This window comes from Silvibacterium bohemicum (assembly GCF_001006305.1).
Lineage (GTDB): Bacteria > Acidobacteriota > Terriglobia > Terriglobales > Acidobacteriaceae > Silvibacterium > Silvibacterium bohemicum.
In genome coordinates this window covers 230,687-288,357 of the sequence record NZ_LBHJ01000020.1, presented here as the reverse complement: position 1 = coordinate 288,357, position 57,671 = coordinate 230,687, and the positions used below count along the sequence as shown (strand labels likewise).

General features: G+C 56.0%; 42 protein-coding genes and 1 pseudogene (2 of these 43 running past the window's edge). 24 read left to right on the top strand and 19 right to left on the bottom strand.

All coding sequences use genetic code 11. The features are described from left to right. From XX99_RS24415 to XX99_RS24405, 3 genes are all read left to right on the top strand, one after another. On the top strand, positions 1 to 1,756 hold the end of the coding sequence (locus XX99_RS24415; protein WP_050062033.1) for a carboxypeptidase-like regulatory domain-containing protein. The gene continues 1,817 nt to the left of window position 1, outside the view; only the last 1,756 of its 3,573 coding nucleotides appear in the window; the start codon falls outside the window, past its left edge; it ends in the stop codon at positions 1,754 to 1,756. A 202-nt stretch (positions 1,757 to 1,958) separates the two neighbouring features. Further along, positions 1,959 to 3,623, top strand: a complete 1,665-nt coding sequence (locus tag XX99_RS24410; RefSeq protein WP_231581597.1) for a CRTAC1 family protein — start codon at positions 1,959 to 1,961, stop codon at positions 3,621 to 3,623. Positions 3,624 to 3,643: 20 nt separating this feature from the next. Beyond that, positions 3,644 to 4,690, top strand: a complete 1,047-nt coding sequence (locus XX99_RS24405) for a tetratricopeptide repeat protein (protein WP_184084597.1) — start codon at positions 3,644 to 3,646, stop codon at positions 4,688 to 4,690. Positions 4,691 to 4,889: 199 nt separating this feature from the next. On the opposite strand, the gene XX99_RS24400 is transcribed toward XX99_RS24405, so the two are convergent. The 3 genes from XX99_RS24400 to XX99_RS24390 form a co-directional block, all read right to left on the bottom strand. Then, positions 4,890 to 5,120: a hypothetical protein gene (locus XX99_RS24400; RefSeq protein WP_156186198.1), complete on the bottom strand. Its 231-nt coding sequence runs from the start codon at positions 5,118 to 5,120 to the stop codon at positions 4,890 to 4,892. A gap of 104 nt (positions 5,121 to 5,224) precedes the next feature. Then, positions 5,225 to 5,620, bottom strand: coding sequence for a Co2+/Mg2+ efflux protein ApaG (gene apaG / locus XX99_RS24395; protein ID WP_260315147.1), 396 nt, complete (start codon positions 5,618 to 5,620; stop codon positions 5,225 to 5,227). Positions 5,621 to 6,026: 406 nt separating this feature from the next. Then, a complete protein-coding gene (locus XX99_RS24390) occupies positions 6,027 to 7,478 on the bottom strand; it encodes an MFS transporter (RefSeq protein WP_050062029.1) in 1,452 nt (483 codons plus the stop codon). 187 nt (positions 7,479 to 7,665) lie between these two features. Here XX99_RS24390 and XX99_RS24385 point away from each other — a divergent pair, with 187 nt between their 5' ends. Together XX99_RS24385 and XX99_RS24380 are read left to right on the top strand one after the other, a co-directional pair. Further along, positions 7,666 to 7,848: a hypothetical protein gene (locus XX99_RS24385; protein WP_050062028.1), complete on the top strand. Its 183-nt coding sequence runs from the start codon at positions 7,666 to 7,668 to the stop codon at positions 7,846 to 7,848. 392 nt (positions 7,849 to 8,240) lie between these two features. Beyond that, positions 8,241 to 9,449: an ATP-dependent DNA ligase gene (locus tag XX99_RS24380; protein WP_231581596.1), complete on the top strand. Its 1,209-nt coding sequence runs from the start codon at positions 8,241 to 8,243 to the stop codon at positions 9,447 to 9,449. A 1-nt stretch (position 9,450) separates the two neighbouring features. Here XX99_RS24380 and ligD read toward each other — a convergent pair whose 3' ends face one another. After that, a complete protein-coding gene (gene ligD / locus XX99_RS24375; RefSeq protein ID WP_050062395.1) occupies positions 9,451 to 10,746 on the bottom strand; it encodes a non-homologous end-joining DNA ligase in 1,296 nt (431 codons plus the stop codon). A gap of 177 nt (positions 10,747 to 10,923) precedes the next feature. Here ligD and XX99_RS24370 point away from each other — a divergent pair, with 177 nt between their 5' ends. From XX99_RS24370 to XX99_RS24345, 7 genes are all read left to right on the top strand, one after another. Further along, positions 10,924 to 14,211 (top strand): efflux RND transporter permease subunit, encoded by a 3,288-nt coding sequence (locus tag XX99_RS24370; protein WP_050062027.1) that lies wholly within the window; start codon positions 10,924 to 10,926, stop codon positions 14,209 to 14,211. 10 nt (positions 14,212 to 14,221) lie between these two features. Next, entirely contained in the window at positions 14,222 to 15,946 is a 1,725-nt protein-coding gene (locus XX99_RS24365) for an efflux RND transporter periplasmic adaptor subunit (protein WP_050062026.1), read from the top strand. Beyond that, positions 15,943 to 18,132, top strand: coding sequence for a TolC family protein (locus XX99_RS24360; protein ID WP_231581595.1), 2,190 nt, complete (start codon positions 15,943 to 15,945; stop codon positions 18,130 to 18,132). The genes XX99_RS24365 and XX99_RS24360 overlap by 4 nt, the downstream gene beginning before the upstream one ends. A gap of 246 nt (positions 18,133 to 18,378) precedes the next feature. After that, positions 18,379 to 19,236: a hypothetical protein gene (locus XX99_RS24355; RefSeq protein WP_231581594.1), complete on the top strand. Its 858-nt coding sequence runs from the start codon at positions 18,379 to 18,381 to the stop codon at positions 19,234 to 19,236. Positions 19,237 to 19,493: 257 nt separating this feature from the next. Next, complete coding sequence (locus XX99_RS24350) at positions 19,494 to 19,967, top strand: PA2169 family four-helix-bundle protein (RefSeq protein WP_050062024.1); 474 nt, start codon at positions 19,494 to 19,496, stop codon at positions 19,965 to 19,967. A 502-nt stretch (positions 19,968 to 20,469) separates the two neighbouring features. After that, positions 20,470 to 20,709, top strand: a complete 240-nt coding sequence (locus tag XX99_RS27515) for a hypothetical protein (protein ID WP_156186197.1) — start codon at positions 20,470 to 20,472, stop codon at positions 20,707 to 20,709. A gap of 249 nt (positions 20,710 to 20,958) precedes the next feature. Beyond that, positions 20,959 to 21,507: a hypothetical protein gene (locus XX99_RS24345; RefSeq protein WP_050062023.1), complete on the top strand. Its 549-nt coding sequence runs from the start codon at positions 20,959 to 20,961 to the stop codon at positions 21,505 to 21,507. A gap of 79 nt (positions 21,508 to 21,586) precedes the next feature. On the opposite strand, the gene XX99_RS24340 is transcribed toward XX99_RS24345, so the two are convergent. From XX99_RS24340 to XX99_RS24315, 5 genes are all read right to left on the bottom strand, one after another. Next, entirely contained in the window at positions 21,587 to 22,231 is a 645-nt protein-coding gene (locus XX99_RS24340; protein ID WP_050062022.1) for a response regulator, read from the bottom strand. Continuing rightward, entirely contained in the window at positions 22,224 to 26,039 is a 3,816-nt protein-coding gene (locus XX99_RS24335) for a CheR family methyltransferase (protein WP_184084593.1), read from the bottom strand. Before XX99_RS24335 ends, XX99_RS24340 begins: the two co-directional genes overlap by 8 nt. A gap of 969 nt (positions 26,040 to 27,008) precedes the next feature. Then, positions 27,009 to 28,217 carry a hypothetical protein gene (locus XX99_RS24325; RefSeq protein ID WP_050062019.1) on the bottom strand — a complete coding sequence of 403 codons (1,209 nt, stop codon included), beginning with the start codon at positions 28,215 to 28,217 and terminating at the stop codon, positions 27,009 to 27,011. A gap of 283 nt (positions 28,218 to 28,500) precedes the next feature. Next, positions 28,501 to 29,394, bottom strand: coding sequence for an alpha/beta fold hydrolase (locus XX99_RS24320; protein ID WP_050062018.1), 894 nt, complete (start codon positions 29,392 to 29,394; stop codon positions 28,501 to 28,503). A 49-nt stretch (positions 29,395 to 29,443) separates the two neighbouring features. Next, a complete protein-coding gene (locus tag XX99_RS24315) occupies positions 29,444 to 31,195 on the bottom strand; it encodes a glycoside hydrolase family 15 protein (RefSeq protein ID WP_050062017.1) in 1,752 nt (583 codons plus the stop codon). A gap of 105 nt (positions 31,196 to 31,300) precedes the next feature. Here XX99_RS24315 and XX99_RS24310 point away from each other — a divergent pair, with 105 nt between their 5' ends. Beyond that, positions 31,301 to 32,311, top strand: coding sequence for an SDR family oxidoreductase (locus tag XX99_RS24310; RefSeq protein ID WP_050062016.1), 1,011 nt, complete (start codon positions 31,301 to 31,303; stop codon positions 32,309 to 32,311). On the opposite strand, the gene XX99_RS24305 is transcribed toward XX99_RS24310, so the two are convergent. From XX99_RS24305 to XX99_RS24280, 5 genes are all read right to left on the bottom strand, one after another. Next, positions 32,308 to 34,002: a GMC family oxidoreductase gene (locus tag XX99_RS24305; RefSeq protein WP_231581593.1), complete on the bottom strand. Its 1,695-nt coding sequence runs from the start codon at positions 34,000 to 34,002 to the stop codon at positions 32,308 to 32,310. The two genes, XX99_RS24310 and XX99_RS24305, sit on opposite strands and share 4 nt — an antisense overlap. Beyond that, on the bottom strand, positions 34,002 to 34,754 hold the full coding sequence (locus tag XX99_RS24300) for a gluconate 2-dehydrogenase subunit 3 family protein (protein ID WP_050062015.1): 753 nt from the start codon (positions 34,752 to 34,754) through the stop codon (positions 34,002 to 34,004). The genes XX99_RS24305 and XX99_RS24300 overlap by 1 nt, the downstream gene beginning before the upstream one ends. Then, positions 34,751 to 35,710, bottom strand: coding sequence for a hypothetical protein (locus XX99_RS24295; protein WP_231581592.1), 960 nt, complete (start codon positions 35,708 to 35,710; stop codon positions 34,751 to 34,753). The genes XX99_RS24300 and XX99_RS24295 overlap by 4 nt, the downstream gene beginning before the upstream one ends. Before the next feature lie 172 nt (positions 35,711 to 35,882). Continuing rightward, complete coding sequence (locus tag XX99_RS24285) at positions 35,883 to 36,992, bottom strand: enolase C-terminal domain-like protein (protein WP_050062013.1); 1,110 nt, start codon at positions 36,990 to 36,992, stop codon at positions 35,883 to 35,885. A gap of 49 nt (positions 36,993 to 37,041) precedes the next feature. Next, positions 37,042 to 38,787, bottom strand: coding sequence for a thiamine pyrophosphate-dependent enzyme (locus tag XX99_RS24280; RefSeq protein ID WP_050062012.1), 1,746 nt, complete (start codon positions 38,785 to 38,787; stop codon positions 37,042 to 37,044). Positions 38,788 to 39,183: 396 nt separating this feature from the next. Between XX99_RS24280 and XX99_RS24275 the strand changes: the two genes are divergently transcribed. From XX99_RS24275 to XX99_RS24265, 3 genes are all read left to right on the top strand, one after another. Further along, positions 39,184 to 39,975, top strand: a complete 792-nt coding sequence (locus XX99_RS24275) for an SDR family NAD(P)-dependent oxidoreductase (RefSeq protein WP_050062011.1) — start codon at positions 39,184 to 39,186, stop codon at positions 39,973 to 39,975. Between the two features lie 108 nt (positions 39,976 to 40,083). Beyond that, positions 40,084 to 40,734 carry an SRPBCC family protein gene (locus XX99_RS24270; protein WP_050062010.1) on the top strand — a complete coding sequence of 217 codons (651 nt, stop codon included), beginning with the start codon at positions 40,084 to 40,086 and terminating at the stop codon, positions 40,732 to 40,734. Positions 40,735 to 40,786: 52 nt separating this feature from the next. Next, positions 40,787 to 41,980 carry a zinc-dependent alcohol dehydrogenase gene (locus XX99_RS24265; RefSeq protein WP_050062009.1) on the top strand — a complete coding sequence of 398 codons (1,194 nt, stop codon included), beginning with the start codon at positions 40,787 to 40,789 and terminating at the stop codon, positions 41,978 to 41,980. Between the two features lie 223 nt (positions 41,981 to 42,203). Here the strand turns inward: XX99_RS24265 and XX99_RS24260 are convergent, their stop codons facing one another. Further along, positions 42,204 to 45,788: a TonB-dependent receptor gene (locus XX99_RS24260; RefSeq protein WP_184084590.1), complete on the bottom strand. Its 3,585-nt coding sequence runs from the start codon at positions 45,786 to 45,788 to the stop codon at positions 42,204 to 42,206. Between the two features lie 98 nt (positions 45,789 to 45,886). Next, positions 45,887 to 47,437, bottom strand: coding sequence for a family 43 glycosylhydrolase (locus XX99_RS24255; RefSeq protein WP_082125930.1), 1,551 nt, complete (start codon positions 47,435 to 47,437; stop codon positions 45,887 to 45,889). A gap of 241 nt (positions 47,438 to 47,678) precedes the next feature. On the opposite strand from XX99_RS24255, the gene XX99_RS27890 reads away from it, so the two are divergent. The 8 genes from XX99_RS27890 to XX99_RS24220 all read left to right on the top strand — a co-directional run bounded on the left by XX99_RS27890 (position 47,679) and on the right by XX99_RS24220 (position 56,293). Continuing rightward, positions 47,679 to 47,846: a hypothetical protein gene (locus tag XX99_RS27890; protein WP_184084587.1), complete on the top strand. Its 168-nt coding sequence runs from the start codon at positions 47,679 to 47,681 to the stop codon at positions 47,844 to 47,846. A 1-nt stretch (position 47,847) separates the two neighbouring features. Continuing rightward, positions 47,848 to 47,988 carry a tyrosine-type recombinase/integrase gene (locus tag XX99_RS28745; protein ID WP_082125992.1) on the top strand — a complete coding sequence of 47 codons (141 nt, stop codon included), beginning with the start codon at positions 47,848 to 47,850 and terminating at the stop codon, positions 47,986 to 47,988. Positions 47,989 to 48,370: 382 nt separating this feature from the next. After that, positions 48,371 to 50,203 (top strand): hypothetical protein, encoded by a 1,833-nt coding sequence (locus XX99_RS24245; protein ID WP_156186195.1) that lies wholly within the window; start codon positions 48,371 to 48,373, stop codon positions 50,201 to 50,203. A gap of 114 nt (positions 50,204 to 50,317) precedes the next feature. Further along, a complete protein-coding gene (locus XX99_RS24240; RefSeq protein ID WP_050062004.1) occupies positions 50,318 to 50,719 on the top strand; it encodes a hypothetical protein in 402 nt (133 codons plus the stop codon). 3 nt (positions 50,720 to 50,722) lie between these two features. Continuing rightward, positions 50,723 to 54,214 (top strand): hypothetical protein, encoded by a 3,492-nt coding sequence (locus tag XX99_RS24235; RefSeq protein ID WP_050062003.1) that lies wholly within the window; start codon positions 50,723 to 50,725, stop codon positions 54,212 to 54,214. 189 nt (positions 54,215 to 54,403) lie between these two features. Further along, positions 54,404 to 55,069, top strand: coding sequence for a hypothetical protein (locus XX99_RS24230; RefSeq protein ID WP_156186194.1), 666 nt, complete (start codon positions 54,404 to 54,406; stop codon positions 55,067 to 55,069). A gap of 316 nt (positions 55,070 to 55,385) precedes the next feature. Next, positions 55,386 to 55,664, top strand: a complete 279-nt coding sequence (locus XX99_RS24225; RefSeq protein WP_050062001.1) for a hypothetical protein — start codon at positions 55,386 to 55,388, stop codon at positions 55,662 to 55,664. Positions 55,665 to 55,669: 5 nt separating this feature from the next. After that, positions 55,670 to 56,293 (top strand): hypothetical protein, encoded by a 624-nt coding sequence (locus XX99_RS24220; RefSeq protein WP_050062000.1) that lies wholly within the window; start codon positions 55,670 to 55,672, stop codon positions 56,291 to 56,293. A gap of 7 nt (positions 56,294 to 56,300) precedes the next feature. Here XX99_RS24220 and XX99_RS24215 read toward each other — a convergent pair whose 3' ends face one another. The 3 genes and pseudogenes from XX99_RS24215 to XX99_RS24210 all read right to left on the bottom strand — a co-directional run. Further along, positions 56,301 to 57,197, bottom strand: coding sequence for a hypothetical protein (locus XX99_RS24215; RefSeq protein ID WP_231581591.1), 897 nt, complete (start codon positions 57,195 to 57,197; stop codon positions 56,301 to 56,303). A 153-nt stretch (positions 57,198 to 57,350) separates the two neighbouring features. After that, positions 57,351 to 57,419, bottom strand: a pseudogene (locus XX99_RS28740) (SEC-C metal-binding domain-containing protein); the annotation flags it as partial. A gap of 63 nt (positions 57,420 to 57,482) precedes the next feature. After that, positions 57,483 to 57,671 carry the end of a hypothetical protein gene (locus XX99_RS24210; RefSeq protein ID WP_050061998.1) on the bottom strand. 1,602 nt of this gene lie beyond the right edge of the window, so 189 of the gene's 1,791 nt are visible here — the last part of the coding sequence; its start codon lies beyond the right edge, outside the window — the gene reads right to left on this strand; the stop codon is at positions 57,483 to 57,485.

The window sequence follows — 57,671 nt, the reverse complement described above, 5'->3', positions numbered from 1 at the left end:
CCTGAACCAATCGACCGTGTTCAACCATAATTTCGGCGAGGCGCAGATCCCCGCCTTAGTGGCGCAAAAGGAAGCCTATCGAGGCTTCTTTTTCGGTGATACCTGGAGGGTGACATCGAAACTGACGGCAAATTACGGCCTGCGCTACGATTTGCAGGGACCATGGAACGAGCGCCATAACTTAGTAAGCTATTGGGACCCGGGGGCGACCAATGCTTCAGTTACCGGCTGCAACGGCGGGGCATGCCGGGGCGACGTATTTCTCGTCGGTAATGGCGTAAATACGACCCGGGGCAACATACCGCTGACAAAGTACGAGGTCATGCCTCGTATTGGAGTTGCTTATTCCATCGATCGGAAGACTGTTATCCGCTCCGGTTACGGGATATTTTTCATCCCCAACTGGATATTTTTCAATCTAAACCCGAGCAATGATGCGATCAACCTAGCCTCTACGCTATGGGTTGCAACCTCGAACGGCGGCATCACTCCCAACAGCACACTGACAGCAACCAACTGTGCGTTCACGGCGGGCGCTCCTTCAGGAACGCTGAATTGCCCGACCAACGGACCCTTCGGTGCGAATGTCGTGACTCCACTGGGCAGAGGTAATGTTTCGGCGTTCGATGCCGGCCAAAACATCACGGTAGCTCCCTACACCACGTACAAGCCAGCGTACGTCCAGCAATTTAACCTGGACATTCAGAGGGAGTTTCCGGGAGGGATCTTCGTCGATATCGCGTATGCAGGCTCGAAGGGCACGCATTTGCCGAATCCGACTGCGACTCAAATTGACCAGATTCCGGATGCAGACCTGGCTATGGGAAACGCCTTGCTGGCAAACGTTCCCAACCCGTTCAAGGGGATTAACACGGTAAGCTCGTTGAACCCGTCTACAAACTCCACGGTTCTCGCCGGTCAACTGCTCCGACCCTACCCTCAATATGGTGGCGTTAGCCTGGCCGGGGATGGCTGCTGCGCCAGTGAATATAGTTCGCTTCAACTTTCAGTCACGAAGCGGTTTACCGCCGGGGCGTCGTTCCTGGCTGCCTACACCAACGAAAAACTCATGACCAATTCAGACACCCTGACTACCTGGTTGGAGAGCGGCGTTGGAGAGGTGCAAGACTGGAATAACCTCAAGGGAGAGTGGTCGCTCTCTTCTCAGGACGTGTCCCAACGTCTGGTGCTCAGCTATATCTATGATCTGCCCTTTGGTCACGGTCAAAAGTACATGGCCGATGCTTCTGGCATTGCCGGAAAACTGGTTTCCGGCTGGAATATCGGCGGCATCACGACGTTTCAGAAGGGCTTCCCCCTGCCGATAAGCTTTGGGGGCTCGACACCGCTGTCACAGGCGAGTCTGGGAATCGGAGTCTTGCGCCCGAATGTTGTGCCGGGATGCTCCAAGGGCACCTCGCACGTACCCGCGTCTGGGGGAATTGCATGGTTCAATCCGACTTGCTTTACAGCTCCCAGCGACTTTGGTTTCGGGAACGAGTCGCGCGTGGATCCTACGCTGCGGGGCGCTGGGATCGATAACTGGGATCTCGCGTTAGTCAAGACGACGAACTTCGGTCCGGCCGAAAGGTTCGGTTTCCAGTTCCGAACGGAGTTCTTCAATACGTTTAATCGCGCCCAGTTTAGCCCACCGAATACCGCTTGTTGTACATCGAATAACGGGACTTTCGGAATTACGAATAACCAGTTGAACAATCCGAGACTCATCCAGTTCGCTGGGAAGTTCATATTCTAGGGCGTGCGTGGATCGAAGGTGGATGCCTCATCCGGGCATCCACCTTCGATCCGAAACAATCCGGATAGAACTCCCCGGCAATCGCAAGTCCTCTCCTGCGACTGCACGCCGAAGCTGCATTCAAGATCGTTGTTCCTGTTATGCACGTAGCATTACTTCTGCTAACCTTGCGACTGCCTGACGGGAGCCCGCACAGAATCGAATGAACCAGCGGATCACACGACGCCATTTTCTCGAAGCGTGTGCCTCCATGGGATTGGCGTTGCCCATGCCTCTGTCTTTGGCTGCGCCCCTGTCTATGTTTGACGTGAAGCATCCGCGTGGCCTGGACTTCAGCCATGTGAATTCGCCCACACCGCAGAAATACCTAATCGAGACGATGGGTGGCGGTGTGGCGCTGCTCGACTACAACAACGACGGATTGCTCGATATTTTTCTAGTCAATAGCGGGCGGCTCGCCAACCCCATGCACGCACCCGAGACATTCGACCGGCAAGATCCCAGGAATTGGAATCGCCTCTACCGGCAGAATCGGGATGGAAGCTTCACGGACGTAACGAAGGAAGCCGGTCTGGCGAACGCAGGTGACGGCAATTACGGCATGGGCGTGGCGGTCGGCGATTACGACAATGATGGCTTTCCCGACCTGTACGTTACGAACTACGGAAAAAATACTCTGTATCACAACAATGGCGATGGCACCTTTACTGACGTCACCGCTAAGGTCGGCGTGGAGACTGGAGGTTGGAGCTGCTCCGCCGGCTTCTTTGATTACGACAACGACGGCCATTTGGATTTATTCGTCACACGCTACATGCAATGGGATACGCAACACAGCAAGATCTGCGGGGGCGAGTGGCAGACCTATTGCCCGCCAGCCGAGTTCCCGGCGACCACAAATATCCTCTATCGCAATCGCGGCGATGGCACATTCGAAGACGTCAGCCATCGTTCCGGGATTGCGTCAATCAAAGGGCGCTCGCTTGGCGTGGCCTTCGCGGACTACGATGACGATGGATTCACCGACATCTTCGTTTCCAACGACGGCATGCGCCAGTTTCTCTTCCACAATAACGGAGACGGGACATTTACCGAATGCGCTCTGGAAGCGGGCGCGGCGCTCACCGCCGATGGCAAGCCTCTATCGGGCATGGGCACCGTCTTCCAGGACTACGACAATGACGGACGGCCCGACATTCTGGTCACCGTGTTGCCTCGCGAGGATTACGCGCTCTTTCACAACGATGGCAACGGATCCTTCAGTTACCGCAGCCTGCAGGCGGGCCTGGGCTTGCTCTCGGCCGCAAGCTCGGGGTGGGGCGCATGTCTCGAGGACTTTGACAATGACGGCTGGAAGGATTTGTTCGTCGCTCAGAGCCATGTGCTGGACAACGTAGAGCAGATCGACCATATGCTGCATTACAAAGAGCAGCCGTTACTGGCGCTCAATCACAACGGACACTTCGAACGAGGCGATTCAGGGGTCACAGCAGCGATTGCAGGCCGCGGCGCAGCGTTTGGCGATTTGAATAACGATGGCTGGATGGACGTGGTCGTTACTTCGCTGGGCGGAGAGCCGCTGGTGCTTTTTAATCACGGCGGATCCGGAAATTGGCTTTCCATCTCCCTGCGCGGAACGCGCAGCAACCGCGATGGACTAGGTGCGCGCGTGCAGGTCAACGGTCAGACGCGATACGCTACCACCGCTGGCAGTTACATTTCGGCCAGCGACAAACGTCTGCACTTTGGCCTCGGCACAGCCGAGATGGCCAAAGTGGAAATTCACTGGCCCTCGGGCATTCACCAGATCCTTGAGGGTGTAAAAACCAATCAGTTTCTCGAGGTTCGCGAACTGGAGAAGTCATGAGTGGAGCTTTCCTGTCAGTCTTGCTCGCGCTGCAGACCTCCGTGCCGCCGGCCCTCCAGCATTTTCATGCCGGAGTGGAGGCAGAAAAGAACGGACAATTGGATACGGCGGTCGTCGAGCTTCGAAAGGCCACCGAACTCGATTCCACACTAGCAGTCGCGTTCGCCGATCTTGGTGGGGTATACATCGAAAAACGCGATTATTCGGCAGCCATTCCACCCCTGAAGCGGGCCCTAGAGCTCAATCCGGGCCTGAATGGAGCCCACCGCTTGTTGGGATACGCACTGTTGGCGCAAGGGTATGCCACGGAAGCGATTCCGCACCTCGAACAGGCGCACGCCGAAGACGCGCTCGGTATCGCTCTGCTCGAAGCGGGAAAATTGCCGGAGGCCCTGGCAGTTCTTGAAAAAGCTCTGGCTCAAAATCCGAATGATCCGGAATTGCTCTACTACTATGGCCGAACCTCGGGCCTGCTATCCAAACAAATTTTTGATGAACTCGAAGCTCGCTTCCCTGATTCCGCGCGTGCTCATCAGATGATGGCGCAGGACTACGCCGTCCTGCGCGATGTCCCGGGCGCCGAACGGGAATTCTTCGAAGCACTGCGCCTGAGCCCGCAGACAGCCGGCTTGCACCTCCAACTCGGCGAGCTCTACGCCCGCGCGCAGCAATGGGACAAGGCAGAAGAACAATTCCGGCTAGAAACTGGAATTCAATCAGGGAGCGCCGAAGCATTTTATCGGCTTGGTGAAGCTCTACTGCAGCTGGGTAAATTCCACGAAGCGCGCGAGGCGCTCGTCCATTCCGACCAGCTGAGACAAGACATGCCGGAAACCCTCTACCAGCTGGGCAAAGCGGCGGCTATGGACGGAGACGATACGACGGCGCAAAAGTCCTGGAAGCACCTTCTAAGTTTGGAAAAAGATACTTCGCTTGCCTCGCAGGCCCATTTTGGCCTCGCTGGTATCTATCGCAAACAGGGAAAGCACGCGGACGCGGATCGTGAAATGGAAGAATTCCGCAAATCGCAGAGCAAACCGGCCCACACTGATGATTCGCAGAAGTAGCCAATATCATCTCTATAGCAACAAGAAGAGCGGAGAGGGCGACGACCTGATCTCAAGCGCCCAAAGTTTTGGATCAAATCCGGCACGCACGATTTTCGGGTGTGCCCAGCTTGATTTGTACTGATGACTAAGGGACACATTGGAATTTTGAGGGGCCATCAGCGCTTCCTCCACGTCAGTAACACTTTGCTAAAGAATCTTAGCGCGGCTGTCGCTTTTTATTCTTCACTGCTGCCATCGCCGTTGAAAATTCCCGCTGTTTTATAGGCCAGAGTACGAGCGCCAGGATAGCCAGTAATCCGGTGGAGCACACGCTGAAGCCAACGAGCGCGAGCGTCTGCTTGCGCAGCAAAGACCGGAACTCTGCGGACTGGTTATTCATCGCACGCGTTTCATCCGCTCCCAGTTTGTGCAGGCTGTTCAAGGCCACAGGTCGCGCGCTCGAAAGGCCGGATATGGCCGCTCCGAGTTCCGCCCACCTGTTAACGAGAGCGTCGTCCACGGAGCAGACGATCGCTTTGACCACAAGTGCGGCTAGTGTAAATTCTGCCGAGATACCTGTTGATTGGGACGATCAAGCGAGAACGTCGGAATTTCAATATCAAAGCACTCGCCGTTATCAATTTGCATTTGATAAGCCCCGCCCATCATTCCCGAGGGCGTATCGAGAGGCGCGCCACTCGTATATTCAAAGCTCTCTCCTGGCTTGAGGACCGGTTGTTCCCCAACAACTCCCAGTCCTTTGACCTCGGTCAATTCTCCACGCGCATTCGTGATCATCCAGTGCCGGCTTAGCAGATGCACCGTTTCTGATCCCTGATTCTCGATGATCACTCGATAAGCCCAAAAATACTGGGAGCTGGCCGGCGATGATCTCGTCTCGAGGTAAGTTGGCTCGACGCTCACTGCTATTCCTCGAGTGCTTGCCATATACGGTGTCCGATTTGCCATAGGATAAGTTTAGATCAAACGGATGGGCTGGATGTCCGGCAATGATTCTGAATTGACTGCACCAGGGCGACGCGCTCCTTAAGCTAAGCCGCATCGCCGGATTTCCGCTAAACGCGTTCTCTACGAGCGAGTCACTAATGTCAATGTTTTCCTCATCAGAATCGTTACTGTTGCTTGTATCCGCACTCTGATGAGTCGGATCGATCTGGATCTGGACTCGGGTGCCTGTTGGGCGCGCTCCGTTCCTCCCCAGAAGGCCGAGCGGTCGTAGGGCGTCAGTGGATGTCCGTTCCTGAGGCGTTCTGGCAGGTCGGGATTCGACGGAACATGTGACCGATTGCAAGTCGATGCTCAAAATCGAGGTGGGATACTTCGCACAGCAACCCTAACCGCTCTGGAGTGGTTTCGAAATCGACTCCAGCGATTTTCCGGCAGTCTCGATGCCAAACTTCGCTTCGCAAACTCCGGCGGCGAGCATGAGAATCGAGCCCAGGCCGTAGCCGAGTGAAACCGCCAGCCGGGAGTGGGTATCAATGAGCTCTCCGAAGAAAAGCGGCGCGCCGACACCTCCGGCGAGTGTGCCGAGCGCATAGAAGACGGCGATGGCAAAGGCGCGCAACTCCAGCGGAAAGATCTCGCTCACGGTGAGGTAGGCCGCGCTGGCTGCCGAGGACGCGATGAAGAAGACCACGCTGAAACAAATGCTGACGGTCAAAGGCCCAGCAGCGCCCGTGGCGAACGGTATCGCTGTGCCTGCTAATACAATCCCCGCGGCGCAGTAGGTAATCGAAATCATCTTTTTGCGGCCCACGGTGTCGAAGAGGCGGCCTATGGTCAGAGGGCCCAGGAAGCTGGCAATCGCAAAGGGAAGAAGATGCCGGGGGATCTGCTTGTCGGGGATATGAAAGAACGTCTTGCAGACCAGGCCATAGCTGAAGAAAACAGCGTTGAAGAAGAACGCCTGCGCAATCATCAGGATGAGCCCGAGATAGGTGCGCGGACGATTTTCTCCGAGCATGTTGGCGAAGATATCGCGCCACGGAGTGTGGTCGCGCACCTTTATCTTGAGGGGATCGCCTTCGAGCTTGGGCAGGGAGTTCGGCTGTCCGCCGCTGATCTTGTTTTCGATCCGATGAACGATTTCTTCAGCACGCTGCTCTTGCCCGCGAAGCATGAGCCATCGCGGACTCTCCGGCACCGAAAGGCGCAGCAGGAAGATGACGACTCCGAGAACACCACCGATGCCGAAAGCGAAGCGCCAGCCGTGATTTCCGCCGATGGCGTGACCGCTGAGCAGATAGATTGACGCCAGCGCGCCGACGGTTCCACCAATCCAGAATGTCCCATTGACGATGAGGTCAACCGTTCCGCGTACCCGGCCGGGGATGAGTTCGTCGACGGCGGAATTGATAGCAGCGTATTCGCCGCCGATGCCCACGCCGGTCAGCGAGCGAAGGATGGCGAAAGAAAGAAAATTCCATGAGAAGGCACTGGCGAGAGTGGCCAGTGAATAGGTCGCGACCGTGACCAGAAAAAGCTTCTTGCGGCCGAGCCGGTCAGTGAGATACCCAAAAAGGAGGGCTCCGAAGACTGCGCCGGCGAGATAGGTGCTGGCTGCGGCGGTCACCTGCTTGTCGGTGAGAGAAAGCCCCTGGGGTGTAGTGAGAATGCTGGCGAGGGACCCGACCAGCGTGACCTCGAGGCCATCGAGGAGCCACGAGGTGCCTAGCGCCGTGAGAATGCGGAGATGCCAGCGCGACCACGGCAAGCGGTCGAGACGCCGCGGGATATCGGTTTCAATCGTCTGCCCGTTAGGAACGGTGGGTGTAGTCGCCATCTTTGCTTGGATGAGATGCGGACGGGATTCCGCTTTCTTCTCTGTTCAAGATGATGAGGAAAAGTTGCAAGCGTGATGGGTCGGAATTCTGGCCTACCAATACAAGGCGTCGCGGACGGGGCTAATCGTTTCACATACGGCTGCATCCAACTGGTTACGGCAGTTTAAAACCGGGAGGAGAACTACTGTGACAGACAACGAGCAGAAATCGAAGCAGGGACAACAGAAAGTAAGCGATGGATTGGCAGAGCAAGCTGAAGTTTCATCACGCCAGAATCCGGATCAATCAGAGGTTGAATCGGCCAAGGATAAACGCGCGCAGGGCGAAATCGAGGCAACCGAGGCCACACAGCAGAAGAAATCGGCTTGACCGTAGATCATCGGGCGATGGCGAAACCACTCAAAAACATGCTTTAGCGCGCCCTGAGCTGCCACAACTCACAATTCGATGTACGGTCACTCGGGTTGCGGGAACTACATCCTGCTTCGGTGATAACCTCTCAGGAAGTCAATTAAGATATGGCACTGGCACTTATGGTCGTACTCTAAGTCGATCAGCTCAGCATCCACGATTGAGCTACCGATTGCCTTCGCGCAAGCCATACGGATCGAATCGTAGTATCGGGCAATATCATTGAATCGGTGGGGACAAACGGGAGTCAGGTTGATGCTCGGCGATTCTCGCTTCACTATGGATTGTCTCCGTGGGAAAGTGAGTGAGTCACAAACGATGGGGATTAGACTTGTCCATTTGAGGTTCGGGTGCCTACATTGCGTGAACGGTTGGAATTAGGTGGTCAAGTTGGAAATATTATGAAGAGCCATTTGAAGCGTTCCGCAAAGGCGGCAGAAAGTGAATACGGCCATGAAGTCCGGCAAAAAAAGATGAATCTTCCCGTCGAACCACCCGTACTTCCGATGCTGGCGAAGCGTGTGGATAAGTTGCCTATCGGTTCCGGGTGGATTTACGAGCCCAAGTGGGATGGCTTTCGTACGCTCGTATTTCGCGAAGGGGATGAGATTCTGCTTCAAAGCCGGGAAGGGAAGCCGCTGAACCGCTACTTTCCGGAGTTGATCGACCCGCTGCTGGAGCAGTTGCGTGATAAGTGCGTTCTCGACGGGGAAATCGTGATCTCAAGAAACGGCGCGCTCGACTTCGATGCGCTGCAGCTCCGCATTCACCCGGCGGCATCGAGAGTGAAGCTGCTTAGCCAGCAGACGCCCGCCTCCATCGTATTCTTCGATCTGCTTGCTGAGGGTGATCACGATTGGCGAGAAAAGGCATTTGCTGCTCGACGCGAAAAGCTGGAATCGATCCTCTCAAAAGCGAAATTGCCGCTCCATATCACGCCGGCCACCGATGATCCTGCATTGGCGCGCGACTGGTTCCAACGCTTCGAGGGAGCTGGCTTCGACGGTGTTATCGCGAAAGCTAAGGACAACACTTATCAATCCGACAAGCGAACGATGTTCAAAGTAAAACATGAGCGTGACTGCGACTGTGTTGTCGCGGGGTTTCGCTGGTATCGTAAGGGCGATAAGCCTGCGGTAGGGTCATTGCTGCTTGGGTTGTACAACGAGTCGGGAACGCTGCAGCATGTCGGCGTCTGTGGTAGCTTTCCACTTGAAAAGCGGTATGAACTTGTGGAGTACCTCGAGCCCTATCGGAAGAATGCTGCTGCGGACCATCCATGGAGCGAAATCCTCGACGATGAGGCCGAAGGTGGCGCTGGCTCTCGAAGGCCTGGCGCACAAAGCCGCTGGAGTCAGGGGAAAGATCTCTCATGGGAGCCGCTTCGGCTGGAACTCGTTGCAGAGGTGGCATATGAGCACATGCAGAGTGGACGGTTCCGCCATATGGCGCAGTTTCGGCGTTGGCGCTTCGACAAGAAACCGCAGGATTGCACGTACGAGCAGCTGGAGGTCGTACCACCGGAAGAGTTGAAATCAATCTTCCCGAAGAATCGCTGAATTATCGTTTTGACGAATCGCCGCGAGGTTTCCTGGCCTTGCGCGTCGGGTCGTCATCGGGATCGGGAGCCTCCTGATCCGGCCGTATGCCCTCCGGAACATTGCGCAAGTTCACGCGGATTCTTGTCCATGTCGAAGACGTGCCTCGCATCGAATCCACGAGTACATCTTCCACGTTCAGATACTCGGCCGCTTTCGAATGTCCTGCCTTCCATCTCTCAAGACCCGCCAACGCAGCTTCTTTATCAGCAGAATTGGCCACAACGATCAGCGGCATCTTGGTTCGAGCTGCTTTCGCACGTGAAGGGGCAACACGAGGTTTCTCGTCTGCAGTTTTGCGGAAATGGGGCGGCCATGGTGCGTCGCCGAGGTTTGCAGCATCGTCGAGCGCGGCCATCTCGAGAAGCTGTTCAAGCGAGCCAGCGTGCGCGTCCATGTCGGCGTGGGGATCGCCGATGGTCGCGAATCGCTTCGGCACAGTGAAGACGGTGAAATCTGCGGGGTTACAATCGGGAACTTCATCCCATGTAAGCGGCGTTGAAACTCGCGCGTCGGGTAAAGGCCGAACCGAATAGGCTGAAGCCGTCGTACGGTCCTTGGCATTCTGGTTGTAATCGATGAAGACACCATGCCTTTCCTCTTTCCACCATTTGGAAGTGGCCAGCGTGGGCACACGGCGTTCGACCTCGCGAGATAGAGCAAGTGCTGCGCGCCGGACCTCATCGAAGGTCCATCTCGGCTCGATTCGAACATTGATGTGCATCCCTCGTGATCCGCTCGTCTTGGGCCATCCGTGCAATCCGCGTTGTTTCAGCAAAGCATTTACCTCGAGCGCAACTCTGCGCACATCTTCCCAGCCAACTCCTGGACCGGGATCGAGGTCGACTCTCAATTCATCGGGATGGTCGAGATCGCTGGCCCGTACGGCGTGCGGGTGCAGCTCTATGCAACCGAGATTCACGATCCATATAAGTCCGGCGGTATTGTCGACTACCAGCTCTTCCGCGGTTCTGCCGGAAGGAAACGAAAGCGTAATCGTGTGCAGCCAGGCGGGATGATCTTCGGGAGCACGTTTCTGATAAAAGGCAGGCTCTTCCGCCCCATTGACAAACCTTTTCAAAACGATCGGGCGATTTGAGATACCGGCGAGCGCGCCGGGAGCAACGGACAGGTAGTAGTTGACGAGGTCCAGCTTGGTGAGCTTGATTTGCTTCGAAAAATAAAGCTTCTCCGGATGTGTGACTTTTACCTCTTGCCCATCGATCTGGAGGACCTCCGCTGCTTCTGTTTTTGCCATATCGCCGCACCCCGTCCCCACATCACGATCTGATGCTTTGATCTGGGCAGGGGAACGCGCGATTTCTTCCATCCGTGGGAAGCCCGTGAATTCACTAACAGCCTTAATCCTTTCCATCTTCCCCTTAATTGCATCTAACTCATTTCATAGAACCCAATGGTCAGGAAATAACAGCGGATGTGGATTGTTCGGCTTGCGCTTCGGCGCCCTTATACTTTTGTCGTCTTTTCGCTGCTGATGCTGCTCTTGGGGATTGGCACTTGTATCGAAGCGCCTAAGGATATTTATCCGTACATCGATATTCCGGTTGTCACGATTGTGTGGAGCTACACCGGACTTCCTCCGCAGGAGATGGAAGGCCGCATCGTTACGGTGTGCGAGCGTGCGCTGACCACCACCGTCAACGACATCGAGCATACGGAATCGGAGAGCTACCAGGGCGTCGCCGTCATTCGCGTATTTTTTCAGCCTCGGGTGAAGGTGGAGCTTGCCTTGTCGCAGATCACCGCGGTGGTGCAGACTGTGCTGCGTGTGCTGCCTCCGGGGACTTTCCCGCCGAATATTCTCAAATACGATGCATCGAGCGTTCCCATTCTGCAGCTCGGTCTCTCCGGGCAGGGGCTGACCGAGGAAGACCTCTACGACCTGGGGCTGTCCTTCATCCGGCCGCGGCTGGCGAATGTGGAGGGTGCTTCGATTCCGCTTCCATATGGCGGCAAGGTGCGCCAGGTCCAGGTGGATATCGATCCAAATCAGATGTACGCGAAGCATCTGTCCGCGGTGGACATTTCAAATGCGGTCAACAATCAGAATTTGATTCTACCCGCGGGATTAGCGCGGATCGGCGACCGCGAATTCATCGTAAAGCTCAACTCGTCGCCAGCGCTGGTGTCCGCGCTCAACGATCTGCCTGTTCGCGCCAACAATGGCGCGGTTGTTCTGGTCAAAGATGTGGCGCAAGTTCGGCTTGGCTACGCGCCGCAGGAAAATATAGTTCGACAGGATGGAAAACGTTCGGCACTTCTTACGGTATTGAAAAACGGGGAGACCTCCACTCTAGACATCGTCAAGAACGTGAAGCAAATGCTTCCTCTGGTGAAGGCTGGATTGCCAGCCGGACTGCAGATCACGCCGCTCTTCGATCAATCGATCTTTGTCTCGGAGTCGATCACCGAAGTGGTGCGCGAGGCGGCAATTGCCGCGGGACTGACCGCGCTGATGATCCTGCTTTTTCTCGGGTCATGGCGATCGACTCTGATCGTTTGCACTTCGATTCCGCTTTCGATTGCGACTTCGCTTGTCATCCTCTATGCGCTGCAGCAGACCATTAATGTGATGACTCTGGGCGGCCTAGCCTTGGCGGTCGGCATTCTTGTTGACGATGCAACGGTCGAGATCGAAAATACGCACCGCAACATGAGCGAGAAGAAGCCGCTGGTGCGCGCCATTCTCGATAGCGCTCAGCAGGTGGCTGCTCCCGCATTTGTTTCGACCCTTGCCATATGCATGGTCTTCACGCCAGTGGTGTTGTTAACCGGGCCCGCGCGGTATCTATTCACGCCGCTCGCGATGGCCGTAGTGTTTGCCATGATGGCCTCCTACTTCCTGTCGCGGACTCTGGTGCCAACTATGATGCACTACCTCCTCGATAAAGAGATTGCGCTTTATCAGGATGAAGAGGCAGCGAAGAAAGAAGAAGAGGAGAACTGGATCTGGCGGATTCACTCGAAATTCGACCGATGGTTTGAGCGGCGTCGGGAAAACTATAAAAGTGCGCTGGGCTGGACCCTTGAGAATCGCGGACTCACCATCGGCATCTTCGGGGTGTTCGTTCTCCTCTCCGTGCCGCTGGTTTTCATGATCGGCCAGGACTTCTTTCCGTACGTGGATTCCGGGCAGATGGATCTTCACGTCGATCCCCCACAAGGAATGCGGCCTGAAGATGCAGAGCAATATTTCGCTGCCGTAGAGAAAGAGATACGCCGCATCATCCCGCAAGATCAGATCAAATTGATTCTTGACAATATTGGATTGCCCAATGGGGGCATCAACCTCGCATTCTCCACGAGTTCCGTTACCTCGGACTCGGACGGCGATGTGCTCATCTCTCTGAAGCCGGGCAAGCGAAATACGCAGCTCTATATGCGCGAGCTGCGCACCGATCTGCATGATAAATTTCCCGACGGCGTATTTTTCTTTACGCCGGCAAATATCACCAATCAGATTCTTGACTTTGGTCTGCCCGCTCCCATTGATCTGCAGGTCGCCGGCCCCGGAAAAACTAACTACCAGCTCGCACAGAAGCTGTTGAAGCAGGTTCAGGCGATCCCTGGCGTAGCCGACGTTCACATCCATCAACAAGTGGCGCAGCCAACCATCGATGTCAATGTGGACAGGGTCAAAGCCCAGCAGATCGGACTCACCCAGGAGAACATCGCGCAAAGCATGCTCATCTCGCTCACGGGGACTGGCCAAACTGCTCCGAATGAGTGGCTGAATCCGCAGAACGGCGTGAACTATCAGGTCGTGGTCCAGACACCCACTTACAAGATTGATTCGCTGCAATCGCTGGCGCGTACGCCGCTCACTTCTCCTGCCGGCAATACCAGCCAACTGCTGGGCAATGTCGCCAACTTTCAGCGGGACATCGTGCCGGCCATCATCAATCACTACAACATCCAGCGAGTCTATGACATCTACGCCGATACCGACCAGAGAGACCTGGGCGGAGTGGCGAGCGACATCAGAAAAGTCATGGACAAAGCCGAGAACGACTTGCCGATCGGCACATCGCTGGCGCTGCGCGGCGAAGTTCAGACGATGACCAATTCGTTCGTGCGGCTGGGCATTGGAATCATCTTTGCAATTCTTCTCGTGTACCTGCTCATGACAGTGAACTTCCAGAGCTGGCTCGATCCGCTCATCATTCTTATGGCGCTGCCTGTCGCATTCGCGGGCGTTTTATGGATGCTCTTCCTCACCGGCACCACGTTCAACGTGCCGTCTCTGATGGGCGCAATCATGACGATCGGCATTGCCACCGCAAACAGTATCCTGCTCATTGTCTTTGCGAACGACGAACGCGCCACTGGAAAAGATAGTCTCGAGGCCGCAATGAACGCGGGCTTCACGCGGCTGCGTCCGGTCTGCATGACGGCGCTGGCCATGATCATCGGCATGCTTCCGATGGCTCTGGCGCTGGGTGAAGGCGGCGAGCAGAATGCCTCCCTGGGGAGAGCCGTCATCGGGGGACTTCTGCTGGCGACCCCAGGAACTCTGTTTGTGGTGCCCGTTATGTATTCGTGGCTGCGCACCGAAGCGCCGGTGAACTATGACGAAGAGATCGACAAGGCATACCACGAGGGTGACGAGCAGCCGGAAAACGACGATGAATCCAATCGCGAGCCGGGCGGCAAACGCGCCACGGGAGAGCAGACTTCGGGAGGCGAGCCGCAGCCGGCTTGAGTAGAAATCTATGAGCGACGACTTGAGTCAAAGGGTCTACCCCGAGGACGAACACCTCCGCCAGTTGCAGAAAGATCCTGATCGGCGAATGACGCGCGCAGAGTGGGAGCGCGAGGAATCCCAGGCCCGGCAGGCTGCGCACAAAAAGCACGAGAAGGTTCAGCACGACCGCGATGTGCAGCAGGAGTATGACCGCAAGCATCGCAGTAAACACAGGAACTGGAAAAAGATATTCCTTTGGATTGGCGCAGGTGTGCTAGCGCTGCTCCTCATCTTCCTGCTGGGATATCTGCCCAGACATGAACGGGAAAAGAAAGCCGCGGCAGCCGCAAAGCAGCGCGAGCAGGAGCAGCCGCAGGTTGAAGTAATGCAGGTGAAGCGCTCGCACGCTCCGGGCGAGCTTACTGTGCCGGGAACAACCGCTCCGCTCACCGAAGCCTTTATCTATGCGCGTGCGAATGGCTATCTTCGTCAGCGTTTTGTCGACATTGGAGATCACGTGAAGAAGGGCCAGCTAATGGCTCTCATTGATGCTCCCGATCTCGATCAACAGGTAGATCAGGCGCGCGAACAATTGCGGCAGGCCGAAGCCCAGGAAGCGCAGCAGCAGGCGCAGTTGGCTCTGAACAAAGTGACGTGGGAGCGGTGGCGCGTGCTGGTGGCGAAGGGCGTTTTTTCGCGACAGGATGGAGACCAGCGCGAAGCCGATTACAACACGCAGGTAGCCGTAGTGGCCTCGGCTCATCGAAACGTCGAAAGCTTTCGCGCCAATCTTGGACGCGTGATCGCGCTGCAAAGCTATGAACGCGTGACAGCGCCTTTCGATGGCGTCGTGACCCAGCGCAATACCGATATCGGTGCGTTGGTGGGAACATCCGGTGCGGGCGGAACTCCGCTGATGCCGTCTTCGCAGAACCCGTCTGCCGGAACGGCCAGTGCCGGCAGCACCAATACCAGCGGCAGTTCCGGTTCATCCAACCAGGCGGCTTCTCCATCTACAGGGCAGGCGCAGGGAGGGCCGCTCTTCGCGGTTGCTCAGTTCGATAAGCTGCGCATTCTCGTATCGGTGCCCGAGGGCTATGCCTCGGATATCAAGACCGGCATGCCTGCGCAGGTTTTTGTGCAGGAGAGATCGGGCAAGCCGATCGAGGGCACAGTGACCCGCGCCGCGCTTTCGCTCGACCAGAACACGCGCACCATGCTCACCGAGGTGGATGTCGACAATCGGGATGGCGGCCTTTATCCCGGCATGTATGCGGTTGTCAGCTTCGTCGAGGTGCGCGGCGTGGGACCCATCACGGTACCTGGCGATGCAGTCGTCGTCCGCGACGACCGTACCAGTGTCGCCATTGTGAACGACAACAAGATCAAGATTGTACCCGTTGAAATCGGCCGCGATTACGGCCCCTCCGTTGAGATCCTCAGCGGTTTGCAGGAAGGCGAGCTGGTGATAACCACGGTCACGGATACAACGCAGCCGGGGATGAAAGTGCGGCCACAGCAGAAACAGGAGGCCGGCGAGAATAATGGCCAGGGCGGCGCACAGACAAATAAGGTTCCGAACTCCGGGCCGCAACAATATGGCGACCAATCGATTGTGAATTCGCAGGGAGAGAGCACAAACCAGAAGGGCAAGCCCGGACAAGGCGGCCAACAGCAAAACAATCAACAGAAGCAGAGTAAGGATCAAGTCAAAGCGCAGAAGAAGCAGCAGTCGAAGGAGTCTTCGCAGTGACGAGTATCTTCTTCGCGGGACGCCGCACGACAGTGGCGCTGTTTATAGTGCTGATCTTCGCGACGGCCGTCTCATATGCGCAGCAAGGGCAGCAGCCTCCGCCTTTCACCGTGCCAGCATCGCCATTGCCAGACACGGCGCATGCTCCAGGGCAGCAGGCTCCTCCTGCACAACAACAGCCTGGAGAGCCTCCGAGTGCTCCACTGCCGCAGCCGGATAAGAGCACTGTCGATGTTCGCCAGCTTGCTCCGCTCAGCACGCAGCCGCCATCGCCTGCGAATTCCTTTTCTGATGTCGAGCGGAATGCGAACTTCCACCTGCAGCCTCAGAAGGAAGCTCCGTCACCATTGGATACCCATTTCTATAGCTTGATTGGAGCTTATCGCGCGCCGCATTTGCCGGGCGTACCCGCCGGGTCGACGTCCCATCTTGAAAGATTAATCAATGACGGAAAGCTCTATCTCTCTCTGCATGACGCGATTGAGTTGGCGATCGAAAACAATATGGATGTCGAGATCAGCCGTTATGATCTGTTGCTGGCTAATACCGATCTGACGCGCGCTCAAGGTGGCGGTACTTTGCGAGGCGTCGACTATAACGTTCAGCAGTCGCCTCCCGGAGTATCGGCGGCTACCAGCCCGCTGCTGATCACCGCGACTACCGGAAATGGCGCATCGACGAACGCGACAGTGACGGACCTTTCCCAGGTCGAACAGATCGGCAGCGGTACGCAGCAGAGCTTATCTGAAAACGGTACGTTTACGTATTCCGACGGACCACCAATTCCGCTGTATGATCCGACACTCAGTGGGGACGCCGCTTACCTGCGGCGCTCCGACCAGACTTCGCTTCTCGGAAGCTCCACGACAGGCGGCAGTTCGACCATCGACACTTCTACTTCAACCGGACCGTTGGATTACGTGAGCGCGGGGCTCGATTATCAGCAGGGATTTTCGACCGGCACACAAATTGAAGCTTATGCCGATAATGCCTCCCAGGTGCTTTATGGCAAGACCTCACAGTACGACCCTTTTCATTCGCCGAGCGCTTCGTTCACTGTGAGCCAGCCGCTGCTTCGTGGTTTCGGACGCGGCATCAACCTGCGTTTTCTGCACATCGCGCAGATTGATCAGAAGGTCTCGCGCCTTGTATTCGAGCAGCAGCTGTTGGAAACCATATACGGCATCTCGCGGCTCTACTACGACCTGGTATCTCTTGGGGAGAATATCGGCGTTAAAGAAGAAGCCCTGGCGGCCGCGCAACACTTATACGATGATGACAAGAGCCAAGTAGACGAAGGAACTCTGGCGCCCATCGAACTCACGCGGGTGAAGGCTCTCCTCTCGTCGAGCCGTCTCGATCTCATCCAGGCACAGGGTGAGTATCGGCAGCAGGAGGTCATCCTGCGCGAACAGTTGCTGCGCAAGCTTGGCGATCCTGCCGCAAATTTCGCCTCCATCGTTCCGACTGATCGCATTGTGGTACCGGATGATGCGCCTACCCTAGACATCCCTGCACTCATCCAGGATGCTCTCGCCAATCGTCCCGATCTCGCTCAGGCGGGACTGCAGCTGAAAGCCGATGAAATTGCCGCTCGTGCGTCGCGAAACAATGTGAAACCCAGCGTGAATCTCTATGCCAACGTGCAGACACGTGGCTCATCACTCATACCTTTTGAAGAACTAGGGTCGCCCGGGACTGGAACAGTCATCGTGCCGCCGGAGCTGACGCAGGGCGGCCTTACTTTATCGACGATTTATCAGGGTGGCTTGCAGCTCAGCCTGCCTTTACGCAACCGCATCGCACAGGCGGATGCAGCCCGCGACCAGATCCAAATGCGTCAGGCTGAGGCGCGCACGACGAAGGTAGAGAACGACATCCGCCAGCAGATAGAGAATGCCGCAATTGCACTGGAGAATGCGCATCAGGCATACGCGGCGGCTGTCGAGAGCCGTGACTATCAGCAGCAACTTCTGCAGGCGGAGCTGGACAAATTTTCCGTAGGTGAGAGCACTAACTATCTCATCGTTCAGGATCAGGCTTATCTGGCGCAGGCACGATCCACGGAAGTCGCGGCGCGATCCGACTGGATGAAGGCGCGCATGTCTCTCGACCGAGCCTTAGGCGACCTGCTCGAAAGAAGCGGGATTAATATCCAGGACGCCGTACGTGGGCAGCTACCGTGAGCCATAGAAGACCTTAGGACCGCATCTGCTCGGATGTCACGAAGGCTGGTCTTCGGAAAGTTCTTCGTCGTTCCCACTTTTTGAAGAAACTTCGCATCCAAAGTACTTAAGGATGTGAGCTGCAGGTGTCGATCCGAACGCCACTCCTTAGTATCCAACTTCGCTCTCACCCCAATGTAGCGTACGTCCGTAAGGCTCAAAATTTAGCACCTTATAGCCCCGCGCCCGATACAGGAGTTTCACAGAATGGGTATGAGATATCCGTGCATCCACAAATGGATGCACACGCACGTGAGAGTTAAGTGGATGGTGGCAGGCGCGATAGCGTTGGCTTTTTTCTCTTCCAGTGCATCTGCGGGACCTATCTCCGTCCAGTACCCCGAGGGAGCATCGAGGGGATTTCTTGTTTTGCGCGATCTTAACGGGAAGGCTCTGGCTTCGGGTGAAGAGAGACAGACCGTCAAGGGATCTCGGGTGATCAGCCGGTTGACCTTCCGCTTCAGAGATGGCTCTCTCGATGATGAGACGACCGTGTTCACGCAGCGTGCCAACTTTCAGCTTATTAGCGATCACCACATCCAGCGGGGGCCCTCCTATCCTCATTCTCTGGATATGACCGTCGATGCAGTGGCGGGAACGGTGACTATGCGTTCCGAAGATGGAGACAAGCAAAAAATAGAAACTACCCACATGGATCTTCCGTCCGACCTTTCGAATGGCCTCCTGCTTACGATCCTCAAAAACCTGCGTTCCGGCCAGGAAAAAACGGAGGTATCCATGATCGTGCCATCATCCAAGCCGCGCGTGGTCAAAGTTGCCATCTCTCCCGAGGAAGAAGAGCGGTGCTTCATTGCGGGGTCTGGATTCAGGGCCGAGCGTTACCTGGTGAAAATTGAGCTGGGCGGTCTGACGAAAGTCGCGGCGGCGGTCATGGACAAAACTCCTGCCGACGCACATGTGTGGCGTATCGAAGGCGAGCCTCCGACCACGCTGCGAACGGAGGCACAGCTCTATGAAAACGGCCCAATCTGGCGAATTGAAACAGCAGCTCCAAGCTGGGAGCGGACAAGCCAGAGCGCGCAGAAAACATCTCTTCCTAAGTAGGCTGTTAATACACCATGATTGCCGGATTGAATCAGCTCCAGAGGGAAACCTATTCTGAAGCAACTGCCCGCGGACGGATGGCCTCTATACCAGAGGACGTGAAAACTTTGCCAACTGGCAAGTTCCTTTAGCGTTCGATCGCGGCACAGGAACCTGCTCAGACGATTCTTCCACAATGATGGAAGGTCGCCGCAGATGCAGCTTTGTGCATCGATTCCACCCCATAGTCTTTAAACAGATCTGACGGAGGGAAATCCATGTCTGCTGAAATCAAAGAAACCCATAAGTTGACGCACGAACAAGTTGAAGAGACGCTCCGCGATGTGATTCAGAGCCTGATTGACGGACAAGAAGGATTCCAGAAGATCGGCGAGCACCTCAAGGACGAGACCCTCAAGAAGTATTTCGCGGCTGAATCGCTGAAGCGCTCGCAGTTCCGCGGAGAGCTCGAAGAGGTACTGCATCGGGAAGGCGTTCATGACGTAAAAGAGAAGGGAACCGTCAGCGGCGCGATCCATCGTACGTGGGGCGATCTCAAGGCCCATCTGGGAGGCGGCGATCATACGCTTCTCGAGACGGCAGAGGCCGGTGAGGACGAGGCGAAGAAGGCATATAAAAAAGCGTTGGAAAAAGAATTGCCTTTGCCGATCAAGCAGCTGCTGACCGCCCAATATACCCATATTCAGAGCTCGCACGATTACGTTAAGGCGGCGCGCGATAGCCGGAAGTAAGAACACAGACTCGCGGCGGCCCGTGAGTTGAGGGAAGGGACAAGCTCCAGGGATCACGATCCGTTCCGATCCCTGGCGAACTTCCATCAGAAGTGCGCTCGGATAGTAACCCAAATATGTAGAAACCGGGGATTTGCCTAGTTACCAACGACCTTTTGTGGCTTTACGCTCATAAAGGTAGATCTCCTGAAGCCTATGCCGAAGGTGAATCCTCCAATTCTATCCTCGGAGCCCGATCCTATGGCCGTCCTTAATGCGCACTCCGCCGGAACCCGGTATCTTCGTTTTTTCAACGATTTAACCCTTGAGTTCCAATCCATTTGCCGGATCTGTGCGAGAACCGTCGGCGTATCTTCGACGGAATCTGAATTGAGTGATCGCGAATATCAGCACATTTGCGACGGCTCCATCATTCTCGATTTTGTAAGTACGAGGCGAAAGCGTGAGACTCCACCCTTAGTTCGATAAACACCCCAGCGTAGTTCGATCCAGGGAGATGGGAATGCCGAAGACCTACATGTGGAATCTTTCAGATGAAACCAAACGCCTCACAATCCAGCCGGATGACCAAAAGTCACAATTCCACCGGCGTAAAGATCTCGCCCACGAGAGGCTGATTTCGATCTGCCGGCTTTGTGCGCGAACTGTCTGGAACGCCCCCGATGCCGAGGGTCTTGAAGAAGCCGAACAGATTCACGCTTGCGCATCTCCCATCTTCGCCAAGCCTGATCGCCGTTTCTAAATCCTCCCTAAAAGCACGCCTCTCGCTGGATTGCCGTGATCATATCGGGCAGAATCTGTCAGCCCGTTGGGAAATGCGCTGTCGCGTCGAGGAGACTGCGGGAGAGCGCCGGGGGACCTGTCTGCTGCGAAAAATCCGACTGAAAGTTCAATAGGGTTTCAACCGGGGCCTATCACCCGAAAGTCTAAGCTTCAAATGCGGCCGCTCGCGCCATAATATAGAGTGCGCGGCTTTTAGAGGAGGCTAAAGATGGCGGCGGCAACAATCCTCAACGTCGGAGAAGATCTCTGCCACCGTGTCCCCGTGATGGAGACGGCTGGTTTCGACGTTTATCATTCCGAGTGCTCGGTCAGTGGCATTCATGTCGCGTTTGCCCAAGCCAAGGTCTTCTCCGCGATCGCCTTTCAGAGCCCCCGGTATCCACTTCTTCCAACTGTGATGTCGACGGCCAGATCCCTGAGCAGGGCCCCCTTCGTCCTTTTCGATGATCCGTCGGTCGATTCCGATGAGCGCGCTTTCGACCTGATCATCTCTTCCCAGATGCCTCCCGCTGTCTGGCTGAAATCCCTGCAGTCAGCCATCGAGGACGCGCGGAGAATCTCCCTTTTTTCCCGGCAACTCTGTGAGGAGTCTGCCGCCGCCCGCGCTGTCTCCCGAGCTCTTCGCGCTGCGGCCGAAGAAAATCGGAGAACTCCTATTCCTTCTTGCTCCGCGTGGTGCGGCGAAGCCGACGAAGGACCGGAAAGCCCGGGCCCAGGCTGGATTCCCCCTGCTCCCGACGCGAAGCCGGGCATCTGAAGATCGATTTGCCAGAGGGACTCTTTCCTGACCATTCCAAGCTGCGATGCGAAGCTGCCAGGAAAGGTCGAATCGGTCCTTAGCCGAGAGCAATTCCCCTAGCGATCGCGTAGCGAGTGAGATCGGCAGTCGTGCGCAGGCCGATCTCGTTCATCAAAGCGTTTTTGTGAAACTCCACCGTCTTCGAAGAGATCTGAAGCGCCGCGGAGATCTCTTTAATCGTTTTGCCTTCGGCCACAAGTTGCAGGACTTCGCGTTGTCTTGGCGTCAGTTCTTTGGCGAAGACATCCGTCGGCTGCCGAAGCTCTTTGAGCGACGTGTTGGGGAGAGCGTCTTTCAAGAGTGGCGTCACATAAATCTGTCCCAGAAGAGCGCGCCTGATTGCGATCAGCAGTTCCTGGGTGGCCGATTGTTTTGCGACATAGCCGACCGCGCCTGCGCGGAATGCCGCACGAAGGTATTGAACGTCGATCTGCTGCGTCACAAAAACCATTTTGGCAGTGGGAAGCAGCTTGCAAAGCTGAACCGCGGCATCGATGCCATTCAGTTCCGGCATGCCCACGTCCAATACGATCACGTCCGGCTTCAGTACTGCGGCGTCTATCAACAGGCGGCGCCCATTCGTTGAAAGGCCCACCACGTCGTACTCCTCCTGAAGGAGGCTTTTCAGACCCTCCGCCACGAGAGCATGATCGTCCGCGATCAATACGCGCCGTTTAGGCATGGGCCTCCAGCGGAATTTCGACGGCGATCTTCGTCCCGTCTCCGAGCGCGGATGCAATTGAGAATGTCCCGCCGGCGATGCGCGCCCGTTCTTCCATGCTAATGAGCCCTAATCCGCGTGAGGGAAATTCCGAATCCTGGTCGAATCCGATGCCGAAGTCCCGTACCTGGAGTCGCAGTGTCCCATCGACCTGGTTAAGTTCGACCTTCACGTGCGTTCCCCCCGCGTGTTTGCTCACGTTCCTCAAAGCTTCCTGGGTAATTCGATAGAGCGCTGTCGCTATGGCTGGGGGAATTTCTCCAGACACGCCAGTGTCGAAGTAGGTGGCGGGCATTGATTCGCGCTGGCGAAAATCCTCTACAAGCGCTTTGATAGCCTGCGGCAATCCGAGATCGCTCAGGATCGCGGGATGAAGCCGGTGGGAGATCTCACGCACATCGGAATTCAGCGACCGAACCTCCTGCCGTATGACAGGAAGCTCGCTGCCTCCGGTTTCTTCCAGTTTGGCGCAGAGCATTTCCAGCATCGTGAGCCGCTGGCTGACGTCGTCATGGAGCTCCCGAGCCACCCTTTGGCGTTCATCTTCCTGCATGGTGAAGAGATGCGCAGCGAGCTCCCGCAGCTCGTCCTGTGCACGGGCCAGTGTTTTGCTCTTTATTTCGACCTCGGTTTGCAGGGCCTCCTGCTGCTGCGTAATCTCCTGTTCGGCTCGTCTTCTCAAAGTGATGTCTTCGAGCGTCAGCAACAGGACACGATGCCCGTCGACCGGAAGCGATTGACCTTTGATGAGGAGGATCTTCGCCTGTGCAGTGGTGGATCGGTGCTCGAACTCCAGTACGGATCCTGACTCTGCCCGGGGAAGCTCTTCCAGCCGCTTTTTGAAATCGTTGACCCCCCACAGGAGAGACACCAGGTCAGGCATTGAGCGGCCTGTAAGCTCACTGTCTTTCATCTGCGACATTTCACGAAAGGCTTTATTCACGGTTCGAATGCTGCAATCCTGCTCCAGAACCACAACCGCGACCGGCACGCTCTGCATCACCGAGTTCGCAAAGTCGCGCGTGTCCCGGAGTTCCTGCTGGCTGCTTCTCAGTTGATCGATATCGACAAGAAGAACCACGAGGCCTTCGATCTTGTTTTCGGCGGTGCGATAAGGCCGCACCCGCAAAAGATGCCATTTGTTTTCGCGATCCTGCACCTCGATCTCGCGGGTTCCAAGAGTATCGAGAACATCTTCGAGAATCGGCTCGATGTCGTTGACGCTGAGCTGCAGCCGGATCTCGCTGATGGAACGTCCGATATCCGCAGCCCGAATGCTCAACAGCTTTTCCATCGGCGGTGTGAACTGGCGTATCTTGAGGTCTTCCGTCAGCATCAAGAGCGGCATGTTGACGCTGTTCAGCAGGTTGGTGAGGTCGTTGCCCGTCTGCGTGAGAATTGCATTTCGCTGCTGCAGCTCTTCGTTCACGGTCTGCAATTCCTCATTCGCGCTCTGCAGCTCTTCTTTGGTTGTTTCCAGCTCTTCGTTCGTACTTTGCAATTCTTCGTTGGCGGACTGAATCTCCTCGTTGGCTGAGACCAGCTCCTGGTTCCGGGCGTCGCGCTCTTCCACAAGCGATTGAAGATGAAACTTCGTGGAGGTAAGGTCCTGGCGAAGCTGACCAATGATCCTTTCTTTTCCATCGCCAGTCAGTTCAGGCAGAACGATCTGATCGATAATCCTCTCTCGATTGGGCTCGCGGTTTCTCGAGAAAAGAACCAGAAAACATCTGGTGCGCGCCGAGGCGCTGGTGATCGGAAGAACCTCGATGTTAACGGTCTCATTGTCGTCATCGTCGGTAGTTATAGATGAGGAGACAACGATCGGAACATTCTCTCGAATAGCGCGTTCCACCGCGGCCTTCACTTCGGCGGCGATTTCATCGCGAAGGACTCGTGAGAGACTCCAACTCACGGCTCCTGGAGTGAGCTCGACATAGGGGGCTGTTTGTCCGCGCGCCTGTAATACCCTAAGGTGATCGTCCACGATCAGGCCCGGCGGCGCATAGCGTGCGAGAACGATGCGGTCGGCCGCGCGCTGAAGCTCCAGTTCCGACCATGCCTCAGCCTGAAGCGTCGAGAACTCTCCCATACGCATGGAAGAGGGAAGTAGATTCGCCCTGAATGCCTGCGGGAAGCGATGGCCGCTCGAGATCATGCCGCCGATTTTCGAATAGATCTTGTTCTTGCGGTCGAACGCATTGAAAAAATCGCCGTAGTCTCTGAGACTCTCCGACATTCCCAGCAGAAGGTAGCCATCCTGTTCGAGCGAGTAGTGGAACGTCGTAATGACTTGTTTCTGGAGCGATTGGTTGAAATAGATAATGACATTGCGGCAGCTCAGAAGGTCGATGTGGGAAAAGGGTGGATCATTCGCCAGGTTTTGCCTCGCGAAGATGCAGCAGTCGCGAACACGCTTGGAGACCTGATACCCGCGATCAACTTTTACAAAGAAGCGGCGCAGGCGCTCAGCCGACATCTCTCCCATCAACGAGTCCGGATAGATGGCTGTGCGGGCGGATTCCACCGCATACTCACTCACATCTGTCCCAAAAATCTGTACCGTCGTATCCAGACCGTTCGCAGTCAGGTATTCGAGAACGGTGATCGCGAGCGAATACGCTTCTTCGCCGGTCGCACAGCCGGCGCACCAGACGCGTACAGGTTTTTCAGCGGAGCGATTCTGGAAAAAAGTGGGCAGAACATGCGTGCTCAGCGAAAGCCAGAATTCGGGATCGCGGAAGAAGCGCGTCACATTAATCAGGACGTCTTCATGGAGGGTTCTAACTTCGTCGGGCCGGAGTTGGAGCAAGCGAGCATAATCGTTCAGCGATTCGACGCGGCGCACGACCATGCGCCGGGCAATGCGGCGGCGGATGGTTTCAGGCTTATATTGGCGTAAATCAAGGCCGGTACCATTGCGCAGGAGCTGCAAAACTCGTTGCAGACTCTGCTCCTGGCTGGGAATCGGCTCTCCACCCTCCAGCGACCGGATCTGGGGCGCCGCAAACAGGTGTGCGAGACGGCCCAGCTCGACCCCGATTTCCCGGGGAGACGCCACAAAATCCACGTGATCCATCTCGATGGAACTGAGCGGCATGCTGGAATGCTCGGCGGTCTCAGGCGACTGGGCCAGGGACAGGCCGCCTTCGCCTTTGATTGCCTTGACGCCAAGGGTTCCATCGCCATCCGCACCCGACAAAATAATGCCGATCGAATAGCTCTTCTGATCCGATGCCAGCGAGCGAAAGAAATCATCGACGGGGTAATGAATGCGCTCCGCAACATCCCGGAATTCGACATGGAAAAAACCTTTCTCAAGAAAGGCAATCTGTCCGGGAGGCAGTACATACAAATTGTCAGGCTGCGGTTGAAGCCCTTCCTCAATGGTCTGCACATGCATCGACGTGTGTCGCGCCAGAATCTCAGTGAGGTAGCTGCGCTGATCTGCGGCGAGATGCGAGATGATGACGTAAGACATCCCGGTCTTTTCCGGAAGCCCCTCCAGAAGCTCGCGAAACGCCTGCAGACCGCCTGCGGAAGCACCGATGCCTACGACGGGATAAGGGAGGGCCGCATTCTGGTTTTCCTCATTCCACTCAACCGTGGCGCTTGCCTCGATGGAAACCCCAATCGACTGAGCAGCATCCTCACCCATGGGATGGTGCCAATCAGCGTCCTCTTCAGGCTCGCTGGCGACTGCTTCCAAAAATCGCTCCTGAACCGGGCCCGCTCCGTTTTTCTGTTCGCGTAATTCCTGTTCACTCATCTCATCCATCGCAGTTCTACCTCTGGCACCGCTTGCACGGTGTCCTACCATGCTACGGCAGTGGGCTGCGATTTGCATGTAATCGCTTCCTGAGAAACGAAGAGCTACGCAGTCGGGTAGGTCTGCATTGGACGAGTCGCCGACTGACGTGTCTGGAGCCTATCTTGCAGTATCCGCTCAATTTCCAGAAGCAACTGTTCAGGGCCGCAGGGGGAGATTTGCTTTACCCCACCCTTCGTCCCTCCGCATCCCTTACAGAGTTGGACAATACATATTGCCGGATGGATCTCTTTCAGGGAACGCACAGCCGCAGAGGCTCGATCCTGATCGACGGAGTGACAAATGAGGGCGAGATCGATCGATCGAACTTCAGCCTCTTCGATGGCCCAAATACTAACGATAGATCGCACCAAAAAACCTGCCGACTCAAGAACCAGGTGTCTCGTGTTCAAGAGCGCTACGTCGTCTCCGATACAAAGGATTTTCATCCTGCTTGCGCGTGTGCGATCCAGGCCGTTCTTCGCTGGCTCCTGAGGATGTCTCATGCGGGCGGAACCCCGCTTGGTTCGCACCGTAAAACCGAACGAATCAGAATGTGGACGAACGACGGGGACAATGTGGTTTGTGATGGATGACGGAAGGTGGAGAATCTCACTGAAACTCATCACGGCGGAGGGCCCTGCAGCCTGAAATGACTACGATTCTCAAGATAGAGGATGAGATTTCAGCATGTAACTAGGCAGCGCCCTAGTCTGTCCCGATTTTTCGAACGAAAGCCGAAGCATGCTCCAATATTCATATTCGAGCAGCCCGGCACTTGCGAATCCTACCTAGGTATTTGCCTAGGAGAACATAGATCGAATCGAATACCTGTTCATTGCTGGGATGTGATCTCCTTGCACATTGCATCCCACGTCCGCTGAAGGCTGGATATTCCCTATGTCTAGAAATTGATCTCGGCGGCCGTAGCTAGCGAACTACTTCACTCGGCGAAAGGCTGCTTTGTTCGTTTTCCGATGGATTGAATCTGCGCAGAAGTGTGCTTTCCCGGCAAAGCCGATCCGCCACCAAGTCCCCCGCTACGCGATTTCCAAGGATATTCCAGTGGCCGTAGTTTGGAGGTGTGTTGTAAAAGCCGTGCAGATAGACGTGATTACGCTCGGTGTAGTCGGCGAGTAGTGGTGCGAGCGTCAGATGACGTATGTGGTTTCGCTCAGCAAAGTCAGCAACACGGTGATCGGGATAGTACAAATCTGGAACCCCGAGAGCCTTACGGAACGCCTCCCGATGAGCGGGATCCGGATCGACCTGATCATTCATGTCCGCAGTGACCAGCCAGAACTCGTCCCCGCGCGACATCGTTTCAGAGTTCATCTTTAACCATACGGCTTCTGAAACCTCCCAGGCGTTTATAGCGCCGGCGGTCGTTGGAACAAAATATTCCTGCGTCTGATCTGTAATAGGGTGGCGCCAGCCGCTGAGCTGAAACTGAAATCTTTCAAGAAGCAAGAGGATCTGCGAATGGTTCATCAGCTCTTTTAACTTATTTGCGAGTTCTAGACGCTTGGAGTCGATGGGCCGCCGCTGACTGGTAATTGTATCGGGAACTAACTCGCCATTTTCGAGTAAAAAGTATGGAAAAGCCCCGCCGTTGTGCTTCGTTCTGCGGTCATCATTCATTACGTCATTGTTCAGGGCGGCCAAGTCAACAATAATTTGCGGATCGAAACGCCAGACGTCCTTATCCAACGTCATAAGTTGCTGGGCTAGTCCATATCCCTCGGTGCCGAAGTTAAGGACCTCAACCTTGTCCCACTTCCGCTGAGGACACTCCTGCAACTTGTTTTGGATAATCGAGGTGATGCTCTCATTCATCGGCACATGCACGGCTTCAACTACCGAACTACCCAGCACCGCTATCCTTAAAGTATTGGCGGGGCGAGCGATGGTGAGATCATCTCTGTCATGAAAGCCGTAACGATTGATGACGACATAGCTGCGGCCTTCGCCCCTCCACCAGCCATGCGCACCCGGCCTGAGATGAATGAACCGCTCCGAGTCTTGCGTCATGAGCGACGGATTGAAGTCCGATTGCGCGACGTGAAGACCTAACTCGATCACGAGTAGACAGACTACGACGGCCAGAGCGGCGGCTAAGGCATCCTTAAACAACTGCATGAACGGAACTCCATGGGGAGGGGTAGCGGGTATAGACTTGCTAGCGCCAATGACCGTTGGATGCAGAAAATCGGCGCGAGCCTATGGCCCCTCTGCGATCTCAATGGACGAAGAGATCGCAAATCGTTATCAGGAACTCGATCTCTATCTGCGACAGTCGCACGCGGAGAGGGATTCGGAAGCGCTCGCGACATTACCCGCTAAGTAGTTGGCCTGCTTCGCCCTGAAGAAACCGGATAAGAGTTGTTTGCGTGCCATGTAAACCATCGTCAGTGCCGCAAGCTTATTCGGTTGTTCCGTCCGTTAATTGATGCAGGATTGCATCTGCAACGGCAGCGGGCGCTTCGCGATGCGGGAAGTGACCCACTCCTGGGATCACGATCCGTTTGTAAGAGCGGGTGAAGTGAGGATCCAAATCTGCTGATTCACTGGGCGCGTCGCAAAAATCCGACTCGCCTTGAATCATCAGTGTCGGCACATCGATGCGCTCTGCTTCATTCAGCTTTGCCTGAACCCCGCTGTAACGCGGATCTCGGAGCTCGTTCTCCAGCCATCGGGAGCGGTAGCTGTTGAGCGTGATTGTAGGATAGTCGGAGTTTCTCCACGCCAGTGCAGCATTGTTGAAGTCCTCCTCTGTAAACCATCCTTTCGGACTCCAGGTGTTCCACTGGAAACGCGAAAAGCCGATGGGATCCTCGGTAACGCGCTTCATTCCTTTGTCGCTGCACATAAAGAACTGGTACCAAAAGCGGCGTGACTGATCGTAGGACGGAGGCTGGAAGGCAAAGCGAGGCTGGAATGCGACCGAGAGGGCACTCAGGCTGCTGATTCGCCCAGGCTCGAGCGCCGCGATCGCATAACCGATACGCGCTCCCCAATCGTGACCGATGACGGAGAAACGAGGAATGCCGAGGCGGTCCATGAAATCAAGAGCATCCTGTGCTAGGGCTGCAATAGCGCCAACACGGGGTGTACCCAAAGATAAAAATCTTGTTGCACCGAAACCGCGTAGATAAGGCGCGATCGTACGGAAACCCGCCTCATGCAAAGGGCCGGATATCTGCTCGAATCCTACTGGAGACTCCGGCCATCCATGTAAAAGCAATAGCGGAGTTCCGTCTGTCGAGCCATGATCGAGATACGCAATCTCTAACACTTCGGTGCGAATCGTTTTCATCTTAGCGGATTGGATGCGCAGCCTATGAAGAAGTCGCAGCGCAGGAGGCCTAACCGTGGGCCTGGCGAGAGGCAAGCATCCTGGCAGCATTGACAAGCGCGATGTGAGACAGAGCTTGCGGGAAATTCCCCATGAATCGGCCGTGCTCTGGATCATATTCCTCGGAGAGTAGTCCGACGTCATTTCTCAAATTAAGAACTCTTTCAAAGAGTTTCTCCGCGTCGCTCCATCGTTTCGCACCTGCAAGATTCTGAACCATCCAAAAAGAACATGCGATAAAGGCTGATTCGCGTTCTTTGCGGGAGTCTGGCGACAGACGATATATGAGTCCATCTCTGCTGAGTTTCTTTTGGATGACATCCATCGTGCTTCGCACCCGATCATCATTGAAGGGAAGAAAGCCGAAGGTTGGTAGCAACAATACTGAAGCGTCTAAAATCGTGGAGTCAAAAGACTGCACAAAGCTGCCCAGCTTGCGGCTGAATCCTCTTCGACATATCTGGCGATGCAAACGATCGCGGATAGTCTTCCAATTGAGAGCTTTTACTCCCCTCGTACTTTCCACTCCATGGTGAAGAGCCAGCCATGCCATCGCCTTGGAGTAGGTGTAATGCCTCTTCTGATTCCGTTCCTCCCATAACCCCGACGCCGGCAGGTGATAGATGGAAGCGACACAATCCGTGAGTTCGTTTTGCAGACGGAGAAGGCGTTTGTCCAGGTGCAGGCCGGCTCGTTTCATGCTCACGATCGCATCGGCCACTTCACCGTATACATCCAACTGTATCTGTTGCGATGCTTTATTCCCCATCCGGACAGGCTGCGAGCCTCGGTATCCCTGCAACCATGGAAGCTCGCATTCCGGGAGATGTCGCTCGCCTCTCATCCCGTACATGATCTGCAGGCATCGCGCGTCGCTGCCAACAGCCTGGAGAAGCCAGTGCTGCCAGGCTTGAGCCTCTTCGTGATAGCCAACCGAGAGCAGCGATTCGAGAGTGAAGGCAGCGTCTCGCAGCCAGCAATAGCGATAATCCCAGTTTCGGTCCTTGCTGAAGTACTCCGGCAAAGATGTCGTTGGAGCGGCAACAATTCCCCCAGTGGGCCGGAAGGTGAGAGCTTTGAGCGTAATCAGCGATCGCTCGACGGCGTCCTGCCACGGCCCTTCATAGGTGTTTAAGGAGCACCACTCCCGCCAAAAAATATCTGTCTGGTTCAGGGCTTTCTGCACATTGATTCGCCGGGGCGGAGGCCCCTGCGCCCCAACATGAGTCAGAACGAAAGAACGATGTTGGCCTTGTCGCAGCGTAAATTCAGCTGTGGCAATATCGTCCTTCGTCTCGATCCGCTCCTGGGTGCGGAGGTACGCGACACCCGGGCCGGCTGCTGCCGCCCACATATTTTGTTCTCGAGGGCCGGTCCATGGAATGGTGCGTCCATAGTCAAAACGAATACAGAGCTCCATCTGAACCTTTACGCTGCCTTCTAGACAGCGCGCGATCCGCACAATATCGGAGTGAGCCGCTCTCACCGGCATGAAATCCGTGATGAGGAGAATGCCCGTCGCAGTCTCGAAGCGGGTTTCAAGGATCAACGTACGCTCGCGGGACCGTCGCGCAATTCTTTTGTAGCCATTTGTCGGCGCGAGCAGCCATCGACCGTTTTTCTTGGTTCCGATAAGTGCGGCGAAACAGGCCGGGGATGAAAAGTCGGGCCAACACAACCAGTCGATTGATCCGTCCTTTCCTACAAGCGCCGCAGTCTCGCAATCTCCAATCAGCGCATAATCTTCGATACCCAGGGCCACGCGCTATCCTCACTCATCCAGAACACTTCCCGAGTGTTAGATGCTGTTTCGCTTTGTCCTGCCTGCATCTAACCTCTCGGGAAGAGATTGATATGGAGGCGGCCGATGCAGCGAGACCTCACCGTGGTTATCACAGGAGCGTCAGCGGGACTGGGACGAGCGATTGCTTATGAATTCGGTAAAGTAGGCGCTCGTGTAGGCTTGATCTCACGCGACCTCTCTGCGCTCGAAGCGACCGCTGCGGAAGTTGAACACCTTGGAGGAAGAGCCGCCACCTATGCGGCCGACGTAAGCAATGATCAAGCTGTTGAGGCCGCCGCGGCATCTTTTGCAGAGCGTCTCGGCCCCATCGACATTTGGATCAACAATGCGATGGTTTCTGTATTCTCGCCAATTAAAGAGATGGAAGCTGCGGAATTTCGCCGTGTCACCGAGGTGAACTATCTTGGATACGTCTATGGCACGCTTGCCGCGTTGAGGAGAATGCTTCCGCGGAATCGAGGCCGGATCATCCAGGTCGGGTCGGCGCTGGCGGTAAGAAGCATCCCTTTGCAGTCGGCGTATTGCGCTTCAAAACATGCCATCGTTGGTTTCACAGATTCATTACGCTGCGAGCTTATCCACGATAGGAGCAAGGTGAAAGCCATTGTCGTTCACATGCCGGCTATGAACACGCCGCAATTTACCTGGGTGAAAAATCGGCTGCCAAATCTGCCGCAACCTGTGCCTCCGATCTACGAACCCGAGGTCGGCGCGCGAGTGATCCTGCATGCGGCCCTAACATCGTCGCCGCGTCGCGAATATTGGGTTGGAGGGTCCACCGTCAAAGCCATCTTCGGGCAGAAGTTCATTCCGGGCTTGTTAGATCTCTATCTTGGCAAGACGGGCTACAAAGCGCAGCAGCGTGAAGAGCCGGACTCTCCGAACCGACCAAACAATGTGTGGCATCCTGTCGCAACTAAATTGGGAGCACACGGACCCTTCGATGCGAAGTCCCGCACGTTCAGCCTGGAAGCACAGGTGTCGAAGCACCGCGGATGGTTTGTACTTGGATGTGGTTTGGGATGCGGCCTTCTGGGCGCGGCGCTCTGCGCCAGGAAATACCTGACCCGTTAGGCGATGCGAGGATTGCCCTTGAATCGTGTGTGGGGCGGGCTGAGATCGTATCGAATTCCAGGCTCGCTTAATTCTCGATGATTGGAATAGAAGATCGCGTCCCCCTGCTTGGCCAGATAATCCGCAGTCCTCGCCGCAAGGGCCTGTATGGTGAGGCCAGGATTTGCCGAACCCTGCGTCGGAAAGATGCTCCCATCGCATACAAACAGATTCGGGATATCATGCGTACGGCCAAACTTGTCGACCACCGACGTGGACGGATCGCTTCCCATTCTCGCGGCGCCGACCAAGTGAGCGAACCTCGACTCCTGAACAACCTGTTGCGCTCCCGCAGCCCACATGATTTCCATGACCTTGTTTTTTCCAAACTCAATCAACTTCTTATCGTTGTCATGCAGGTTGAATGTGACCTTCGCAACCGGTAAGCCATGCCGGTCTTTTTCTTCTGCCAATTCGACTCGATTGTCCTCCCCAGGCAGAATCTCGCCCAGAACACCCAAGGTGGCCCAGTGGTTGTAGTCCATCATGACCTGGCGCATCCCCCATCCCCAGGCTCCCACGGCCGCGACCATCTGTTTCGCGAACGCGACTGGCAGCGGTCCTACTGTCTGCACGGAAAATCCGCGAGCAAAGCCGCGCCGAGGATCAGTTTCGTAAAACTCCTCGCTCAAAGCATGCGCCGGCGGCGCCTTGTAAAGACGAATGAGTTCTTCGAATCGCCCGGCCACGACATTGCCGGCCTGCACCATCAGATACTTGCCAAGTGTCCCGCTCGAATTGGCCAATCCATGGCGATGGCCGGGACATGCAGAGTTGAGGAGCAACCGCGGCGTCTCGATGGCGTAGCCCGATACGATCACTGCCCGGGCTCGCTGAAAATGTTCTTTTCCGTCGCGATCGAAGTAGAAGACTCCATCCGCCCGGCCATCCTCGCGCAGACTGACGCGCGAAGCCATCGCATGCGCCCGAATTTCTGCGCCATTTGAAATCGCGTCGGGCACGTGGGTAATCAGTGTGCTTGCTTTGGCTCCAACCTTGCATCCCTGAATGCAAAATCCGCGATAGATGCAGTGCGGCCTGTCGCCATGCGAAGCCGACAGAATTGCAACGGGGCCACCGGCAACGGATCGAATACCGAGGCTGGCACAGCCACGAACCAGCACATCGCCTACGCCACCCAGAGGATGAGGGCCATAAGGATGCCCGTGCGGGTCGCCCCATGGAAACCAAGCGGGCCCTGCCACGGGAATTTCACGTTCCAGCAACTCGTAATAAGGTTTGAGATCCCAATACGACATGGGCCAATCAACCCCGACGCCATCTTCGGAGTACACGCGAAAATCGGAGGGATGAAAGCGCGGCGCGAACGCCGCCCAATGAACGGAACCTCCTCCCACCCCCTTGCCGCTATTGTTCGCGCCGAGCGCTAGCGGATGGGTTCCGCCAGTAATGCGCAGATCATTCCAATAAAGCTCGTGTGATCCCTTTTCATCGCTGACCCAATCCTTCTCCGTGTCCCAGAAGGGACCAGCTTCGAGCGCAATCACGCGAAATCCCGCCCGGGCCAGACGTTGCACCAATACCCCACCGGCGCTGCCCACACCGACGATGCAGTAGTCTACGGTGTCGTTCTCTTTGTAGCGATGCATCGGCGAGGGAAGCGTCTGCATGGAGCCGAGATAATGCGGCATCAGTGGCTTCCTCCATGACCGTGCAGGGATCCATGTTCAGGAGGAGCGCTCTCTTGGTCCAACTGAGAGAGGGAATCGACGGGCGCATTCCACTCGTAGCGCTGTTCGTCTTTTTCCCACGGCTCGGGTAGACCATTTTCAAGCCGCATATATCCCCGTGGATAGGCCGGTCCGCCGAAGCCGATCTCATCCCATGCCCACGGATGCGAATAATAGGCGGTTACGCAGTCTTCCATCAGCATCGCCCAGAAGCGATGCACCGGCATCTTTTGCCAGACGGTGTTCTCGGGCTCAGGCTTTCCATCATGCAGCGATTTCAGGATGAGTTCCTGCCGATGCACAGTAAGAATCTGAAATGATTGTCCGAAACGGTCTTGCGCCATCTCTTCGATTGCTTTGATCGCAAGCCGGTAGGCCTCCTGATCCGGCGGCATATCTTCATAGCGAAAGCCGCTCAGCGAATTCGTAAAAAGGCGTTCGTCGAGTACGGGAAGAATTGGAATCGTGCGCCCCTCGGTGCGATCGTCCTGAGGCATCACACGATCGATGACTGCACCAAGCAGCGTGGCTTCCTCTTGCGAAAAGAAGCGGATGGATAGAGTCTTCTCAACGCGCGCGGTCACCACGTTTCGGGTCGCTTCTTCCCAGTTTCTCTTCTGGGCCATAGTACTGTAGCCGGCGTAGTAGCCCGGCTGTTCGAGCTCTTTGAGCTCGCCTCCTGCAGCGAGGAAGGGAAAAGATTTTCTCGTCATCGCTTCTCCCTTCGGAGGAGGCTCGCCATCAGGCCGAGAAATCCGCAGGCCGCGAACAAGAGAGGAGCAAAAATGGGAGGACCGTAGAGCGTGTTGTACAGCGGCTTCTTCATTCCTCCCGGCCTCCGCACGATGCCGCGTGCATGGTAATAAAAACCGACCGCGCCATCAGCCATAGCCAAAGCAGAGACGATCGGTAACGCAGTATTCGCAATACGGCGGCTCTTCACCGCTCCGGCAGCTGCAGCCATTACCAATGGCGCCAAGAGTATGGGCGTCCATTGCGCCTTATAGCGAAAGTTCGTTTTGTAATGAGAGTAGAGAGCTTCAAAGCCGCTGAAGAACGCCCATAAGACAGTCAGGGCCGAGAGATGCTTCTGGAATCTTCCATAACGAAGGTTGATCCGCCAGTCGGAGCTTCCTGCCTCGACGGCTTCTCCGAGTCGGCCTGCTATTCGATTCGAGTCCTCTTCGCGGCGAAGATACGAGGCCATCAGTCCCAGATAAGCGCTCGTTCCAAACAGCAGCGGTGCGAAGATCGGCGGTCCCATCACGATGTTCGTAACTGGCAGGCTCCATCCTCCAGGTTTGCGCGCTACGCCTCTTATATGGAAGAAGAAGCCGATGATTCCGTCGGCGAGGGTTGCGACGCTAACCCAACGAAGAACGGTGCGCGCAGCCACACCGCTGAATGCTCCAGCTAATCCAGCGCCTGCGAGCATTCCGCTCAGGACCACGGGGGTGTACATGATTGGGTTGCTGTAACTGCCTCTGTAGTGCTCATATCCCACTTCGAGGCCGCTTGCAACGCTGGTCGTGGCGACAACCAAACAGAGGCTGCGCTGAAAGCATCCTTCGCGAATGTGCTCAAGCGCTGTAGTCACCGCCGCGGACAACGGTGCGGGCAGATTCCGATTTGCACTCCGTTCGAGTGCATCAGTCAGGACGAAGGGCATGCCATCTCTCTTTCATCCCAGGCATAGAGATGTATTCCTATATGAGTCATGGATTCCAGATGTTCAACATTCGCCGATTCAACGGCCGCAAGGCGCGGGATGGTCATCGTGGTGGGAGGGAACTTGGGCCACTGAGGAGCGCTGTTAAAGATCGGCTGGCACAGGTCGTGAATCATTTGCTTCTCCAGGTAAGAAACCGCTCCGCATCTGATTGCTTGAAGATGAGTCCCATGCCAGGCCGGGATCGGTCGGGCATTAACTCCCCATTTCTGGATGGAATGAAACCATCGAAGAAAATCGCCTCAATGCGACCGTGATCGTGAAAGTATTCGACGTGCCGAAATTTTGGAATCGCGCAACCGACGTGCATGTGCAGAGAAGGAGCACAATGCGCGGAGATGGGCTTCCCAAAACTCGCTGCAACGGCTGCTCCCTCCAGGAAGCCGGTGAATCCTTTGCAGCGGGTCGCGTCCAGTTGCAGGACATCGACCGCTTCTGCCTCAAGCATCCGCCTGAAATAGAGGGAATCGTAGCCGTATTCCCCGGCTGCTATCTCCATCGAATCCGGCACCCGATCACGTACGCGCCGCAAACCATCGAGATCATCGGAGCTGACCGGCTCTTCAAACCACGTAACATTGAGATCCTTAAATTTCTCAGCAAAGGCAGTAGCCTGGCGCACGTCGTAAGCACCGTTAGCATCTACAAAAAGATTCATGGATGGTCCGACGGCTTCGCGAGCCGCACGAACCCTTTCCAAATCCTTAGTAGGTTCTGCACCGATCTTCATCTTTGCGCTTTTCAGACCCTCTGTAACCCAACCCGATAGCTGTTCAGCCAACTGCCGATTGCTGTAAGTGGTGAATCCTCCGCTTCCGTATGCAGCTACACTCGCGTGAGCCGCACCGAAGAGATCGACCAGGGAAGAATTCAAAAGCTTGGCTTTGAGATCCCAGAGTGCGATATCCAGCGCTGAGATTGCCATGGATGCGATCCCGCGGCTGCCGTCATTTCGGACTTGTCGGAACATGGCTGCGTGCAGAGCAGGGATGTCGAGCGCCGTGCGGTGCAGAAGACACTTGCCTGCAAGGTGATCGGCCATGAAGGCGGTAGCTTGATTGCCATAGGTGTAGCCAAGTCCGACCTTACCCGCTGCGTGAATCTCACAGAGGATGAGCGTCGTTGAGTCCCATCGCAAGGTGCCATCGCCTTCGGGAGCATCGGTCGGTATCGTATAGGCGGAAACATCTACCTTGCCCACCGAGATGTCGGACGCTGTCATATTTACCTACACCGTGGCTCGTCATTGTGATCAAACCAATTCGGCGCGATTACACCAGTTCGCGAATCTTATCGTGCGCATTCGTCAGCGCAATCTTCATCCGATTTGGTTCACCGCGAACCAGAGCTTCAGCCAACTTCACTGCCTGGCTTGCTTTGATCTTGGCCGGCATAGGAGGCGTGAACTCATCGACGACAGCTTCGATCAGAACGGGACCCGGACGTCCGATCACACTATCGAGTTGAGCTCCGCAAGTCGCCGGATCTTCAATCTGGATAGCTTCAATTCCAGCGCCACGAGCGATCATCACGAAATCCGCAGGAAACAGATCGCAGGCATATTCAGGATTGCCGAGGAAAACCATCTGCTCCCATTTGATCTGCCCAAGGGTATTGTTCTTGATCACGATAATCCTGATGTTGAGTTTGTAGGCGGCGACAGTTATCAACTCGCCGAGCAGCATGCTCAATCCGCCGTCACCAATGATGCAGTAGACCGGCCGGTCAGGATATGCGACCGCCGCGGCGATGGCATAAGGCAGGCCACAGGCCATGGTGGCGAGATTTCCCGAGCAACTATGCTTTTGCCCGCGCAATGCAGGAACGTAACGCGCCCACCAGGTGGTGATCGTTCCCGAGTCGGAAGTGACGATGGCATTCGCAGGGACGCGCTTGCCCAATTCCCAGCCCACAACCTGAGGCTTCATTGGCTTATCGGGCCGCGTTCCGCGTTCTTCCATCAGCTTCTGCCATTCGGCTTTGGCCTTCTGAGCTTTCTCAAGAAAGCCTTTGTCATGCTTCTCAAGTAGCGGCAGCAGCGCGCGAATGGTGTTCTTCGCGTCTCCCACGAGCCCGACATCGGCAGGGTGGCGAAGACTGATGCGCTGCGGATCAATATCGATCTGCACGCACTTGACCGAGCCTGGCTCAGGCAAAAACTCAATATAAGGAAAAGATGTCCCCACCATCAGAAACGTGTCGCATCCTTCAATGGCATCCTGCGATGGCTCGGTCCCGAGAAGGCCAATGCCGCCAGTGGTGTAGGGGCTATCATCCGGCACAGCAGCTTTCCCCAGCAGAGCTTTGATGATCGGCGCACCGAGTGTTTCTGCCAGCTCTTCAAGTTCCTCGGTCGCATGCAATGCTCCTTGGCCGGCCAGGATTGCAATTTTCTTTCCGCGATTGAGAATATCCGCCGCATGCTCCAGCTCGATTCGAGCTGGAAGCTGATCGAAGTAAGCGGGCACAGACGAGCTGTGATGGATAGGGTTGCGCTCCGAGCGGCCCTTCTTGATCTCCTGAACCTGCACATCCACTGGGATAGTGATGTGTGCCACGCCACGGGAAGCCAGCGCTGTGCGGATTGCAAGATCAGCCACGCTTTCCATATGGGCTCCGCTCATGATTCGCTCGTTGTAGACCGCGACATCCATGAAGAGCTTATCCAGCGCAACGTCCTGTTGAGTAAAGGTGCCAATCAGATCGCTATGCTGCAGGCCTGTGATCGCAAGGACCGGCGCATGGTCCATCTTTGCGTCGTAGAGACCGTTCAAGAGATGAATGCCTCCAGGGCCGGAGGTAGAGATACACACTCCCAGTTTGCCGGTAAATTTGGCATAGGCGCAGGCCATGAACGCGGCGGACTCTTCATGCCTTACATGAATGAACCTTAACCGATCTTTCTGCTTGCGCAGAGACTCGAAGACTCCGTTAATGCCATCACCCGGCAAGCCGAATATGGTGTCAACACCCCAAGCAAGTAAACGTTCTACGAGTATGTCCGATGCGTTAGTCATATTTCTCTCCGAGGCAGACTGATTCCTTTTGGCTGGACAAACGGTAGGACGCTCGTTTCGTCATAGGGGTTTGATTTCAGAGCAAACGAGAAGAACAACAGAGTTTCTGATGTCCTTCAGCACGCACGCCGTCGCCGGCATCCAAAGGTTCAGACGGCAAGATGCGTTCCAAACAGATTGCCGAAAATCCCAAGACCTTCGTAGTTATCCTCGCGAGCTGCTTTCTCTGATTGGAGATATCGCGCTGAAAGACGGCAATATTTCCATTCGGGGGAGTAAATAACGATCGCTCTTTTGGCCGCATCAACCGCAATGGAAATACAGCTCCTCGGTGAAGCAAGACTGCATCCAAACTTAAGAGCGCTGTATGCAAACTTAGGTTTGGGGGTTAGAGACATGGCGAACAAGCTTGCTCTCGTGACAGGTGCTTCGAGCGGCATCGGGTTTTCTCTGGCAAAAGAATTGGGCAGCCGTGGTTACGACCTTGTGATCTGCTCTGCCGGAGCGCGACTGGAAGCTGCCGCGGATACATTGCGTTCGACCGGATCGGCGGTCGAGGCGATTCAAGCCGACCTGGCGACGCGCGAGGGGATCGACGAGTTATGGAATGCCGTAAAGGCCTCAAGTCGTCCATTGGACATAGCGTGCATCAATGCCGGTGTGGGCGTGGGCGGACTCTTTTACGAAACCGATCTTGATGAAGAACTGAAAATGGTTGATTTGAACTGCACGGGCACTGTCCACTTGACGAAGCATGTTATCAAAAGCATGTTGGGGCAAGATGGCGGAAAGATCCTATTCACGGCCTCGATCGCCGGAGAAATGGTGGCCCCTCGGGAAGCTGTATACGCGGCGACGAAGGCCTTCGTGCTGTCTTTTGCGCACAGTGTTCGGTACGAGCTGCGCGACTCGAACATTACGGTAACGGCGCTTCAACCTGGCCCTACGAATACTGACTTCTTTCATCGGGCGGGCATGGACAACACGGAAGTCGGCTCCAAGGGCAAAAGCGAGAGCGAGCCGGATGATGTTGCTCACCAAGGCATCGAAGCGCTCCTCGCAGGCAAAGACCACGTGTATGCCGCCTCGGGCAAAACCAAACTCGAAGGCATGCTGGCCAACGTCGTACCCGGATCAGTCAAAGGCTCGATGCACGAGAAGATGGCAAAGCCGCTCGATGAAAAGTAGTGCGAGTTCCTGACGCTCTGCTCTGCGTGTTGAGTGCGCCTCACGGAGACGGCAGCGACAAAGTTTCCTCTAATTTCAGCCTCAACAATACAAGACAAGGAGAAAAACATGTCGGACGCTCTGAGAGAAAAGCCGAATGCCGAGCCTCTGCCGAAATCGGCCGGGGCGGGTGTGATCGTGAATGGGCGCTATCTACCGCCTCCGGTGGACAAGGACGGGAAGCAATGGGTCCGGACCAGCGCATTCATTCAGGCTTCACCGCAGGATTTATACGCAATGTGGCGCGATGTCGAAGCCATCCCATTATGGCAGGAACAGATAACGGCAGTAACCCGGACGGGCGACAAGACATCGCACTGGGTGATGAAGTCAGGCGACAAAACTTTGGAGTGGGATTCAGAAATTCTGGCTGACGAGCCAGGCGAGCGGATCGCGTGGCGAAGCACTGGGGGAGACTCGGACAATGCTGGCGAGGTTATCTTCGAGACCGCTCCGGGAGGACTCGGCACCGTGGCAACGGTGCTGCAGGAATTCAGGATGGGCAAGTTCGCCAGTATGTGGGAGACGATTGTGGGACGCAACCCCAAGCAGGCGGTGATCGAAAATCTGCGCCACTTCAAGGCACTAGCGGAGACCGGAGAAATTCCTCGGAATCAAGGGCAGCCACATGGACCACGCGGAACAGTTGGCGGAGCCAAGGAATCGCTATACGGAGAGAAGGTCGAGACTCCTCCTGCCATGGATCGCAAGGCGAGCTGACCGCCGGCCAATGCAGCAACGCTAACCCAACATTGCGAAAAAGGGGAACAAGATGAAAGCAGTTTGCTGGATGGGAACGAGCAAGGTGGAAACGCTGACAGTGGACGATCCGAAGCTGCTGAACCCACACGATGCCATCATCAAGGTCACACGAACCGCTATCTGCGGATCGGATCTTCACTTATATGACGGCTTTATTCCGACCATGGAGGCGGGAGATATTCTTGGCCACGAGTTCATGGGCATCGTTGAGGAAGTAGGGAGGGGCGTCACCAATCTCAAGCGCGGCGATCGCGTTGTGGTTCCATTTACAATCGCTTGCGGCAACTGCTCCTTTTGCAAAAAGAAGTTATGGGCCGCATGCGACAACACGAATCCCAACGCGCATTTGATGGAAGCGGCTTACGGATATTCGGGGTCCGGCCTTTTTGGTTACTCCCACATGATGGGCGGCTACGCCGGCGGGCAGGCACAGTATGTACGCGTTCCATTCGCAAACGTGGGACCGCTGAAAATCGAGAGCGACCTCCCGGACGAGAAAATTCTATTCCTCTCCGACATTTTCCCAACCGGATACATGGCGGCTGAGAACGCGCAGATCCAGCCGGGCGACACGGTGGCCGTCTGGGGCTGCGGGCCGGTGGGACAGTTCGCGATTGCGAGCGCGTTCATGCTGGGCGCAGCGCGAGTGATCGCCATCGATCGTCTGCCTGAGCGCCTGGATATGGCGCGCTCAGTGGGCGCCATCACAATCGATTACTCCGAAGACGACGTGAGTGTTTTGACCGCTTTGAAGGATCTAACCGCAGGCGCGGGGCCGGATTCTTGCATCGACGCGGTTGGTCTTGAGGCGCACTCAACCGAATTGCAAGGCATCTACGATCAGGTCAAGACCAAGCTGATGCTCGAAACCGATCGCCCAAGTGTGTTGCGACAAGCGATTCAGGCAGTGCGTAAAGGCGGCACGCTGTCCATTCCCGGCGTCTATGGTGGATTGCTGGATAAGGTCCCGTTTGGCGCGGCCTTCGGCAAAGGCATCACCATGAAGATGGGACAGACGAACATGCACAACTACATGCAGCCGCTATTGGAGCGAATTGAAAAGGGAGAAATCGATCCCAGCTACATCATCTCCCACCGCATCACGCTCGACGATGCGCCGGAGATGTACAAGGTATGGCGCGACAAGAAAGAACAGGTCACCAAGATCGTGATCGATCCATGGGCAGAGCGCAAAGTGGCGTAACAGCACGGCGCATGCGTCAAGCAAGCAAAGCGGACCAGTAAAAAGCTGGTCCGCTTTGCTTTGCATGAATGGTCAGGACGAGACATTCGGTGGAAGAAGCCGCCCACGGAAATTGTTTATTGGACACCGATTAAACTCGAACCCAGATAACCACCGCAATCAATGATCTGGAATGCGATGGGGATTATCCCAGATTCTCCGTTCGCCTCTCGTCTGAACGCAATCAGAAGCTGAGGCGAAACTCCAGCTGCAACACCCGTGGCGCATCAACGGTCCCGTTTACGTAGCCGAATGTGGCATTGGCTCCTACGTTCGGCTGCGGGCCCAGATTGAAAGGCTCCGCGAAGACATGGCGGTTGAATGCGTTAAAAGCATCCGCGCGCAATTCGAAGTTCGTGTCCTCGCGAATAGCAAAGCGCTTGATCAGGTTGATGTCTTCCTCGTAGTACGGGTCCATGCGAAAGCCCGTCACACGCGGCAGAGAACCAAAGACGATCGGCACGTTCGGATTAGTATTTGGATCCTGGAAATAGGCGTTGTTCAGATATGGAGTGGTAAGAGGATTGAATCCATGTTGATGGCGAGCCGGGTTATATACGGACTCCCCGAAGACCGGATTGAAGCGGAAGCAGTTGTCCCAGCCTGCTACACCGGTTGCGCAGTAGAAAGGCAGCGGCTGGCCGCTCTGGTAGCGCAGAATTGCTCCCGTCTGCCAGCCGCCGATGGTCCAATCGACAATCCGGCCCGCCTGCGAGAGAAAGTGGCGGCCCTTTCCGAAGGGCAGATCATAAAGACCGCTGATGACCGCGACATGAGGTGTATCTTGGCTGCTGAGCGCCTTCTCCTGATGCAGGTCGTACGGATTTTGGTAGAGTCCGCCGCCGCCGTTGCTGCCCGGCTGCAAACTGTCGGCATCATTGAGAGACTTCGACCAGGTGTAAGACACCTGCAGATTTAGGCCGGAGCGATAGCGCCGTTGCAAGGTCGCTTCCAGAGCATTGTAGCTGGACATGCCATCATTCTCGAGGCAGCAATCGGTGTTAAAGCGCCGATACTGCGGATAGTGCCGTAGAGAATCGCCGACCGTTCCATTGAAGCCGGCATAAGGAGCGCCGATGCCAGCATCGGTTGCGGTGGTTGAGCCGATTGCGGCATTCAGCACATTTTGGCCGAGGGCCAGATCGCTTAGGGGAAAGTTGTTGTACTGCCCGAAGCCGGCGGCGCTGCGAAGGTTTTGTCCCTTGGTGCCAACATATCCCAGTGTGAAGATGAGATCGGGAGCAAGCTCCTGCTGTACTTGTAGACTCCAGCTTTGGATCACAGGAGGCTTGTTAAAGTTAGGCGCGATGTAATCGACACTCTGGTTGTTACGAATAGTGGGGTCGAGGATGGGAGGCGTCTGATAAGCGGGGAAGCCTCCCGCCAGGAGGAAAGAGCTATTGAATCCATTCGGCGATTGCGGACTAGGCGCAGCAGCGTATCCGGCATCGACGCTGTTTGCGAAGTCCGCATAATAGAGTGGGCCATAGAGAATGCCATAACCGCCGCGGAATACGGTTTTGCCGCTGGCATAGGGAGTGAAGGCAAATCCCACGCGGGGCGCCACGTCCTTATAATTTGTATCGATCCAACGCGGGTTGCAGCCGCTGCAGTTCGAGGCAAACTCAAGAGCACCGAGCCGGCCGCCAGCTCCGGCGTTCGGCAGATCAGGATCGAAGTTCGAGGTGAAGTTCTGCGATTCCTTGCGCGGCTCGTCCACGTCCCAGCGGATGCCTAAATTCAAAGTGAGACGCTGGCTGACCTTGTAATCGTCCTGAATGAAAAGACCGTAGTAGGACGAAGTGTATCGCGGATAGTGCGCGAAGACGGTGAGGTTTGCACTATCCACCTGACCCAGCAGAAAGCTGGCGAAGGCAAAGCCGCCTTGGCTGTTGAGAACGCCGGTTCCAGCAGCGGTCTCCGCGTTGGAGAAGTTATAAGCCCCGCTGGTGTTGTCGTAGGCCAGGTTGTTGTATTGGATCCAGCGATACTCGCCGCCGATTGACAGAGCGTGCCTGCCTTTGGTGAGCGTGAGCGTGTCGAAGACGTCTGCTTCGTTGGCTACATCGTCATCGCCTTTAGCGAAGCCAATCGAGGGAAAACCGCTGTTCACATTGAATTGTGGGAAGGGACGGCCGGAGATGTTGCCGAGGCCGAGCACGGCGCCCCAGTCCGTCCCGGTCTCCGCGGCCGCAGAATTGTTCTTGCTGTTGGTCCGGTTATATCCCAGGTTTACGTGATTGAGGATGTTGCTCGAGAAGGTGTGATCCCATCCCCCGCGGCCATAGTGCGTGGTGAAATCCTGATCCCAGGTGTTGGAGTCGATTGGATCGGGAAGCGCGGGAGTACCTCCGGTGAGAAGCGTGTTCTCGCGCGTGCTGTAGGAGCCGAAGACATGGTTGTTGGCGTTGACGCTCTCGTCGATGCGGATTGTATAACTCGTGTTATCGGTCGGGAAGCTGGAGCGGAAGGTATAGTTATTCACCAGCCCCGGACCATTCGGCAGTGGCAGATAGCTGAGGGCCTTTGCAGTAACGGGATCGATCCGGGAAGGAAGGATCTGGTTTCCCTGGAACGGCGTGGCGCGGCACAGAACGTTCGCCGAAGGCTGCGAGTTGGGATCGAAGATCTGCCCTGCATACACGGGAGCGCCGGTGCAGGGATTGGTTCCGATGACATTGTTGGTAAGAATGGCGGAAAAGTCACCGGTTCGCTCGGCGGCCGTGGGCAGCGTGCTGGTGGTCACTGCGCCACGCGGCCACGTAAGCTGCTCCCACGCAAAGAAGAAGAACGTCTTGTCGCGTCCATCATAAAGGTGCGGAATTTTTACCGGACCGCCAAGTGCGACGCCGTAATCATTCTTGATGTCTTCGGGAGTGGCATATTGCGCGTAGTTCGGCGATCCGGGAGGTGCGACGGTGCCGCGCTCGAGGTCGTTAAACCAGGTATTCGCGTCGAGCACGGTGTTGCGAAGGATATCGAAGGCCGTTCCGTGGAGGGCGTTTGAACCCGAGCGCGTGGTGAAGCTCCGTATGCCGCCGGTGGTTCGGTCATACTCGGCGGAAGGCGTTGCCGTGGTCACCTTGTATTCGCGTATCGCTTCTACCGACGGAGCCGTCTCATCAAAGGTCGAGCCGTTATCCGGACGTTGAGCGGAGGTGCCGTCAAGAAGTACGTCGTCACCGAAGTTCTGACCGCCGCTGGTTTTCTGGATGTAGACGCCGTTTGCATTGTTGGCGGTGCCGGGTCCGACCACGCCGGGAAGCAGGAAGGCAAAGGCTTCGGGGGAGCGAAAAGCGCCCACGCCACCGAGCGACAGCGGCAGCTCCTCAACCTGACGCGCGGTAATGACGCCGCCAATATCGGAGGTCTGAGAATCCAAAGATGGAGCCGTGGCTGAGACGGTGACTGTTGTCGAAGCCGCGCCTGGAGCAAGCGTGAAGTTCAGCGCGGTCGTACTGTTGATTAGCAGGCCGACCCCCGTCTTCTCCTGAGCCTGGAAGCCCGTCGCGGTTGCCGTCACCTTGTATGTGCCCACCATCGCCTGCGGAAATTGATAGAAGCCTTCCGCCGAGGTCTTCGTCGTATAAGTAGTATTCGTGCCGGTCTCCACTGCCGTGACCGTCGCGTTTGGAATCACCGCGTTGGATGCATCCATCACTGTGCCGCTCATTGTGCCTCGGTTCGATTGTGCCCACACAGGGGAATGCAGACTGAGAGCGAGCACGGCAAAGACGGCCGCGCACCGACGGACGATGGGGAGTTTCATGGAATTGCCTCCGAAAATTTTGGTCTGGCTTGAGGGAGCCCGTCTTTCTTGCGAGCTGCTCATTCTGCGTCAACGAACTATTTGGCGAGCGTCAGTCTCTATCTGGTCGTCTGTCCGGCGGGCCAGACGTCCGGCGTTCGCAAGGAAAAATGCTGGAATGTGGCAAACCCGCCGCCGTTTCCGCCGCACGCCAACCCCACCCGCAGGCCTGTGTCCCATGGAGGTAACGAATCTACCTTCAAGATTTTTCCGAGAGATTGCCAGCGCTTTCCGTCCTGGCTCCAGACTGTATTGAGATGCCTCTCTCCTTGCATGGCGATGCCAAGAAAAACGTTGGCCTGGTTAGGCAAAGGACTGACGGCCAGCTTTACCCACCTGCCATGATCTCTTCTCCATTGCACCAATGCGCCATGTTGGATTCCGATTCCGACCGCATCTCTGGCGCTTCCGAGAACCGCGATGGAGGCAAGCGCCTCGGAGCTGCCGGGGCTGACTTCCACCGTCACGCGAAATGACGGCGATGGCAGTGTCTGGGCAACGATGGCGCCCAGTGGATCTCCGTCACTGGTGTTCAGAGGAGCAAGTCGCAGAGAATGATCCGCGATTCGTATCCCAGGCCCATCTGCAATGGGCCACTGCCATGTGGGACTGAGGGTTGGGCCTTTGAAGTCATCGATAAGCGTGATCCGGTGCGTTTCGCGAGAGATTCCCGGCACGCCCTTCCCGCCGTTGATCTCCGGCCACCCCTTTGCATTCCAGGCGACTCGCTCGACAACCGACTCGCGGCCGATGAAAATCGAATTTTCCTGCGGATAGGCATGGTGCATAAGGTAGTCGGAGCCGCTGGCAGTGCGTACCAACGTGCCGTGACCGGGACACTTCCACTCGGCATTGGTAGCAATGATTGGATTGGAAGGGTCCTTTTGCCAAGGGCCGTGTAAGTTTCTGGCCCGAGCGACCCCTTCGCCATAACTGCAGCGTTCACCGCAGCAGGCGCCACCTGCATAGAAGAGGTAGAAATAATCGCCATGCCGAAGGATGTACGGTCCTTCTACGACTTCGCCTTCCCAAGCCGCGTCGTTCGTCAGAATGGCGGTGGGTGATCCGAGAAGATGCAGTCCATCTTCACTCGTCGGTTGTATCCAGATCTTAGTCGGTTGATGGATGCTGTTGGCATCCTCTTTCCAGATAAGGAACGGCTTGCCAGATTCGTCACGGACGAAAGCCGGATCGATTGCTCCATCAGGCTGGCAAACAAGCGGCCCATGATCTTCATATGGTCCTTGCGGGGCGGACGCGGTCGCGACTGCTACGCACAGGGGCCCATCCTTCTTTCGAGCCGCATAGTAGACGCGGAAGTGGCCGCGGTCGTTGACGAGTTCGGGTGCCCAGAAATTTCGCACCGCCCAATCTGGACGCGCTCTGAAGACTGATCCGGTCGTCTGCCAGTTCCGCAGATCGGAGGAGCGGAAGATTGGGAAAACGGGAGCCCATTCGGCAGATGTGTTTGAGGCCCAGTAGAAGCCATTGGCGCGGATAATGGATGGATCCGGATGATCACCGGGCAAAATGGGATTGCCTTGCGCCGCCGCCGGCGAGCATGATAGCAAGACACTCACCGCGATCAAAACCGAAAGAATCCACGACATCGACACAAACTCCTTCTCGGAGTCAGCTTCCGAGGTTGATGTCAAAGGCCGGCTTCGCGTTGCCTTCAGCTGAACTCAGACTTAGCTGCTCTACGCCTTGCAAGTCTCACAGGACCTGGTCGTGTATTACCGCAGGCCGCGCGCGCCGCAGCGAGTTGATCGGACTCTAGTGGATGGATGTGAACTTCGAGGATCTGCAGCTGTCCGTCACGCGCTCGGTCTACCGGCAAAGGATAGGTCGATGCAAGACGGAGATCTCACGGAAGCCGGTTCCGCTCGACCCCTGGGTCGAAGAGGAGCTGTTGACGTGGAAGCTCGCCTGCCCTACAACCAGCCGAAGGACTGGGTTTTCGCCAGTATGCGAAAGAAGGGGAAACAGCTCTCCAGTCCGGACTCGCTGCTGAAGTGAAATATCCGTCCTGCGGCTGGGGAGGGCGAAGATCGCGAAGCACATCGGCTGGCACACCTTCCGGCGCACCTTCTCCACCTTGCTGAAGGCCAATGGCGAAGATGTCAAAGTGGTGCAGGAGCTGCTGCGGCACGCGCGGTGAAGATGACGCTTGAGGTTTACGCGTAGGCGATAACCCCGGCCAAGCGGGAGGCGCAGTCAAAGCTCGCGGGCTTTCTAAAAGCGGGGTCCAAATGACGCACGTTCTTATTGGACCTGCTTGGACCTTTTTGAAAAAGCGCGAAATCGTCTAAGTTGTTGAATGAATTGGTGGACCTGATCGGGATCGAACCGATGACCTCTTCCATGCCATTTCGGCAACGTCACGCAACTCATTGAAACCAGATGGCACAGACCACACTCTACGCCACTGATTACACGCAAAAATCCCCTTATTGGACCTTTTTTGGACCTTTTTTTGATCGACCCACAAGAGAGCTTACCCGGCTATGGCTAGTTAATAGCTAGCGCCTTCAGGTTTCTGCTTGAGCGGGCGACGCGCAGCCATCTACATTCAGTTCATGGCTTCGCTCGACGACGACTTCTGGCCTGCTTCGCTGGCTCATCTCAAAGAGCCCTACCTGAATAACCACTCCCAATATGTCACCGTTGGTGAGATCAGCAGCGAGCCGGTAAACAATTTTCCCGGCACGACACTGCTGTATACCGCCATGGTGCCTGCCGCGGAGGCTGAGGAATGCCTTACGCGACTGGGCGGCATGGGACATGGCATGCGCCACCTTCCGGAGCAGGAAGTCTACGATCCCGCGAGCGGCGTTCCGCTGCCGGCGTTTTGGATCCATTCAGGGCGAGAGGACCACAAGAAATACCAGCCCCTGGTCGAGTCGTGGCAGATCCACGATCGACATATCATCTTGCCGTTCAATGGAATCCTGCAGCGCTACGGGCTCTCGCCGGCGACAATATCCGGCCCCGATGATGCAATCACCCCGACGCTGGTATGGCATGATCTGTCGCGTCCGACCTACGCCGTAGTCCGGGTAACTCCTTTATCGGTGTATAGGGTTCCAAAGCAAATCAACGTTGCCCGAGTAGAGATCCTTCGCGAGTATCTCGAGGATTATCTGCTTGATAGTGATTGCGTTGCCATGGCAACGCAGTTCGAGGGCCGCTACTCGACTGGCGACCCGGCCTTCGAATCCGTGATGGGTACCTCAAAAGGACAACATGCGAAGCTCAAAGGCCGGGAGATCTGGCTAAAGCGTGTAGAGCACATCGAGGCGGGAGATCAGTATTCGGATACCTGGTGTACCCGGCTGGTCCTGAAGCCCGTGAAGGCTCTCGATGCTGACCAGACACTCGTGTGGCCAGATCATCCCAAGCCGATCGTCGGTTCCGGAATATTGACGGGTGAATTCGGAGTGGCGGAAGAAGCTTACGTTCGCGACGAGGTCCTACAGCGGTACGAGGATGGCCTAGAGTTCGACATCAATCCTGAGGCCGGTTCCGTCAGCAACGGCTCTTGGTGGTCTGTCGGATTTTGCAAACGTCTAGGTCGCGATCACATCGTGCTCGAATTGCGAAAGCTCTATGAAAATGCCCAATTTTCGGTGATCAAGCACTACTCCCACTACGCTGTGAAAGAGGAGTCCGTGCCGGTGCCCAAGAACGACGCTGAGGAGCGCAACATTGGGGTTCGGACACGAGAGGTGGTGGAATCCTATCTTGCGCTCATGGACGCAGTCGCGCAAATCTGTGATGCAGCAGGAGAGTTGTACACGGCAGAAGATATCGGCGGACTGTCGAAGAGCGAGATCAGCTACAAAGGTTGGTGGACTAATCGCCTACTGGGCAGACTCGGGAACGTCGCGCCGCGAACGATAAGCTATCCGGACTTTCTCGAGCGTTGTAAATTCATATTTTCGGTTTTCGAAGGTGTGAAATCAGCTCCCCTGCGAGCGCTTTTAGTGAAGCTGCAGGTTCCCAGGAAAGAGGTCAAGAGCGTAGAAGGGATCAAACTCCTCGCCTATCTCTGCCAACTGGCAATCATCGCCAAGCACGAAGGCTGGGGATTGATCGGAGATGCTGAGCTGGTCGCTGGGAAATGGAACAAAGATACACGGCTCGATTTCCTAAAGCCGCTCTTCGGTCTCAACGGCCTTCGCATTATCGACTCCCACGCGTCCTCATTCATCGGTGAGCCCACCGCGCAATCAGCTCAGCTTAAAGACTTCGGCATCGACCCCGGCCAGTTCAAAACCGAGGGAGGGCTTGCACTTGATCGCGTATACGACGAGGTCATCAAATCTCTTCTGCAGATAACAGCACTGCTCGAATCCGTAGATCTCGAAGGCTAGAAATGTTCATCGATGGTCTTTCCGGTCAGGTGGCGCATGCGCCGTTTGGGCTGGGACGACAATCAACCATGCCTCATTGGAGGGCGTAACATCGATCTGGGGAGAGATCAATAAATGGACCCTTCGGTTGTAGGTGATGCAATTCTTGGCGCGTTAGCGGCCGGTGCACTGGATGGCGCGAAGAATGTAGGTAAATCCGCACTGGCGGACGCATACGCGGCATTGCGCAATGCCATAAAGAGGAAGTATGCACACCATGAAGAGGTCACTGAGGCCCTGGAGAAGGTCGAGCGGAAGCCTAAGTCCGCGGGTTATGCTCAGGTACTGGCAGAAGAGCTTCAAAGCAGCGGAGCGTCGGGAGACCAGGAGCTTGTTCTTCAGGCATCGGAGTTACTTGAATTAGTCAGCTCGTTGGCCGGTGACAGTAATGGCGGGCAGATCGCTCATGGCAACAACATCGCTCAGGCGGACCGGCAGAGTACCGCGTCTGTCACTATCCACCGCAGGACAGAGTGATTCTTGCCGAAGAAGCCATTCCAATCGACGCAACAGGCCTCCGGGACATACATCGCTCAGGCGACGTATGGGGCTTCGTCTACGATCAATGTCTTCAATGTGGACAAGGACGCGCCGCCGGAAGTCTTGGCTGCGGTGCTTGAAGCCGTTCAGGCATCGGCTGGCGCAAACACACTTCCTGTGTCGAAGATCGAAAAGGAAGCCGATCTCATCGTCACAGGTGCACCCACGGCACCGAACCGGCGTATATCAAGAGCTCGCCTGTCGTCGTTGGTGAGCGGAGCTCTATCAAAGCCCAAACCTGTTCTTTTACGAGGAGATTCCGGTTCCGGGAGGTCAGAGCTTGCCAGAGCGACTACAGAAAAAGCAACGCGTCTCATTTGGATTGATTTTCAAGCAAATGGTGATCTGCGCCCCGGCTCCGTACTCGAATCCGTTCTTTCGGATCAAATCAACCTTCGCTCCAATCGAAGACCGGACTTTGGGAAGGTTGTTGGCAAACTCGACAAAGATCTGGCAGTCGTCCTCGACAATATCGACCAAAGCGCGGCCGATCCGTCTTTCGTCACACGCCTAGCTGTACTCGCCCGAGCCGCGGCTAGCGGAAACATAAAGCTCATATGTTGTTCGCTTTATCCACTCCCGTTGCAGCTTCGGTCGGAGTTCGAAGTTGTGCCGGTCCCCTCATATGATGATGACGAAGTGCGAGAACTACTCGTTACCTATGGAGCGCCAGCCGCGGTGAACCATAGCCAGTTCAGGGGCGTAGTTCTTGGTCTGACGCAGGGCCATCCTGATTTGACCGCACTGCTTGTAGAGTTTCTGACGGACAATGAATGGGTTCTTAGCGACGACGTGTGGCAAGGCCTCATTGGCCAGGCGTTTGCTTCTGACCTAAAAAACGAGGTCCAGCGAAGGCTTCTTTCAACAGAAACTGCAAAGACGCGCGAACTGCTTTTCCGGCTAAACGCTGTGATGCGGGACTTCACCGAGTCAGAGGCACTCGAAATTGCACGTATAGAACCAGAGATACCAGAAGCGCTTGCGCGGCTCTCAAAGCTGTCCGGTCGATGGCTGCAGCAACAAGGGACTACACAGTGGAGGACCTCCCCGCTGATTGCCGCACTTGGCGATAATAACTTGGCCGCAGCTGTCAGGAACAAAGTACATAAGAGGGTGGCCGGGTGGATCCTCTCGCGCAAGAAGCTCAACCAGTTAGAAACAAATTCTGTCATCAGCCATTTGGTGATTGCGGAAGAGTATGACCAAGCAGGAAGCATATTGCTTAGGGCTCTCTATTCGTTACTCAATGCGGGACCCGATGTAGAGCCAGGCAACCTGCTGTCGCTCTGGAAGGGTTTGCCGTTGCCGACGCAGATGAACCTCGGATTGAAGATTTGTATCCGCGGGATGCAGGTTGCCATCGCGATACAGCGCGGACAGGGCTACGGCACACAACTCGCAGATCTCCGTGACCTGATGAAAGCGAAGGAGACAATCTCGGAACCGGTGATGGTATTCGCATCTCTGTCCGCCATCGCACTCCAACTGGTTTCAAAGAGTCCCATCGAAGCACTACCGTTCATCACGGAATCGATCGAGATGCAGTCTCGGATTTCAGACCCCAGGATTTTGAAGGCGTTTCGGGGCCATTCTTCCAGTGAATTCTTTTGGTCCGTTGCCATGCAGATTCGATCCCGCGATGGTGTCAGACAGTGGGTCGCTGCAGTCGATGCTCTCAGCGAGGAAGAGCGGCGCGCAATGATGGCAGAGCGATTTGCGCCTGAATCGGCATGCCGCATGTTTGATTCACTCTGGATAGAAGAGCAGGAGCTGCCGGAACAGAAGCGGGACTGGGCCGGCCTGACGCGCTTGATCGGCGAACTCGAAACAGTGGTGTCTCGCTGGGACTCCAGCCTTGTCTCTGGTGGACTTCTCCGCGCAGCGCAAGCGATTCGAATCGTCCACATAGGAGATGCGGAAGAGGCCATACGGCAAGCTGAGGCGTTCTTCTCCGCCCATATAGGACCGAATGCAGCTGCGGGTCGATTCCTCGTCGCCCAAGGCACTGGACTCTGGCTTACGGACGTCGATCGTTGGGCTGATGCATTGCCATGGCTAGGGCGAGGCGTTGAATATCACGAGAAGCATCTCACTCCACATCGTCAGTCCAATCTACTGCGGTACGGTCATGCACTTTATCGCGCGGGTCGTCCGGATGCCGCTCCATTTTATGAAGCCGTTCAACTTGCTGAAGACGGCGATTTTCGTTCGCCCCTCGGCAGAATCAGAGCGCGAGCGGAACTCGCCACATTTCTGTGGCTTACCGAGGGCGAGCAAGCGCTCTTCGATGAATGGACGCATGTGGTCCGAGCGACCCTTGAAGCGCGGGAGGAATCACCAAGATGGAAACAAATCTATGTGCTCATCGCCAATCACACCGCTTATTGGGGGAATCGCTTCGGACAGGATTCAGAGTTCGGCGGCACTTCTCTGGTAAAACCCGATCTCGGGATGTTCATCACGGACTACGCTGACATATCCGACCGCTACTCCGACAAGATCCTCTTTGTTTTGCCCGGGAACATGACCTGGTTTGCAGAGAAGCTGGGACGGTTCAGAGAGGCTGCCGAATGGGCGCAGACCACGTATGACTGCGCCGTGCAGTTCGGTCAGTCGAATCAAGGCAACGGTTTCCGGCTTCAAGCCGCGCCGTATGCCCTCGAACAGTCTCGTTATCGTGAGGCCATAGATGCGGTTGCAGACGGAGTTCGAAGCCTCGCCAAATCCGATCCAATTGAGTTCCCCGAGGCCGTCGTTCGGGACAACCCGCGATTGCTCCGGCTGCGTCTTCCTTCCCTTGACCCCGTGCGGACAGAGTCTAACACTGTAATTTTGGGTCTTCTGCCGAGCCTCATCGGCGTAACCGCTGAAATCTTGAATGACCGTGCGCGTGGCATGGAACGTATTGAGGAACTGGTTCGAGCTTGTACTGCGCAGCGCGAAATTGCCAGCGTGCCTGCACCCTGGGAAGAAGCGCAGCGAGTGCTTTACTCCGTCAGGAACGGGACTTTGCACTACGCCGACTTTGCCTCTGAGGAGAACGCCTCGGAGGACCATATCGGGCAGGCTGCAAACTTGCTCCGGTCATTCGGCCTGCTCGCTGTGAGAGATGAACGCACTGTCGACATATTGACCGCCCAAGTAAAATGGGCGAGGTGGTTGACAATGTCCCTTGCCCCGTTCTGGGGAGTTGGAAGCGTGTTTGCGTCAATCGTTGCGAACGCCTGGAGTAATTATGTTTTGGCGAACGGCTTCAATTTTCAGCGTCCTGCCAGCCTTGTGAAGGTCATTCAGGAGCATGGTGGTCGAGGAGAACTAGGCTGTGTTCTCATTGATGTTGCCGATGGACTGGGTGCATCAGTGCCCCAGTCACTCAGAGAAAAGCTGATGAGTGCGACCTTCACGCTCGTTCCCGGTAGGTCCAAACTTTAAACGCTTTGACCTGATTAAGGCCGAATGCTCAGTATTCGGCGTTGCGAGACTTCAGACCGGTAAATACTGGCAGATTTTATACTCGGCAACAGCTAACGCGCACGTCCGATATGCCGAATCCGCAGCCGAACATCGTTGGCGTTCCTACCACCCGGGTCATGCAATCCACGATACGTGAGACGATGAGTTATGAGCAGGAAGCCTGTCCTCGGAACCTGCGCGCTGTGCTTACGGCACCGGCAGCTTTGCAGAAGCCACTATCTCGGAAAAGCCATTCATCGGTTGATGAATCGTGAATCGCCCGGCGGGCAGATTATCTTCACTCCTGAGTTGATCACCCAAAACCCGCGCCAGCTGGTCGCGCATTTGCTCTGCCGAGAGTGCGAGGAGGGGATCGCAAAGTTTGGCGAGGCACCGGCGCTATCGCTGATTAACCGCGGCGGCACCTTTCCTCTGTTGAATACCATGAAGGTGACCGAGCCAATGGAGACGTATAAGAATCTTGCGGTCTATTCCGGACGTTCGATGGGAGTCGATATCGAGGCCCTCACCTACTACGCCCTCAGCGTGGCGTGGCGAGGCGCGGTCAAGGAATGGAAAACCCTGAGAGGCCAGAGCACGACAGCGTCGCTCGGCACCCACGAAGAACCGATCCGCCAGTACCTCGCAGGCGAAGCGTCGCTTCCTGGAAATGTATTTGTAGTCCTCACCGTATGCACCGACGACGCGGCTCAGTTCATCGTCAACGCCCCATGGATCGTGCCCACGAAGGCTGACGCCTATTTGCAGATCGAGATGTTTGTGCGGGGACTTTGGTTTGTGGTCCTTGCCGGTGACGCCGTGCCGCAGGCATGAGATCGCTTTCCATGCTGGGTTCGGCGACGGGTGTGATCTATGTTAGGAATTGCGCCGACCAGGTTGTCCTTCGAAATCAGCATTTCCTTGAGTCGGCGACGATGACTTGAAACCTCTGTCTTAGCCGATCACACATATAATTGACGCTGAGCATGAGTGACGCCAGGTTGGTGGCCAACTCTACTTTGTGGCCTGCAGCAAGTCCCAGTACGATCGTGAAATACGCAATGTTCGCTGTACCTCCGCATATGACACATAAACTTGTGTTGTGCCTTTTCGCAGGCGCGATGAGAGAATTTGATAGAGGTAACGGTCCATGTACGAAGACGGTCTTTATATCAGCCACGGTCCTGAGAATCACGCCCTGGCGGTCATTCGAGAGGATAACGGCCAAACGCTGTGGATCAGAAACTTCGCCACGGCAGAATCCGCCCTAGACATCATGAAAGACAACATCCTTGCCGAGTTGGATCGGCCAGAAATCGAACAGGAACTCAACCGCCGCAAGGGGCACTTTTCAGCCGAGCTTCAGCGACCGGAAGACGGCTACAAGGAAGTCGCGTTCCAACGGTACACGCGACAGTCGGTTGGATAGGCCGTATGGCTGACCCATTCTCGATCACCGTTTCTGCTTTGGCGCTCGCGGTTTCATCGGTGACGGCCTGGTTGACGCTGTTCCGGCGTGGCACCGTCGAAATGACCCAACCTACGGTCATCTTCTTCGGTCCTGATACTCCTCGTTCACAAAACGAGACGCCTCTGCCGAAAATCTTCCTGCGCACCCTTCTGTTCTCAACCGCCAAGCGGGGTCGCGTTATCGAGAGCATGCACATTGCGCTCTCGCGCAATGAGACACACCAGAACTTCAACATCTGGGTCTATGGTGACGACAAGCTTGTCCGGGGGAGCGGCTTGTTCGTGGGTGAAACAGGCATCGCAGCCAATCATCACTTCCTTGCTCCGAGAGATGAGAATTCCTTTCATTTCACGGAGGGACGGTACAAGCTGGAAGTGTTTGCGCACTTGCTCGGCGACAAGGCTCAGACGAGGCTTTTTTCGCAGACACTGGAGATCTCGCGTGACATCGGTGCTTCGCTCAAGGAACCAGGAACGGGTCTGTACTTCGACTGGGGGCCGGACTCGTCACGCTACTTACCGCATGTCGAGCAGCGGCCTCCTTCCTCGGATCCGCAGAAATTCCTTGAGCTGCTTGGCCTCAAGTAGCATCGCCTTACAGCCATGCCCTGCCAGTAACTTTCCATGAAACGGCGCGTACACCGTCGTCAAGCAGGCAGGCTGGGGAGCGGGCTTTGTCGCTTGAAGCCGCGATATCGAACCGGCCGGTGAGGGCATCCTTGATTTTTTGATCCGCTCCATCCCACCACTCTGGCTTGAAATAACGGTTCTCGCAAAACTCAAATACGAATCGCACGATGGCGTGAGGCAGGTCGGCGTCCGGGAGTGCGTCCAAGGAAGCCGCCAGCGGCTGACAAGCGTCCTTGCTGCTTTCGTGCCACGCGAAAATGAATGCTCCTCCCCGCTCGGTGGCGATGAGCGAAAATGTAACCTGCTCCAGCGTCTTGGTAAAATCCCCCAGGTATTGAAGCGGTTTCCCGGCGAAGTCGCATTCGGGAAAGAGGCCGCCCGCGCACAGAATCTCGGGCGCACCCTCAAACGTCACCATGAATCCTTGCAGCTCCGAATAGTCGTGGGCCAGGAGCATGGAGTCAAACTTCTGCTTATGTGTTTCCATATCGCGCACTGAGGCTTTATATGCTTCGGCAAGGACGCTCAACATCGCCTGAATCTTCACCTGCTCCGGCAATGCCTTTCCCCGGTCGAATCCTTTAAGCACGGGCACGGAGTTCAGCGCATATCGTTTTTTCGTAAATTCATGGCAGAGAGCGCGGTAGGCCAGCAAGAAGCATTGTTCTCTGCTGCCGGTAAACGGTGCCTGCTCCAAAGGGGAAAACGCGCCCGAATCGTGCGGCTCGCAGAAGATTGGCAACACTGACGCATCGTTGACCCCGATCAGCTTGATCTGCAACTTGCCCTGTGCTTTTTCCAGGTCTTGCATGGTTGCCGACTGGTGATAGACGTGGCCGTTCCTCGCGATCCGTTTCAGCATCTTCCTGACAACGGTATGAGAGCCAATCGCAGGCTGGCAGCAGATGCTTCCGGCCGTCGCGCCCACATGGAGGCACTCGCCCTTGTTGCCCCGCTTCCGAAAATGCGCATCGACCTCCCACGGCCGCACAGCCTCCTGGTCCTTGCGGTCGATGTGGCACTTCTTATATTTCTTGCCTGACCCGCACCAGCAGGGGTCGTTGCGTCCTGGCTTCTGTGTCATAGGCGATGTCTCCGCCATGCGGATCGTACAATCTAACTTCCGCGGTGGATGATTGACTGCAGGTTACGCGGCGGAACTCTCTGCCGGTGGACTTCCACTGGGATTTGTTCTCCCAGCTCTTGGGAAGAGATAACCCGTGATCGTTTCAAAGAGACTGTCAAGTATCGCAGCAAGTCTGGGCGATGCTTTGCGTCCAAAATCTTTGTAGGTTGAAAGCCATTCGTGTAGTTCCGACAGCACCTCCTCGTCCCT

Bases quoted from the DNA above. Each gene is read 5' to 3' on its own strand.
- XX99_RS24340 (WP_050062022.1), bottom strand. From the start codon at position 22,231: ATGCCTAAACGGCGCGTATTGATCGCGGACGATCATGCTCTCGTGGCG.
- XX99_RS24255 (WP_082125930.1), bottom strand. From the start codon at position 47,437: ATGTCGTGGATTCTTTCGGTTTTGATCGCGGTGAGTGTCTTGCTATCA.
- XX99_RS24295 (WP_231581592.1), bottom strand. From the start codon at position 35,710: ATGCCCTTCGTCCTGACTGATGCACTCGAACGGAGTGCAAATCGGAAT.
- XX99_RS24310 (WP_050062016.1), top strand. From the start codon at position 31,301: ATGCAGCGAGACCTCACCGTGGTTATCACAGGAGCGTCAGCGGGACTG.
- XX99_RS24215 (WP_231581591.1), bottom strand. From the start codon at position 57,197: ATGCTGAAACGGATCGCGAGGAACGGCCACGTCTATCACCAGTCGGCA.
- XX99_RS24370 (WP_050062027.1), top strand. From the start codon at position 10,924: ATGTGGATTGTTCGGCTTGCGCTTCGGCGCCCTTATACTTTTGTCGTC.
- XX99_RS24230 (WP_156186194.1), top strand. From the start codon at position 54,404: ATGAGCAGGAAGCCTGTCCTCGGAACCTGCGCGCTGTGCTTACGGCAC.
- XX99_RS24345 (WP_050062023.1), top strand. From the start codon at position 20,959: ATGGCGGCGGCAACAATCCTCAACGTCGGAGAAGATCTCTGCCACCGT.
- XX99_RS24410 (WP_231581597.1), top strand. From the start codon at position 1,959: ATGAACCAGCGGATCACACGACGCCATTTTCTCGAAGCGTGTGCCTCC.
- XX99_RS24335 (WP_184084593.1), bottom strand. From the start codon at position 26,039: ATGAGTGAACAGGAATTACGCGAACAGAAAAACGGAGCGGGCCCGGTT.
- apaG (WP_260315147.1), bottom strand. From the start codon at position 5,620: ATGGCAAGCACTCGAGGAATAGCAGTGAGCGTCGAGCCAACTTACCTC.
- XX99_RS24260 (WP_184084590.1), bottom strand. From the start codon at position 45,788: ATGAAACTCCCCATCGTCCGTCGGTGCGCGGCCGTCTTTGCCGTGCTC.
- XX99_RS24280 (WP_050062012.1), bottom strand. From the start codon at position 38,787: ATGACTAACGCATCGGACATACTCGTAGAACGTTTACTTGCTTGGGGT.
- ligD (WP_050062395.1), bottom strand. From the start codon at position 10,746: ATGGCAAAAACAGAAGCAGCGGAGGTCCTCCAGATCGATGGGCAAGAG.
- XX99_RS24275 (WP_050062011.1), top strand. From the start codon at position 39,184: ATGGCGAACAAGCTTGCTCTCGTGACAGGTGCTTCGAGCGGCATCGGG.
- XX99_RS24365 (WP_050062026.1), top strand. From the start codon at position 14,222: ATGAGCGACGACTTGAGTCAAAGGGTCTACCCCGAGGACGAACACCTC.
- XX99_RS24300 (WP_050062015.1), bottom strand. From the start codon at position 34,754: ATGACGAGAAAATCTTTTCCCTTCCTCGCTGCAGGAGGCGAGCTCAAA.
- XX99_RS24285 (WP_050062013.1), bottom strand. From the start codon at position 36,992: ATGACAGCGTCCGACATCTCGGTGGGCAAGGTAGATGTTTCCGCCTAT.
- XX99_RS27515 (WP_156186197.1), top strand. From the start codon at position 20,470: ATGCCGAAGACCTACATGTGGAATCTTTCAGATGAAACCAAACGCCTC.
- XX99_RS24270 (WP_050062010.1), top strand. From the start codon at position 40,084: ATGTCGGACGCTCTGAGAGAAAAGCCGAATGCCGAGCCTCTGCCGAAA.
- XX99_RS24225 (WP_050062001.1), top strand. From the start codon at position 55,386: ATGTACGAAGACGGTCTTTATATCAGCCACGGTCCTGAGAATCACGCC.
- XX99_RS24305 (WP_231581593.1), bottom strand. From the start codon at position 34,002: ATGCCGCATTATCTCGGCTCCATGCAGACGCTTCCCTCGCCGATGCAT.
- XX99_RS27890 (WP_184084587.1), top strand. From the start codon at position 47,679: ATGCAAGACGGAGATCTCACGGAAGCCGGTTCCGCTCGACCCCTGGGT.
- XX99_RS24320 (WP_050062018.1), bottom strand. From the start codon at position 29,394: ATGAAAACGATTCGCACCGAAGTGTTAGAGATTGCGTATCTCGATCAT.
- XX99_RS24220 (WP_050062000.1), top strand. From the start codon at position 55,670: ATGGCTGACCCATTCTCGATCACCGTTTCTGCTTTGGCGCTCGCGGTT.
- XX99_RS24390 (WP_050062029.1), bottom strand. From the start codon at position 7,478: ATGGCGACTACACCCACCGTTCCTAACGGGCAGACGATTGAAACCGAT.
- XX99_RS24350 (WP_050062024.1), top strand. From the start codon at position 19,494: ATGTCTGCTGAAATCAAAGAAACCCATAAGTTGACGCACGAACAAGTT.
- XX99_RS24325 (WP_050062019.1), bottom strand. From the start codon at position 28,217: ATGCAGTTGTTTAAGGATGCCTTAGCCGCCGCTCTGGCCGTCGTAGTC.
- XX99_RS24240 (WP_050062004.1), top strand. From the start codon at position 50,318: ATGGACCCTTCGGTTGTAGGTGATGCAATTCTTGGCGCGTTAGCGGCC.
- XX99_RS24355 (WP_231581594.1), top strand. From the start codon at position 18,379: ATGGGTATGAGATATCCGTGCATCCACAAATGGATGCACACGCACGTG.
- XX99_RS24265 (WP_050062009.1), top strand. From the start codon at position 40,787: ATGAAAGCAGTTTGCTGGATGGGAACGAGCAAGGTGGAAACGCTGACA.